Annotated in this window: 45 protein-coding genes, 1 tRNA gene, 5 pseudogenes and 2 riboswitches; of the genes and pseudogenes, 35 read left to right on the forward strand and 16 right to left on the reverse strand. The window is 63.6% G+C overall.

Annotated features, from left to right (window positions below; genetic code table 11):
• Positions 1-2,193 (forward strand): DUF3320 domain-containing protein (locus tag WG908_RS15195; protein ID WP_340187356.1); only part of this gene is annotated, 2,193 nt, incomplete at its 5' end.
• A 223-nt stretch (positions 2,194-2,416) separates the two neighbouring features.
• On the opposite strand, the gene WG908_RS15200 is transcribed toward WG908_RS15195, so the two are convergent.
• Complete coding sequence (locus WG908_RS15200; RefSeq protein ID WP_340187357.1) at positions 2,417-2,860, reverse strand: hypothetical protein; 444 nt, start codon at positions 2,858-2,860, stop codon at positions 2,417-2,419.
• Between the two features lie 328 nt (positions 2,861-3,188).
• Positions 3,189-3,509 (reverse strand): hypothetical protein, encoded by a 321-nt coding sequence (locus WG908_RS15205; protein WP_340187358.1) that lies wholly within the window; start codon positions 3,507-3,509, stop codon positions 3,189-3,191.
• Between the two features lie 521 nt (positions 3,510-4,030).
• Between WG908_RS15205 and WG908_RS15210 the strand changes: the two genes are divergently transcribed.
• Positions 4,031-4,531 (forward strand): hypothetical protein, encoded by a 501-nt coding sequence (locus WG908_RS15210; protein WP_340187359.1) that lies wholly within the window; start codon positions 4,031-4,033, stop codon positions 4,529-4,531.
• A gap of 118 nt (positions 4,532-4,649) precedes the next feature.
• Here the strand turns inward: WG908_RS15210 and WG908_RS15215 are convergent, their stop codons facing one another.
• Genes WG908_RS15215 through WG908_RS15225 form a run of 3 tightly spaced genes read right to left on the reverse strand, consistent with a single transcriptional unit; the run spans position 4,650 to position 6,071 of the window.
• On the reverse strand, positions 4,650-5,156 hold the full coding sequence (locus tag WG908_RS15215; RefSeq protein ID WP_340187360.1) for a hypothetical protein: 507 nt from the start codon (positions 5,154-5,156) through the stop codon (positions 4,650-4,652).
• A gap of 10 nt (positions 5,157-5,166) precedes the next feature.
• On the reverse strand, positions 5,167-5,664 hold the full coding sequence (locus WG908_RS15220; RefSeq protein WP_340187361.1) for a helix-turn-helix domain-containing protein: 498 nt from the start codon (positions 5,662-5,664) through the stop codon (positions 5,167-5,169).
• Positions 5,661-6,071: a hypothetical protein gene (locus WG908_RS15225; RefSeq protein ID WP_340187362.1), complete on the reverse strand. Its 411-nt coding sequence runs from the start codon at positions 6,069-6,071 to the stop codon at positions 5,661-5,663. Before WG908_RS15225 ends, WG908_RS15220 begins: the two co-directional genes overlap by 4 nt.
• A gap of 168 nt (positions 6,072-6,239) precedes the next feature.
• On the opposite strand from WG908_RS15225, the gene mblB reads away from it, so the two are divergent.
• The 6 genes from mblB to WG908_RS15255 all read left to right on the forward strand — a co-directional run bounded on the left by mblB (position 6,240) and on the right by WG908_RS15255 (position 13,432).
• Entirely contained in the window at positions 6,240-7,388 is a 1,149-nt protein-coding gene (gene mblB, locus WG908_RS15230) for an anti-phage 6A-MBL system MBL-fold protein (protein WP_340187363.1), read from the forward strand.
• Positions 7,385-9,709: an anti-phage 6A-MBL system cap2_3 protein gene (cap2-3, locus tag WG908_RS15235; RefSeq protein ID WP_340187364.1), complete on the forward strand. Its 2,325-nt coding sequence runs from the start codon at positions 7,385-7,387 to the stop codon at positions 9,707-9,709. The genes mblB and cap2-3 overlap by 4 nt, the downstream gene beginning before the upstream one ends.
• On the forward strand, positions 9,699-10,463 hold the full coding sequence (locus WG908_RS15240; protein ID WP_340187365.1) for a hypothetical protein: 765 nt from the start codon (positions 9,699-9,701) through the stop codon (positions 10,461-10,463). Before cap2-3 ends, WG908_RS15240 begins: the two co-directional genes overlap by 11 nt.
• 58 nt (positions 10,464-10,521) lie before the next feature.
• Entirely contained in the window at positions 10,522-11,442 is a 921-nt protein-coding gene (locus WG908_RS15245; RefSeq protein ID WP_340187366.1) for a hypothetical protein, read from the forward strand.
• 91 nt (positions 11,443-11,533) lie between these two features.
• The gene (locus tag WG908_RS15250) at positions 11,534-12,961 is read left to right on the forward strand and encodes a hypothetical protein (protein WP_340187367.1); all 1,428 of its coding nucleotides are present in this window, start codon (positions 11,534-11,536) and stop codon (positions 12,959-12,961) included.
• A gap of 3 nt (positions 12,962-12,964) precedes the next feature.
• Complete coding sequence (locus WG908_RS15255) at positions 12,965-13,432, forward strand: DUF6602 domain-containing protein (protein WP_340187368.1); 468 nt, start codon at positions 12,965-12,967, stop codon at positions 13,430-13,432.
• A 237-nt stretch (positions 13,433-13,669) separates the two neighbouring features.
• Here the strand turns inward: WG908_RS15255 and WG908_RS15260 are convergent, their stop codons facing one another.
• The 4 genes from WG908_RS15260 to WG908_RS15275 all read right to left on the reverse strand — a co-directional run bounded on the left by WG908_RS15260 (position 13,670) and on the right by WG908_RS15275 (position 16,918).
• Positions 13,670-14,572 (reverse strand): HNH endonuclease, encoded by a 903-nt coding sequence (locus WG908_RS15260; RefSeq protein ID WP_340187369.1) that lies wholly within the window; start codon positions 14,570-14,572, stop codon positions 13,670-13,672.
• Between the two features lie 172 nt (positions 14,573-14,744).
• Positions 14,745-14,820 (reverse strand) — tRNA-Val (locus WG908_RS15265).
• A gap of 43 nt (positions 14,821-14,863) precedes the next feature.
• Positions 14,864-15,880 carry a MarR family transcriptional regulator gene (locus WG908_RS15270; protein WP_340187370.1) on the reverse strand — a complete coding sequence of 339 codons (1,017 nt, stop codon included), beginning with the start codon at positions 15,878-15,880 and terminating at the stop codon, positions 14,864-14,866.
• Positions 15,881-16,066: 186 nt separating this feature from the next.
• Positions 16,067-16,918 (reverse strand): D-amino-acid transaminase, encoded by an 852-nt coding sequence (locus WG908_RS15275; RefSeq protein WP_340187371.1) that lies wholly within the window; start codon positions 16,916-16,918, stop codon positions 16,067-16,069.
• On the opposite strand from WG908_RS15275, the gene WG908_RS15280 reads away from it, so the two are divergent.
• The 10 genes from WG908_RS15280 to cobJ all read left to right on the forward strand — a co-directional run bounded on the left by WG908_RS15280 (position 16,917) and on the right by cobJ (position 30,325).
• A complete protein-coding gene (locus WG908_RS15280) occupies positions 16,917-17,108 on the forward strand; it encodes a hypothetical protein (protein ID WP_340187372.1) in 192 nt (63 codons plus the stop codon). The two genes, WG908_RS15275 and WG908_RS15280, sit on opposite strands and share 2 nt — an antisense overlap.
• A riboswitch (cobalamin riboswitch) is annotated at positions 17,070-17,307 on the forward strand. It overlaps the preceding gene by 39 nt.
• A 174-nt stretch (positions 17,308-17,481) precedes the next feature.
• On the forward strand, positions 17,482-19,623 hold the full coding sequence (locus tag WG908_RS15285; protein ID WP_340187373.1) for a TonB-dependent receptor: 2,142 nt from the start codon (positions 17,482-17,484) through the stop codon (positions 19,621-19,623).
• Positions 19,569-21,185 carry a peptidase gene (locus WG908_RS15290; protein WP_340187374.1) on the forward strand — a complete coding sequence of 539 codons (1,617 nt, stop codon included), beginning with the start codon at positions 19,569-19,571 and terminating at the stop codon, positions 21,183-21,185. The genes WG908_RS15285 and WG908_RS15290 overlap by 55 nt, the downstream gene beginning before the upstream one ends.
• Entirely contained in the window at positions 21,182-22,228 is a 1,047-nt protein-coding gene (locus WG908_RS15295; RefSeq protein ID WP_340187375.1) for a HoxN/HupN/NixA family nickel/cobalt transporter, read from the forward strand. Before WG908_RS15290 ends, WG908_RS15295 begins: the two co-directional genes overlap by 4 nt.
• 112 nt (positions 22,229-22,340) lie before the next feature.
• Positions 22,341-22,577: riboswitch (cobalamin riboswitch) on the forward strand.
• A gap of 180 nt (positions 22,578-22,757) precedes the next feature.
• Positions 22,758-23,795 (forward strand): cobalamin biosynthesis protein CobW, encoded by a 1,038-nt coding sequence (gene cobW, locus WG908_RS15300; RefSeq protein ID WP_340187376.1) that lies wholly within the window; start codon positions 22,758-22,760, stop codon positions 23,793-23,795.
• Positions 23,796-23,804: 9 nt separating this feature from the next.
• The gene (gene cobN / locus WG908_RS15305; RefSeq protein ID WP_340187377.1) at positions 23,805-27,086 is read left to right on the forward strand and encodes a cobaltochelatase subunit CobN; all 3,282 of its coding nucleotides are present in this window, start codon (positions 23,805-23,807) and stop codon (positions 27,084-27,086) included.
• Positions 27,083-28,213, forward strand: coding sequence for a precorrin-3B synthase (gene cobG, locus WG908_RS15310; RefSeq protein ID WP_340187378.1), 1,131 nt, complete (start codon positions 27,083-27,085; stop codon positions 28,211-28,213). Before cobN ends, cobG begins: the two co-directional genes overlap by 4 nt.
• Entirely contained in the window at positions 28,213-28,842 is a 630-nt protein-coding gene (locus WG908_RS15315) for a precorrin-8X methylmutase (protein ID WP_340187379.1), read from the forward strand. Before cobG ends, WG908_RS15315 begins: the two co-directional genes overlap by 1 nt.
• Positions 28,839-29,576: a precorrin-2 C(20)-methyltransferase gene (gene cobI / locus WG908_RS15320; RefSeq protein WP_445326732.1), complete on the forward strand. Its 738-nt coding sequence runs from the start codon at positions 28,839-28,841 to the stop codon at positions 29,574-29,576. The genes WG908_RS15315 and cobI overlap by 4 nt, the downstream gene beginning before the upstream one ends.
• Complete coding sequence (gene cobJ, locus WG908_RS15325; RefSeq protein WP_340187380.1) at positions 29,573-30,325, forward strand: precorrin-3B C(17)-methyltransferase; 753 nt, start codon at positions 29,573-29,575, stop codon at positions 30,323-30,325. Before cobI ends, cobJ begins: the two co-directional genes overlap by 4 nt.
• Here cobJ and WG908_RS15330 read toward each other — a convergent pair.
• Positions 30,301-31,050, reverse strand: coding sequence for a cobalt-precorrin-6A reductase (locus tag WG908_RS15330; protein WP_340187381.1), 750 nt, complete (start codon positions 31,048-31,050; stop codon positions 30,301-30,303). The genes cobJ and WG908_RS15330 overlap by 25 nt on opposite strands.
• Between WG908_RS15330 and cbiE the strand changes: the two genes are divergently transcribed.
• Genes cbiE through WG908_RS15385 form a run of 11 tightly spaced genes read left to right on the forward strand, consistent with a single transcriptional unit; the run spans position 31,049 to position 39,473 of the window.
• Positions 31,049-32,254 (forward strand): precorrin-6y C5,15-methyltransferase (decarboxylating) subunit CbiE, encoded by a 1,206-nt coding sequence (gene cbiE / locus WG908_RS15335; RefSeq protein ID WP_340187382.1) that lies wholly within the window; start codon positions 31,049-31,051, stop codon positions 32,252-32,254. The two genes, WG908_RS15330 and cbiE, sit on opposite strands and share 2 nt — an antisense overlap.
• Complete coding sequence (locus WG908_RS15340) at positions 32,251-32,616, forward strand: cobalamin biosynthesis protein (protein ID WP_340187383.1); 366 nt, start codon at positions 32,251-32,253, stop codon at positions 32,614-32,616. The genes cbiE and WG908_RS15340 overlap by 4 nt, the downstream gene beginning before the upstream one ends.
• Positions 32,613-33,398 carry a precorrin-4 C(11)-methyltransferase gene (gene cobM, locus WG908_RS15345; protein ID WP_340187384.1) on the forward strand — a complete coding sequence of 262 codons (786 nt, stop codon included), beginning with the start codon at positions 32,613-32,615 and terminating at the stop codon, positions 33,396-33,398. Before WG908_RS15340 ends, cobM begins: the two co-directional genes overlap by 4 nt.
• On the forward strand, positions 33,395-34,705 hold the full coding sequence (locus WG908_RS15350; protein ID WP_340187385.1) for a cobyrinic acid a,c-diamide synthase CobB: 1,311 nt from the start codon (positions 33,395-33,397) through the stop codon (positions 34,703-34,705). The genes cobM and WG908_RS15350 overlap by 4 nt, the downstream gene beginning before the upstream one ends.
• The gene (gene cobF / locus WG908_RS15355) at positions 34,702-35,466 is read left to right on the forward strand and encodes a precorrin-6A synthase (deacetylating) (RefSeq protein ID WP_340187386.1); all 765 of its coding nucleotides are present in this window, start codon (positions 34,702-34,704) and stop codon (positions 35,464-35,466) included. Before WG908_RS15350 ends, cobF begins: the two co-directional genes overlap by 4 nt.
• Positions 35,456-36,082 carry a cob(I)yrinic acid a,c-diamide adenosyltransferase gene (gene cobO, locus WG908_RS15360; protein ID WP_340187387.1) on the forward strand — a complete coding sequence of 209 codons (627 nt, stop codon included), beginning with the start codon at positions 35,456-35,458 and terminating at the stop codon, positions 36,080-36,082. The genes cobF and cobO overlap by 11 nt, the downstream gene beginning before the upstream one ends.
• Positions 36,079-36,726 carry a 5,6-dimethylbenzimidazole synthase gene (gene bluB / locus WG908_RS15365; RefSeq protein WP_340187400.1) on the forward strand — a complete coding sequence of 216 codons (648 nt, stop codon included), beginning with the start codon at positions 36,079-36,081 and terminating at the stop codon, positions 36,724-36,726. The genes cobO and bluB overlap by 4 nt, the downstream gene beginning before the upstream one ends.
• Before the next feature lie 26 nt (positions 36,727-36,752).
• Positions 36,753-37,160 (forward strand): DUF1636 domain-containing protein, encoded by a 408-nt coding sequence (locus WG908_RS15370; protein WP_340187388.1) that lies wholly within the window; start codon positions 36,753-36,755, stop codon positions 37,158-37,160.
• Complete coding sequence (gene cobT, locus WG908_RS15375; protein WP_340187389.1) at positions 37,157-38,173, forward strand: nicotinate-nucleotide--dimethylbenzimidazole phosphoribosyltransferase; 1,017 nt, start codon at positions 37,157-37,159, stop codon at positions 38,171-38,173. Before WG908_RS15370 ends, cobT begins: the two co-directional genes overlap by 4 nt.
• A complete protein-coding gene (locus WG908_RS15380; RefSeq protein ID WP_340187390.1) occupies positions 38,170-38,751 on the forward strand; it encodes a histidine phosphatase family protein in 582 nt (193 codons plus the stop codon). The genes cobT and WG908_RS15380 overlap by 4 nt, the downstream gene beginning before the upstream one ends.
• Positions 38,748-39,473: an adenosylcobinamide-GDP ribazoletransferase gene (locus WG908_RS15385; RefSeq protein WP_340187391.1), complete on the forward strand. Its 726-nt coding sequence runs from the start codon at positions 38,748-38,750 to the stop codon at positions 39,471-39,473. Before WG908_RS15380 ends, WG908_RS15385 begins: the two co-directional genes overlap by 4 nt.
• Before the next feature lie 69 nt (positions 39,474-39,542).
• Here WG908_RS15385 and mmsB read toward each other — a convergent pair whose 3' ends face one another.
• Genes mmsB through WG908_RS15405 form a run of 4 tightly spaced genes read right to left on the reverse strand, consistent with a single transcriptional unit; the run spans position 39,543 to position 44,208 of the window.
• The gene (gene mmsB / locus WG908_RS15390; RefSeq protein ID WP_340187392.1) at positions 39,543-40,421 is read right to left on the reverse strand and encodes a 3-hydroxyisobutyrate dehydrogenase; all 879 of its coding nucleotides are present in this window, start codon (positions 40,419-40,421) and stop codon (positions 39,543-39,545) included.
• Positions 40,418-41,518, reverse strand: a complete 1,101-nt coding sequence (locus WG908_RS15395) for an enoyl-CoA hydratase/isomerase family protein (RefSeq protein WP_340187393.1) — start codon at positions 41,516-41,518, stop codon at positions 40,418-40,420. The genes mmsB and WG908_RS15395 overlap by 4 nt, the downstream gene beginning before the upstream one ends.
• On the reverse strand, positions 41,515-42,660 hold the full coding sequence (locus WG908_RS15400) for an acyl-CoA dehydrogenase family protein (RefSeq protein ID WP_340187394.1): 1,146 nt from the start codon (positions 42,658-42,660) through the stop codon (positions 41,515-41,517). The genes WG908_RS15395 and WG908_RS15400 overlap by 4 nt, the downstream gene beginning before the upstream one ends.
• A 48-nt stretch (positions 42,661-42,708) precedes the next feature.
• The gene (locus tag WG908_RS15405; RefSeq protein ID WP_340187395.1) at positions 42,709-44,208 is read right to left on the reverse strand and encodes a CoA-acylating methylmalonate-semialdehyde dehydrogenase; all 1,500 of its coding nucleotides are present in this window, start codon (positions 44,206-44,208) and stop codon (positions 42,709-42,711) included.
• Positions 44,209-44,323: 115 nt separating this feature from the next.
• On the opposite strand from WG908_RS15405, the pseudogene WG908_RS15410 reads away from it, so the two are divergent.
• The 3 pseudogenes from WG908_RS15410 to WG908_RS16580 all read left to right on the forward strand — a co-directional run.
• Positions 44,324-44,885, forward strand: a pseudogene (locus tag WG908_RS15410) (LysR family transcriptional regulator); the annotation flags it as partial.
• Positions 44,885-45,019, forward strand: a pseudogene (locus tag WG908_RS15415) (ATP-binding protein); the annotation flags it as partial. The pseudogenes WG908_RS15410 and WG908_RS15415, both read left to right, overlap by 1 nt.
• 113 nt (positions 45,020-45,132) lie before the next feature.
• Positions 45,133-45,237: pseudogene (locus WG908_RS16580) on the forward strand (transposase); the annotation flags it as partial.
• 312 nt (positions 45,238-45,549) lie between these two features.
• Here the strand turns inward: WG908_RS16580 and WG908_RS15425 are convergent.
• Positions 45,550-46,890, reverse strand: coding sequence for an MFS transporter (locus tag WG908_RS15425; RefSeq protein ID WP_340187396.1), 1,341 nt, complete (start codon positions 46,888-46,890; stop codon positions 45,550-45,552).
• Between the two features lie 567 nt (positions 46,891-47,457).
• Here WG908_RS15425 and WG908_RS15430 point away from each other — a divergent pair.
• Positions 47,458-48,339 carry an LLM class F420-dependent oxidoreductase gene (locus WG908_RS15430; RefSeq protein WP_340187397.1) on the forward strand — a complete coding sequence of 294 codons (882 nt, stop codon included), beginning with the start codon at positions 47,458-47,460 and terminating at the stop codon, positions 48,337-48,339.
• Positions 48,340-48,654: 315 nt separating this feature from the next.
• On the forward strand, positions 48,655-49,290 hold the full coding sequence (locus WG908_RS15435; RefSeq protein WP_340187398.1) for a TetR/AcrR family transcriptional regulator: 636 nt from the start codon (positions 48,655-48,657) through the stop codon (positions 49,288-49,290).
• A 122-nt stretch (positions 49,291-49,412) separates the two neighbouring features.
• Here the strand turns inward: WG908_RS15435 and WG908_RS15440 are convergent.
• Positions 49,413-50,377, reverse strand: a pseudogene (locus WG908_RS15440) (IS5 family transposase); the annotation flags it as partial.
• A 288-nt stretch (positions 50,378-50,665) separates the two neighbouring features.
• On the opposite strand from WG908_RS15440, the pseudogene WG908_RS16585 reads away from it, so the two are divergent.
• Positions 50,666-50,933 (forward strand): annotated as a pseudogene (locus WG908_RS16585) (hypothetical protein); the annotation flags it as partial.

The raw sequence follows: 50,933 nt of genomic DNA on the forward strand, positions 1-50,933 counted from the left end.
CATTACCGCAGCAAGCACCAGTCGCTGATCGCGGTCAGCAACCGACAGTTCTACGAGAACAAGCTGTTCATCGTTCCCAGCCCTTATACGGCCGAGGCCGGCATGGGCTTGCGCTTTCACCACATCGCCGACGGCATCTTCGACACGGGAACGACACGCACCAACATCATCGAGGCGAAGATCGTGGCACAGGCGATTATTGCCCATGCGCGCGACCACCCTGATCTGTCGTTAGGTGTAGCCGCATTCTCCTCTGCGCAGCGCCGCGCGATCGTCGATCAGCTTGAGTTGCTGCGGCGCGCGCTGCCACCCCAGGTTGAGGCATTCTTCCAGGCGCATCATGCCGAGCCGTTCTTCGTAAAGAACCTTGAGAACGTGCAGGGCGACGAGCGCGACGTCATCTTCATTTCGGTCGGCTACGGCCCGACGGTGCCTGGCGGACGCGTGCCGATGCGGTTCGGGCCTCTCGGCACCGATGGCGGCGAACGGCGACTGAACGTGCTCATCAGCCGAGCGAAGCAACGGTGCGAGGTTTTCGCGTCGATGACCGATGAGGATATCGATCCGGACTTCGCCAGCACGCGCAAGGGGGTGTTCGCCTTCCGCCTGTTCCTACATTTTGCGCGAACCGGCCGCATGACCCTCGCCGAAAGCACCGGTCGCGATCACGATAGCGTATTCGAGGAACAGGTCGCCAAGGCGTTGCAGGCGCGTGGGCTTCAGGTCCACCGCCAGGTCGGGCTCGCGGGCTTCTATATCGATCTGGCGGTGGCCGATCCCGATCGGCCGGGACGCTATCTGCTCGGCATCGAGTGCGACGGAGCATCCTATCATGGCGCGCGGTCCGCGCGCGATCGAGACCGGTTGCGTCAATCGGTCCTCGAAAGCCATGGCTGGTCAATCCACCGCGTGTGGAGCACCGACTGGTTCCAGCGACCGGCCGAACAACTCGATCTGATCATCGCGCGGGTGGAAGCGGCCAAGGCCGAGCATGACGCACAGGCAACGGGGATCGCGGCGAAGCGCGCGGTGCCGTTCGAGATCGTCACGATCGAGCGCGAGGACGGGACTGAGATCGGCATTGCGGCAATCGATGATATCGCGGACGCCGTGCCTGCCTATGTAGAGGCAACGATTTCGCGCCCTTCGCATATTGTCAGCGAACTCCATGATGCACCTCGCGGTATCTTGTCCGGGCTGGCCGAGCAGGTCGTAGAGGTCGAAGGTCCAGTCCATCTCGACGAGATCGTCGCCAGAATCCGCGCCGCTTGGGGGCTCAAGCGAGCTGGTGGACGCATCCAGACGGTAATCGAGCAAGCCGTGGACGTCTCGGCGCGGACTGGGCGCTTGGCGCGCGATGGCGATTTCCTCTCGATTCCGGGCCGGCAAGCTAAGGTTCGGGACCGTAGCGCGGTGATATCGACCACCTTGCGCCGCTGCGAGGCGCTGCCGCCGGCCGAACTCGAACGCGCCGTTCTGGATATCGTCCGCACGCATTTTGGCGCGACCGACGACCAGATTGCCCTCGCTGTTTCGCGCGCGATCGGCTTCAAATCCACTAGCAGTCAGCTGCGCACGCTGATCGGCGATGTCGTCGCCGCGGCGATTGCCAAGGGCTGGCTCGACCGCAAAAACGGCGTGCTGGTGACAGGCGCAGAGGCACCGGTCGCGGCGGTGCCTGTCAATACACCGTCGCCGCTCGTCGCGCTGATCGCTGAAGGGGAGCATGAACGGCTGGAATTCAAGGAAACGCTGCGCTGGGATGTAGCCGCCGCCACCCAGAACAAGAAGCTGGAGCAGGTTGTGATCAAGACGCTTGCCGGTTTTGCTAACCGTGTTGGCGGCACACTGTTGATCGGTGTCGCAGACGACGGCACGATCCGTGGGTTGGAGCGAGACTATGACTGCCTCGGCGGCAACCGGGATCGGATGCAGTTGCACCTAACAAATCTGGTGACCAACCATTTCGGACAGGCTTATCGCGCTGCGCGGATACGAATTGGTTTTCCCGAGCATGAAGGCACCGAGGTGTGCCGGATTGACATAGATCGTTCGCCATCACCCGTTTTCGTAACAACCCAGGATGCACGGGACACGCCCGCTGAACGGTTCTTTGTGCGCTCCGGCAACTCGACGCAAGAACTAAGCCCCAGCCAGACCGCAGCCTATATTCGCGAACATTTCGGCGGATGATTTTGCTTGATCAGTCGATCTAAACAATTCCTGGCGATTTGAATGACCGTCGCCTTCATGTCGGCTACCTATCTGCGTAAACCATGCGCATTGGCATTTATCTGGATACACGACGGGATACACGGATATATCGTTCACAGATAAATGGCTAAACTGCGCACTTTTCGGGCTTCGACCCTCTACTTACGGAGCAGTGAGACGCCGTGAGTTAGCAGACATGCGGCTATCCGCCGATGACAGGTGTCATATCGCCAGCATCTATGACGCGATAGTCGTTGCAGTCCACGGTGCCCATGCCGTGCATGTTGCGATCCTTGGCGGGAACGAGGAGATTGGCAACATCGATTATCTTCACGTTGGTGCTGGGCGCTATAGCGCCTTTCTCTTTCAGCACCCCGCACACATATTCAGCGTATCCGACGCGGCTGCTACCGTCATTGACCATACCGATTTGCCACTGAGCGGATTTTTCAGGGTCATGGAACACCCCTTTCACCTGCCGCTCCTGTTCCAAGGCTTTTTTCGCTACTTCGATCGCGGCGGCCGACGGCATGGCAACCGGTTCCGTCTGTACTGGCGATGGATTTGGCTGATTTGTCTGGATGAAGCCACTGATCACGCCGCCCAACACGACCACGGCCAGCGCCAAGAAAAGATTATTTCGCATCGTTATTCCCCTGGGAGTCGATGGCGGTGCGCCCCCGCGTATCGACTTCACACCATGATCCCTGGTGATCGGGGAGTTAGTAAACCGGACTAAGTACGGTCCCTGCGACCTTTAGGCTGGAGAGCCCTGGACATGCGTCACAGGCTCCCCGACCATAAGGGTCAAGGATGTGCGGACTGCATCGGGCAGTCCAACCGACTTAATCAGGGGTTACTACGCCCCAGAGCCGTGCGTGGCGGCTCCGTCACCGTTTCAGCACGCCGCGGTCGTGAGCGCAAGATTCTAGGAACGGCTGGGGAGCGCAGCGCGCCGCATGAGATAGACTCGATTAAGCGTGGGCCGCCAATCGGAACAGGCTGGCCGCCAGTTCCAAGTCTTCGCTGATACCGCCTTCATCAATACCCGCTAGGCAGAGCATGTGCGCCGCGCTGGTGAGCCGTGCCCGGCGCGATGCACCGACATCGACAGTTGCCGGAAGCGCGCCCTCTATCTCCAACTGGCGCACCGCCGTTAGACTGGCTTCATATGCGGATACCGCTGTATCGCCTACGGCTTGGCTGTCACCGCCCATTTCCCATTCGCGGCAGGCGTCGGATGCCATCACCAATGCGCTGGCGGCTTCGCTGAGCAATAGATCAATCTCAAACATCTCGGCTTCCCGTATAAAATCACGGGAAAACACAGCGTTGAATTTGCGTCAATTTTAGGAAGCCTGCCACTTTTTTGAGTGTATCCTCGGTGCCGGAGCTGGCGATAGAGATGACAGTGTAGCCGTGAACGGCTCACATTGGCCAATTCCTATGCATCGACCGTTGCGGTCTGCTCCCTCGATAACAGTCGGCATCTGGCGATCTTTGGGACTTTCCGGGCAGTCCGCTTTGGAGCGGCCAATTGGATTAAGCTGTCGTTCCGGCAGTAGCCGGGGAGCATTGCACAGAAGCTAGCGCTGGGACTTCGCGACTGTTGGCTTTTGAGGTTAGAGCTCCGATATAGACGTGCGCGGGAGCAACTAAGTTGTCCGCTCAGATTGACAAATCGGACATCCGCGGATTTGAAATCGTTCACGGATAGATGCCGATTATTTATGTAGATCAGATGTGTCAGATCGAGCCCAGCCTGATGTTCACGAAGGACGTCGCCTAAAGCCGCCTTGTAATCATGAGATCGCCCATGGACCCCAATGCCTGGCTCAATGACAATGCCGCTGGTTTTTCGCATCTCGACCCGGCGGAGCGGCGTGCGATCTATCACTTCGCACTGCTGTGGAGCCTCGTAGAGGCCAAGCTGCTAGCGACTCACGGCTCGGCAGGCGCTATTCGCGATGCTGTAGAGCGCATCGGTAGCGCCAATTGCCTCAATCTTGCGTCGCTCGCAGAACCGCTCGCCTATTTTCGTGACCGATATTGGAAGGACGGGAAGCTCACGGAGCGGTTTGGCGGCCTGAACATGGCGGAGAAGCACGTGCCGACAGTTCAACCAGTGCTAGCCGGTCACGATGACCCTGTCGCCGTCCTGACTTCGCTGCTGTTGATCGTCCATCGTTTGCGCAATAATCTCTTCCACGGGCCCAAATGGGCATATGGCATTACTGACCAGCGCGCTAATTTCGACAACGCCAACCTCGTCCTGATGGCGACGATGGAAATGTACCGGCCGCTCATGCTGGAATAAGTCTTGCTGCCTCCGATAAGCACCCGTTCGAGGATAGGTTAAAATCCCTAATAGCTGCTTCGTTCTCGCCTAGCTGTGGTTTGGGCTGGGGAGCAAAGATTTATCCCGACGACTCTACTCAACTCTTGGGCAAGGCAGGTTTTCGCGATCCGATGTCGTCCATGATGCCTGCGCCTTCGATGCTGCGCGGAGCGACGCCCATAATTGGCAGAGGCTGCATGAGTAGCCCCGCCTGCGAGGTGAGAGTTGCGACCAGGGTTCGAAAATAAGGATAAGTGGCGATCTTTCCGACCCGCTCCAGAAAAAGTTCACAGGCATCGCTATCGCAATTACCTTCCACCCGGTAGTTAGTCAGGTAGGTCGCGCTGATGCCAAGCACGCGCTTGCGCCCCTGACGGCAAACGACATCGAAAGCAAATATGCCGTATAGCGAGCCCGACTCCGCCTCGAGGAAGCTGTGCGCCAAGGCGGCGCTAATTCCGTTGCGCCAGCCATCGGGATCAAGCCCCAGCGCCTCCGGCTTTAGCTCGAACTTGCTAGTGGTCAGCCTAATCGTCCGGAGATGCGCGCGCGACACCAGATTATTGTAGACGGTGGCGTCGGCTGCGTGAGGATCTTGGGCCAAGTCGTGCTCCTTAAGCGGCTGCAGCAGCGGTGCGTCGGGGTAACGTTGCTTCTGCGCGCAGCCAGCGTTCAAAAGAAAGGTGAGAAGCTGATACATCGGCAACGATCGGCGCATCGCCCAATGCAACGTCACCCGCCATTTGGAATTTATCTGACTCCAGGCCGATCACGGTCCAGCGGTGTGCATCGTCGGCCTGCGTCCCGCGTGCGTCTGCAAGCTGCCGCTCAAAGTCTTCGAGTGTGGTCAGATAGGCGGTTTCACCAAGTTGATGGAACACGCGCGCGACCGTTTTGATCGTCAGGTTTGTCGCCGTATCGCCGAACATCTGGCTCACGCGCGCTTCTGTTACACCCATCCGCCGAGCAAGGTCGCGATAGCGCAGGCCTTTGCGATTCATGATCTTCTGCATCTCGGTCTGGGCAAGCAGGATAAACGCAGCCTCGGCCGCCTTCGCGGCATAGGTTTCGGCATCGCACTGGCTGATGCTGTTGGCCTCTTCGCGTTTCATTGTTCTACTCCTCTCGAATGGCTGTGATGGAAAGGCAAATCGCCCTGAACTGCGCGCGGTGCCGCCGTTGCCGCAGGTTCGGCAGCAGCGCAACGCACTTCCGTCACAAAGAATGTTCGGATTGGGTCTTCGGTGGCGCGGCGACCGATCACATGGACGCCGAATGCGACAAACTCCTCCAGCCGCGCGGATTGCGCGCCGGGGACGGGGTGAAAAAGCTGCTCAGGTAGATTGTCGCCGCCGTGAGCGCAAAAGTGGTCAAGCGCACTCCGCAAACGAAAATGGGCATCTGCTGGAACTTCGGCGTTAAGCTTGTCCCAGTCGGAATTTCGCATGGCGATGCGCCACCGCCGGCCGGACAATCGGACCTCATACAATTCACCAGCAATGCGCTCGTCCGCATCCAATCGCCACCTCGATGGAGTTAACCTATAACTTAAGGCCGTGACCGTCCAGCGCAAACCGGTGCGCTAGATTTTCTAGTTAACATTAGGTATATGTAATGTTCAGATGACGCTCTCATGCAGGGAGATAGGGCGCCACCGAAGCACAAACGGTTGAAAGGGATATTGAAAATGGCGGCAAGTACCACGCACTTCCGAGTCGGAAACGGTGACATGACGCTCGTTGAGCTCGAAAGCGGGCGTACGATTTTGATCGACATTCGTATCCGCGCAGATGCGGACGACCCTGATGGTGAGGCTCCCGACGTCGCGGCCCAGCTGCGCAGCCGGTTGAAGCGGGACGAGAATGACTGCCTCTATGTTGATGCCTTTTTGCTGACGCACCCCGATGCCGATCACATTTGCGGTCTGCGCAATCATTTTCATCTCGGGACGCCGGAAGGCTGGTCGAAGTCGAGCGACAAGATCCTGATCCGCGAAATGTGGTCCTCACCGATTATCTTCCGCCGCGCCAACCGCAAGTCACACATCCTGTGTGACGATGCCGCCGCATGGGCCACCGAGGCGCGCCGCCGTGTGGCCTATTTCAAGCAGTGGGGTTTCGCGAACGCGGGAAACCGTATCAAGGTCCTGGGTGAGGATATCGATCGCAAAACCGATGCCCTGGGCGCGATCCTGATCAAGGCTGACGAAACTTTTTCGACGATCGACGGCGCTTTTGACAGCAGCTTCTCAGCACGGTTGCTGGGGCCGCTTCCACCTGCGGACGAAGCTGAAGAAGAGGTGCTGTCGAAGAATGATTCGAGCGTCATCATCCAGCTGACGCTCGCTTCCGGCAACCAGCCGCAGGCCGCGCGCTATCTAATCGGAGGCGACGCGGAAGTAGCGATCTGGGAGCGAATCTGGGCGAAGCACAAGCTGGTGCCCGATGTTCTGGCTTATGACATCCTGATCGCGCCGCACCATTGTTCCTGGCACAGCTTGTCGTGGGATAGCTGGTCCAAGAAACGGGAGGAGGCGAAGGTGTCGGCGGATGCGCGGTCTGCATTGGCACAGGCTCGCCCGGGTGCAGTGGTGATCGCCAGCTCTAAACCTGTCAAAGATGACGAAAGTGATCCGCCCTGCATCCGCGCGAAACGCGAATATGTGGGAATCGTGAAGCCCGTCGGCGGTGAATTCCGTTGCGTGTCGGACGGCGGGGGCGATGAGCCGTTGGTGGTCGAGACCAACTGGGCGGGCCCCAAGCTCAAGCGCGCCGGCTTGATCGGCGCGGGCCTCTACGCCACCGGGGTCGGTTCGGAGGCTTTGGCACACGGGTGACCGACGCAAGCGCAGCGCCTGCGGCGCCAATCCCCATCCCGGTTGCCCGCGCGCTGCGTCAGGCCAGCGCGCATCCTTCGGTTGACGGCGTGAAGTTGGTCGATCGCGTAGACGACGAATTCGTCTATTCGATCGACATCCGCACGGAAATGCCGGCTACGTGGCGCGCGGTTGGCCAAAGCCCCATTGGCGTCAGGGTGGTTGAGTCGGTGAACTTGACGTTTTCGTCGCTCTATCCCTTGTTAGCACCGCTCATTGAGCTTCGAGCGGATTTCGATCGCTCACATCCGCACCTCAACCCGGGGCCTGCTGGTGCGCCGCCGGTTCCGTGCCTTGTCGCTGGGAGTCCTCGCGAACTGATCCAGACGCGCGGCTTCATCGGGTTGATCGATCAGCTGGTCGAATGGTTGGAAAAGGCCTCGGCGCTGGAACTTAACAACCCGGCGGCGGGCTGGGAGCCGGTGCGGCGCGACCATATCCACGATATTGCGGTCGTGGATTCGGCCGCATTGCACGCTCTGGTCGAGCGCAAGGGCGGCGCGGCTTATATGTGGGCCCCGTACATTCATACCCGCAGCGACGTCGGCCATTATCGATTGCATGTCCCGATCGAACCGGGTCCCTTCGGCCCAAACGACACGCGGCTGTTCGCGCGGCGCAATTTCAGGTTTCGCGAGGACAGTGGTCACTGCCTGGCGATTGCGGCGTGGGCCGGCAAAGGGGGCGACGGTCAGCTGCAAGTAGCTGACGTTTACAGACCGGAGGACGTCGCGACGCTCGCCGATCTGCGGGCGCGTGCGGCGGCTTACGGGTGCCTGGAATTTCTGGATGCCAAGCTGAAGCATGTCGCATCCCGGCTGACAGCGCAGCCGATCGACATCATTGTACCCATCGTAGTGCTGCTGCTGCCGCGGCGCCCGTACCGCGTGGTCGGCACGGACAGTAATATCGAGACCTGCGGTTATCTCGTCGAAGTCGGCAAGGGCGCCGACCTGCTCAATCCGGAGACGGCGGTCCGCCTCCTGGGTCATCGCGACACGCCATCAGTGGCCGTCCTGCGGCGCACCTCCGGCGATGATCTGGCCGCTGCGACCCTACCATGGACCTTGATCGGCTGCGGTAGCGTGGGGTCGAAGCTCGCGCTTCACCTAACACGAGCCGGTCGGGCGCCGGGTGTCCTGGTCGATCGTGATTTGCTGGAGCCGCACAATTTCGCGCGTCATGCAGCGCTGCCTTTCGATGGCGAGCGGCATTCGCTCTATATGATATCGAAGACGTACAGCGTCGCGGAGATGGTGCGCAGTCTCGCCCCCGAACCCAAGCGGCTCGATTTGGACGCGCTTTCGCTGCCGCTCCATGCGGACGGTCGGATCGCGGTCGCGCCATCCGCGACAGCAATGATCGTTAACACGACGGGCTCGGCGGTCCTGCGCGAGGTCTATGGGCATGCCGATTGGGCCGACCGACCACCGTTGGTCGAAGCCTGCCTAGTAGGTGCCGGCAGAGCCGCATTCGTGGGGATCGAAGGATCGGGTGCCAATCCCAACGCCAGCGATCTGATGGCAGAGGCATACAACGTGATCCGGCAGGACGCCGCGCTTGCGGATATTGTCTTCAGCGCCGAGGCGGAAGCGATCCAGATCGGCCAGGGCTGCTCGACTTTTTCTTTTGCGCTTTCCGATGCGCAGCTTTCTGCGTTCACCGCGTCGATGGCGATGGTGGTCGCCGGGGCGCAACGCGAAGGACTGCCGCAAGGCGGAGAGGTCCGGCTGGGACGGCTTGGCGATGATGGCGTAAGCCAGCAATGGTCGCGCTTTGCGACGGCGCCATGGATCGTGGTCGAACGCACGGCCGCCGACCAGCCGGCAATTCGTATCCATCCCCGGGTCCACGCGGCGATCGAGGCGGACATCGCTCAGTGGCCAGGTGTCGAAACCGGCGGTGTCCTGATCGGGCGTTTCTCGCAGATCGGCAACTGCTTCCAGGTCGTCGATACGCTGCCGGCCCCGGAGGACAGCACCCGTTCTGTCGCCGAATTTGTCTTGGGTACGCGGGGCCTCAAGACATTGATCGATGCGCTCGTTCAATCGAGTCGTGGAACGCTGCAAGTGATCGGGACTTGGCACAGCCACCTGCAGCCGAGCGGTCCGTCAGGGACGGATATTGCGACAGGGGCGTTGCTGGCCACGCAACAACTGGGGCCGCTGCTCATGCTGATCCATACGTCAGGAGGTTACAGCGCACTGACGACCGAAGCAGTGGGCGGCGGTAAAACGCTGTTGATGGCGACGGCAAGGGGGAGCGAGAGCGATGGCGCTTGATGCGGTCATGAAAGAGCTCAATTTCGATCGCTATGATCGCAACGCGAGATTGCGCCCGGCGCTCTTCACGATTCTGCCGATCTTGGTGTCGGTTGCAATCTGGTATCCGAAAATCTGGAGCCTGTTCGGCGCCCTGGCTTCGCTCCTTGTCACCTGCGGCGTGACTTTTCTGTTGGCACAGCTAGCCCGGCAACTGGGGCGGCGCCTTGAACACCGCTGGACGCCGGCAATCGGCCGCGCCCACACTGCCAAGCTGCTTAGCCATTCCGATCCGACGCTGCCTGCTGCGACAAAGTCCCGGTATCATGCTTACCTTTTGAGCCACGGGATCGTGCTTCCGACCATCCAGCAGGAACGGCGTGATCCGGCAAAAGCACAGGATCAATATCTCTCAGCCATAACCTGGCTGCTTGAGCATACGCGGCAAAATGCCAACAAGTCGCTGCTGCTCGACGAGAATGTTGCATATGGATTCCGGCGCAATTTGAGGGGGCTCAAGTCGTTCGCGCTGGTCATCCTCGCGCTCGCGCTGGCTGCGAACGTCGCGCTCGTCTGGCGAGGTGGGTGGGCATCACCGATGCTCGAGACGGGTTTCATGCTGGGTGGCGGGCTGGCGCTGGTGACGTTGATCTGGATTTTCTGTATCACGAGGCCATTCGTTGAAGACGCCTCGTTGGCCTACGCGCAGCGGTTGCTGGCGCAAAGCGATGTGACCGCATCCGCAGCAGCGACGAGTAGAGCGCAAAATCGCTAGCAGGATCGGTCGGTGAACAAGGGAAAAAGCCCCAGCTACCATAAGGAAGGCCGCTTAAATGAATGGTCTCTATCTTTCGCGACATGAATTGTCGGCTATCAAGGCGATCGATACTCATGAGGTTGAAAGGCGCGTGAGTCAGGCCTTGGACGAGGGCCCCAGCGTGTTATTCGGCCTTAATCTGTCGAATGCCGGTTCGCATATAACCGACCATATGCATCGGTACGAGCAAGACTTGGCAAAATATGCTAAGGCGAAGGCATCGACCAAGCGATCAGAGACGAGAGGCCGAGCGTGGAGTTCCGGCCACGATCTGATCTACTCGATTCGTGATATGAAGCAGCGGGTCGAAGAACAAGAAAAGGAAATGCAACTTCTTCGAATCGATGATCTTATTCGCCCACCTTCGCGCTTCCAGGATCGGGTCGAGGTCCGCATCCACTATCAATGGCGGACGGCGGTCGAAGTCGATTGGGAATTCAGGGCTATCACTTTCTATCATGATGTCGACATGCGCCCCGACTACACGCAGCCGCAACCCACGCGAAAACCAAGTGCCGCAAAACTAGAGGAACAGCGGCAAGACACCCTGTACAGGCATTGGGATCATCTTCGGGTACTGGCACTGCATTCCGTTCGCGAGTTTTTCAAGGCGGGTGGAGATGGCTCAACGATACCGGAGAAATTTGAAGCCAAACCCGGTCGAACCGATCGCTACCTCAACAATTTCAGCTGTAATTTTTGGGGGGAGTCCGGTCCAATCCGAAAGTCGGAGCCGGTTCGCCTTGCAATCCTGAAAGTGGGTGGTCTTTCCGACGATTGCTCGTCAGACGGCCGATTCACACTCCAAAGCCGCGTTAAGCACGCAAAGTTTGGCGAAGGAATCGTCATCCACATCGAGGCGGACAAAATTACGGCCGACTTCGGTGAGCGAGGCCCCAAGAGGGTAATGTCCAGCTTCTTGGAGCCCCTGGGTTAATCGAAGCCATGTCGGTCAGCATTCGGCACATAACGATGGCTCTTGCTCTGGGCCTTTCTCGCGTCGGACCCAAGACTACTAAGGGCGGATCATGACGATCTTCGCGCGCCGTCGTATCCAGTCAATGCTTGATGCGCTCGCACCCGTCCTCGGACCGGAAAAAGGCCGGGACCTCCTGCGCCGACTCAACGATCCCAAACAGGTCGAGCAGGCGCTGCCCGCTGAAATGGAACTTGCCCTTCTCTGGACGATCCAGTCGCTCGGCGACCTCGAGATCGAGCCGGAATGGTGGGGTGACAGCCGGCGACCAGACGCGATCACCGACGCCTTCGTCGAAGGGCGCACCACAGCTATCGAGATCGCGGCCACAACCGACAACGCGATTTCGGGCGAAGAGGACATGGACGCGATCGCGGTTCAGGTTTCTGAGGTCGCCAGCCGCGCCAGTAAGGGTGCCGGCGACTATCTCTATTTCCGGTATCGCGAGGAGAGTGGATATATCGACGGTCGCTACATCCGCCGTCGGCTGGCGCCACGTGGCTATCGCCTTACCGACGATGAGCGCGCGGCGATCACGCGTTGGGTCGGTTCAGGTCGGTCCCGCTCGGCACGGCTGCACCTCCAAGCCAAGGGGCTCGACGTCGAGATCGAGCACACCGAGCGCAAGCAGATCCGCTACCACAACCTCTATTCGTCGATGCCGCCGGAAACGCATTCGCTCGAGGACAACCCTCTGTTCGATCTACTGGTGCGCAAAGCCAAGCAATTACGGGCGGCTGCGGCCGGTACCCTGCGTGTCCTCTTCGTCGCCGACGTCGGATCGACCTTGCTGCGGCGGGTCGGGCGCTTTGGAGAGATCGACCACACTCGCCGGTTCGTATCGGCACGCGAGATCATCTTGCACTTTCTCGCAAATCGCAGCCGCAACGTCGACGCCGTCGTTACCTTCTCGCCGTTAAAGGAACTGCAGCAGTTCAACGGTCTCGATCCGGACGGGCGCAAGCCACGACGCTGGACTGTAGCCTTCTTCGGCACCGCGCAATTGCCAGTTCCGTCGCCTGCGCTTGAAACGATAGCGGCTTTGCTGCCCGAACCCCACTATGAGGGCTATCAAGCGCGCTCGCTCTTTCGCCAAGGCGCTTTCTCCCCTTTCAGGACAGGACAATATCTTGGAATGACGGTACGATCCAATCGCGGCTCCGGCCGGTTCAGCGTCGAATTTCCGGCACGGATGCTCCTCGATTTGCTCGCCGGCAGGATGGCCGAAGAGCGCTTCCGCAAGCAGCTCGATCCGCGCGACGAAGGTCGGAACATCTTCAAGACTTGGCTGGATCTGGGTTTCACGATCAGCGCCGCGGAGTTGGCGCCTCGCAGCGTCGATGAGGATGACGATCATCTGATCCTGCATTTCACCGACGATCCTGCCGCACGGCCGTTCAGGCTGCCAGAACAGCCGGCCGAAGATACATCCGAAGGCGCCCCGGCTTCGGATCGGGATGCCAGAGATTATGAGGGGTAATCCATGATTCGGACGCTTGGCGAGATGCTGGAGACCCTTCGTCGCGCAGAGGCCAGGCGGCTCGATGAGGTGGACATCAAGCACGCACCCACAATCGGCGAGATGTACGAGAGCCTCACGCAGGACGTGCTTGATCGCGCCATTCCGCCGGGGCTCGATCTGAAGGTCGTCAGTGGCTTCGCGAGCGATGGCAACGGCGGCACGACCGGCCAGCTCGATTGCGTGCTCGTGCGCGACGAAGGCATCCCTGTTCCCTACGCGGCGGGCAAGTTCCAATGGCATGTGAAGGACGTTCTCGCGGCATTCGACGTGAAGAAGACAGTCTTCGGCGATAATCTTGGAGAAGCGTATCAGCAGCTCAAAAGCGTGTCGGAAATCACTAGCGCGTGGCTGACAAGGCAAAGGAAGAGTATGAATTCAGTCTCGGCGCATCGATGCGGGCCTACGGCATTTGCAAAAAGACCATTATAAGACGCTTTGCTGACCGCCAGCGTCCGGACGTGCGAATGACCGGTTTCGGCGTCAGGCGACGCTCTAGCGGCCGCATCGGAACGGCGTGACGTGGTCGAAAGGTGGCGGAAAGCTGCCTGTCCGCACCTCGGGAACGAAAAATCGCCGCTGAACGGCAAAGAAGGGTTGGGGTCGGGAATTTGGTCCCCTTCCTAGAATGTTGTCTTCCTGTTCATCGTGCGCGAAGGCAGATGTCGTTCACCACTTGAAGCAGTGGTCGCGATGCCAGGCTAGAAAACGCGGATGAGGCCGGTCTGCCAGTCGTCCCGGAAGCGAGGCGCGTTTGCTTCGGTTGATCACGGCATGAATGCTGTCAGGGTCGTTTGCTTGTCGTGATACCAGTATTTCCAGGTCGTCGCTCAGACTGATCAAACCGCGATCGAACATCCAATGGGCTGTGCCGGATAGGGCCAGCCCGTTGTTGATTGTATCCGGTCCATTGGCCTCCACCGGTCGGATATGCGCGGCCTGAACTTCGGCCCTACCGCCACCATTTATGAGTTTCAGGCCAGTGATCGCACATCGCTCGTCATAAGCTTTTAGCACCAATCTTCGAAACACGCGGTCTCGAACGATACGGGATGAAAAATGATCGATCCGGGTTCGCTCTTCTTCCTGAAATACGAAGGGTTCACGCACATCGCGCAGCATGGCTGGCTCGTCTTCGATCGTCTCGCGCGGCAAAATTGGTGTGGCTTCCGCCAAACCGATCGAGATGATCTGATTGAAATCGGCAGCCGAAATTTCTCTCACGGCTGACTGCGCTCGTCCGGAAATTCGCCCCGCATCGTTCAGGACACCACGTTCGACCGGTCCTTCTGCACCACTGAATGGAACCGGGTTGATAAACTCCAGATATGTGCCGGGCTCAATCAGGGCGATATACATGCCTGCGGTCGAAGGGTCTTCTATTACCTGTCGAACTCTCGCGACCGCGAAATAGCCGCGCGTTTCAGCGACTTTCTTGGGCTCGTAATAGATAACCCAGTCACCCACGCAGTTGCGCACGCGACTCAGATATTGGCTGGGGAACTGGTAACGCTCGGCCGGACTGTCATCATAAATCGAATCTGAGCGGTGAACGAAGACGCCAAATGCCATGTCGGGAGCTTATCGCGCTACCAACAAGACATGAACTCCAAACTGCATTCTACACCTCAAGGAGGTGGTGCTTCGCCCATTCCCTCGGGATACACGGCGGATACACAGAGCTGAGCTTCTCGCCCGTCTAACCTGCGATATGGCTAAAAACCGCGCTTTTTCGCGGGTTTTATGGTGGGCGATGACGGGCTCGAACCGCCGACATTCTCGGTGTAAACGAGACGCTCTACCAACTGAGCTAATCGCCCGCTCGTCGATGAGACCCGGCTTCTAGGCGAATCTGGCGCGCGGTCAAGCGCCCACCGCGCCGACGATCAACCGTCGGGTCGACGCGAACCAACGGCCCAGCGATTCGGCCGCGTGGTCGGCCAGCTGGATGAACACCCGCCGCCCATCGAGCGGATCGGCATGCCGCACCACCAGCGCCTGATCGGTCAGCGTGCGGATCCAGCGCAGCGCAGTGGTGGGCGGCACGGCCGCTGCGATGCACAGGCTCGACACCGACACCCGCTCGCCGTCCAGTCGCGCCGCCAGCAGGTCGAGCAGCATGTCCCAGGCCGGGTCGGCGAACAGCTCGCCGGGCAGGAAGTCGGCGCGCATTCGTCGCGCGCGCAACAGGTCGCGCACCTGCCCGCCGCTGATATCGCGCAGCGGCGATGGCGGCGCGTCATGCCCCATCGGCGACACTGGTGCCGGCATTCCGATATAATCGCTTGGCCGGTCGGACAATTTTCCGTCCAACGGAAAGGATGGTTTGGCAGGGCTGCGTGCGCCCGTCATCGCCTCCAGCGTTCTGGCGAGGCGCGCCACCTCCTCGCTCAACTGGCGCAGCCGCTCGGCTTCGGGCGACTGTTCATACACCACCGACGCACGCGCCTGATCATCCCGCGCCGCCACCAGCGCCGCCGCCAGGTCTGCAATGTCTGGCTCACACAGCAATTGTACCCGGCCGCTGCGGACAGTGGCATAGGCGAGATCGAGCGCCTCGACCGTCGCCACCACGATCAGCGCCACTTCGCCCATCCCCGCCAAGGACTCCAGCCGTCCCAGCAGCCGTTCGAGCGCCGCGTCGGGCGTGTCGCACATGAGCAGCACCAGGTCGCATCGCATCTGCAGGTCAAGCCGCCCCGATCCCTGCGCGACGGGAACGGCCCCCTGCAAACGATAGCCTGCCGCATCGGCGAGCGCCGTGATCGCCTGATGATTGCCCTCGTCGGCGATCAGCAACATGCCGGGCCGCGCACCCGGCAGGGATGCAGCATAATCATGGGCTGCATCCTGCGTGGTTCCGAATCCTGTTTCACTCATATGCGCCCCCGTGCTGCTTTTGTTCCCTTTATCGCAACATTGCTGCTTTGCGCGACGATCTTTTCTCCAAAATGGTGCTGCCGCGCCGCATGCTGCTGAAAAGCGCGGCCTCGCTGCGCGTCGTTGGGGCCATAGGGCGTCAGGCCGGACCCGTGGGCATTCTCCAAAACGGATATAGTTGCGCCTTCAGACCCCGGTCGCAGCGGCAAAATCGATGTAGAGCGCGCGCAGTCGCATGGCTATCGGCCCCGGCCGACCGTCACCGATCGCCTGTCCGTCGATTCGCACGACCGACTGGCAGAAGGTGGACGCGCTGGTGATGAAAGCTTCCGCCGCATTGAGCGCCTCGGCCACGGTGAAGGCGCGGCGCACGACCGCGATCCCGCTTTCCCGCGCCAATTGCGTCAGCGCCAGCGCGGTGCAGCCCGCCAGCACCGCTTCGCTGTAGGGCCGCGTGACGATAGCGCCATCAGTCAGGATGAAGGCGGTCGATGACGCTCCTTCGGTAACGAAACCATCCTCGACCAGCCATGCCTCCTGCGCGCCCGCCGCATGGGCCGCGCGCTTGGCCATTGCCTGCGCCAGCAGGCCGACGCTCTTGATGTCGCGCCGCTTCCAACGCAGGTCCGGCATGGTGGCGACCGCGATGCCATCGCGTACCGCCGGCGTGTCGAGAAACACTTTGGGCTGGACGAACATCACCAGTGTCGGCGCCAGATCCGGTGGCGACAGGAAATCGCGAGTGACATCGGCCCCCCGCGTGATCTGAAGATAGACCAATCCTTCGGTCATGCCGTTGCGTGTCACAAGTTCGCGTTGCGCCGCTTCGACGGCGGAAAGGGGCAGCGGCAGGGATATGCCGATCGCATCGACCGACCGCGCAAGGCGCGCCAGATGCGAGGCGCTGTCGACCAGCCGCCCGTTGAGGACCGCCGCCACCTCGTAAATGCCATCGGCGAACAGGAACCCCCGGTCCAGAACGGATATGCGGGCGTCGGCAAGCGGCAGGTAGCTGCCATTCAGAAAGGCGATGGACATGGGCGAAGATGTTGCCGGGATGCGCCGCGCGGTCAAGCGTGCGCTCCGATCGCCGGCGGAAACGGCTGCCGGCCTTTCCCAAGCGCAACAAGGGATATTGGCTTTTCCGTTCACTTGGATTAGTCGAGGTCGCGAAAGCGGGATCATTCCCGCTTTCATTGATCGCGCCGGTGCCCCGCAAGGGGCTTAATCGGGAATGCGGTGCGGAAGGCGCAGGCTTTTCCAAATCCGCGGCTGTCCCTGCAACTGTAAGCGGATAGCGCGATGCACATCGTCCCTTGGAAAAAGGGCTGCCACTGGGCCGGACGCTAAATCATGCGAGGCCTGGGAAGGCGTGCATCAAGCTGTGACCCGCGAGCCAGGAGACCTGCCGGCGTCTGGTCGCTCTTGCCCTGGCCCAGGGGATGGCCGCGGCACGGTGAACTCCGTCTGAGCGACGAACGAGCGGCTGGGGCCGCATCGGATACGTGCGTCGGTCGCCCATGGCGTCCGGCCGCCGCGCGTGCCGCCCGTTCGCGCGGGTTTGCCCCGGCCATGTCGCAAGACGCCGGGGGACCATTTCCATGATCAAGACCATTTTCTACAGCGGCGCGCTCGCCTCGCTGCTTTCGCCAACCTGCGCTTTTGCAGACGATACTGCCGGAACGATCGCCGAGACCGATATCCTGGTGCTGGGGACCCGCGCCGCCGATGCCGACGCGCCCTCGCAGGCGGCCAGCCGCCTTGGCCTGACCATTTTGGAGACGCCGGCTAGCGTCGAAACCCTGTCGGGCGATATCATCCGCGCCCGGGGCGACCTGTCGATCGTCGACGCAGTGACCCGGGCGACGGGGTTCAGTTCCGTCGCCAATCCAGGCAATGGTGGCACCGGCCTTGCCGTGCGCGGCTTCAGCGGGCCGGGCTCCATCATGCAGCTTTATGACGGCGTTCGCCTCTATCCGGGTGCGGGCACAGTGACATTTCCGACCGATCCCTGGACGGTGGATCGGATCGAAGTGCTGCGTGGACCGGCTTCGGTCCTTTACGGACAGGGGGCGATCGGGGGCGCCGTCAACGTCGTTTCAAAGAAGCCGAACACCGACCGCACGGAGTTTCAGGCGGAAGCTGGCTACGGTTCCCAGAACAGCTGGCGCATCGGCGCGGGCGTCGGCGGACCGGTTAACGAACTGATTGCCTATCGCTTCGACATCAGCCGTACCGGGTCGGACGGCTGGGTCGATCGAGGGGATTCAAAGGGGCTGGCTATTTCGGGGTCGGTGGAAATTCGCCCCAGTGACACGCTTACAGTCACGCTGTCGGACGATTACAGCGACCAGGAGCCGATGCGCTATTTCGGCACGCCGCTGATCGATGGGCGGCTGGATGACCGCAACAAACGCCGCAACTACAATGTCACCGACGCGCTGATGCGCTTCAAGGACAACCGCACGACGATCCGAACGGAATGGAGGCCGAGCGATTCGATTCACATCCGCAGCACGGCCTATCGCCTGACCACCCATCGCAAATGGCGCAATCTGGAAAGCTATTTCTGGAACGGAGTCTCGAAAGAGATCGACCGGTCCGACTTTTTTGGCATCGACCATGATCAGACTCAGGTCGGCAACCAGTCGGACCTGACCATCCGCAGCGCATGGGGCGGCGTGACGAACGAACTGCTGGTCGGGTTCGACGTCAACCACATCAAGTTCCGCCATTCGAACGATTTCGATTCCGATGCGCCGCCTGCGGGCTTTGCCGATCCGGTCGATCCCTTCGCTTTCGATCCGGGTCGCTATTACAACAGTTTCGGCGTGCGCCCCCAATATCGCACGCGGACCCTGCAATATTCCTTTTTCGCCGAAGACCGACTGGCGCTCAGCGAGCAGCTGTCGGTATCGGCGGGGATCAACTTCGATCGCGCCCGCGTGAAGCGTTATGTCACCAGCTATGGCGCGAGCAGCGTGCCAACCGAGGCATTGAGGCTCGACAAGCGGCTGAAAAACGTCACGTGGCGGGTGGGCGCGGTCTACCAGCCAACCCCCGCACTTTCGATCTACAGCCAATATGCGACCGCCGTCGATCCGCTGGGATCGCTGATCACTTTCTCGGTCGCGCAGGCCGCCTTCAAGAACACGACGGGCGATCAGATCGAGGCGGGGGTAAAGGCAAGCTTTCTCGACGGGCGCGGGCTGGCGACCTTCGCTGCCTATCGGATCGTCAAGAAGAACCTTCTCGCCACCGTGCCGGGCAGCGCTCCGCCGAGGCAAGATCAGGTGGGACAGCGCTCGGCCAAGGGACTGGAGGCGTCGCTGACGCTGGATCTGCCCTCAGGCTTCGGAATCGATGCCAACGGCACGATACTCGACGCCCAGTTCGACGAGTTCGAAACCGGCGGCACATCGTTGAAAGGCAAGACGCCACCCAATGTGCCCGAGACGACCGCCAATCTGTGGTTGCGCTATGCCATCGCTCCCCAGCTTCAGACCCGCCTGGGCCTGCGCTATGTCGGCCGGACATTCTCCAACAACGCCAACCGGTTCCGCGTGCCGGGCTATGCCGTGATCGATGGCGGCATTTCGTGGGCGGTGACGAACAATATCGCGGCTAACCTGCGAGTCTATAATCTGTTCGACAAGGATTATGCGACGACCACTTACAATGATGAACAATGGCTGCTCGGACGGCCGCGTTCGATCGATATGTCGATCAGCGCGCGCTTCTGACCATGCATGGCGTCACGAAACCCGTCGCCGCACCAAGGCTGCACAGGCCGGGCAGGCTGATGAAGGCCTTGCTCGTCCTGCACAGATGGACGGGCGTCATCGTCGGCGCGGTGATGACGCTGTGGTGCGTCACGGGTTTCGTGATGCTCTATGTCGACTATCCCCGGTTGCAGCCGGGTCAGCAACTGCGCGGCCTTTCGCCCCTGCATCTTCCGGCCGGGGCCAGACTGACCGACATCCCCCTGCCGTATGACCTTGCGCTGGCATCCGCTCGCGTCGAAATGGTTGCCGGCAAGGCCGTGCTGCGGGTGATGCCCGATGAGGGCGGCGCGCGCGTGATCGGGCAGATGCGTGCGTCGCCGCAAAGCTATGATTTGACGTCCGCCACGCCGCTGATGCCGCTGGCCCGCGACGATCTGCGCAAGGTCGGAACGGCGTTCGGGCGCAATGTCGGAATCGATGGAGGCGTCAGCGCGATCACGCCGATTTCGGCCGATCAGTGGACCGTGCAGGCCCACCGCGCCAACCGCCCGCTCTACCGCGTCGACTATGCCGACGCTCTGGGATCGACGGCCTATATCGCCGGTGGGACCGGTGAGGTCGTCCAGAAAACCACCCGGTTCGAGCGTTTCTGGGGCTGGATGGGTTCGGTGCCTCACTGGCTGTACCCTACTGTCCTTCGCCAGAATCCCGCCGCATGGAGCCAGGTGGTGATCTGGACATCGCTGGTCGGCTGCTTCCTGACCGCGACCGGAATCTGGATCGGTATCAGCCGGCTGCGAAGGGGCAGGGACGGCAGGATCGGTTCGCCCTATCGCGGCCTGTGGTGGTGGCACCATATGACCGGGCTTGTCTTTGGATTACTCGCGCTCAGCTGGGTCGCGAGCGGCCTGCTATCGATGAATCCCTGGGGCGTGTTCGACAGCAATGCCGGGCCGGTCGAGCGCCGCCGCCTTGCAGGGCCGATGCGCTGGTCGGACATGCGGTCCGCACTGGGCCATATGACATCGCTTCCCGCCGACACGGTCCGGGTCGAAAGCGCGCCGATCGGCGGCAAGATGGCCCTGATCGCCATCGCCGCCGATGGCAACATGGTCCGCCTGGACGGCGCGGGCAATCGCGCGCCGCTGACGAAGGCGGACGTCGCGGCCGCATTGCAGCATGGCCCCCGCGTTGCATCGCTCGACCTGCTGTCCGAAGGCGATCACTATTATTACGCCCACAAGCAGCCGGTCAGATTGCCGGTGTGGCGCGCTATCCTGGCCGATGGCGAGGCGTCCCGACTCTATATCGACGCGCGAACCGGCACCCTGCTCCGCGCGATCGATGGCGCCGGGCGAACCGAACGCTGGTTGTGGAATGCGCCGCACAGTTTCGACCTGCCCGTCTTGCGTACGCGGCCCTGGCGCGATCTCGCGCTCCTTCCCTTGCTCCTGGCCGTTACGGCGATCTGCGCCACCGGCACCTGGATGGGTGCGCGCAGGCTCGGCCGCGATGTGCGGCGGCTCAGGCGCCGACTGTCCCGTCAACGCATCCCCTCTCACCTGCGGAGCCTGTCATGAACGCGACCCCCGTCACTGCCCGTACAGATTTGCGCACCCGCATCGGCTGGCTGTTCGGCCTGCTCATCGCGGCCAATGTCGGTGCCTGGGCATGGGCATTTTCGCTGTTCCATGGTCAGCCGCTGATGCTGGGAACGGCGTTGCTCGCCTGGGGGCTGGGACTGCGCCATGCGGTGGATGCCGATCATATCGCGGCCATCGACAATGTGACCCGAAAGCTGATGCAGGACGGTCAGCGACCCATCACCGTGGGTTTCTGGTTCGCGATCGGCCATTCGGCGATCGTGGCGGTCGCCGCCGTCGCGATCGCCCTTATGACCAGCGCACTGTCGCAATTTGAATCCTTCGGCGAGGTCGGCGGCGCCGTGGCGACGGGAGTGTCGGCGCTCTTCCTGTTCACCATCGCGGCCATGAACCTCTTCATCCTCCATTCCGTCTGGAACACCTTCGCGCATGTCCGGGCCGGTGGCGCGTATGTCGAGGAAGATCTGGACATGCTGCTGAGCAATCGCGGGCTGCTCGCGCGACTGTTCCGTCCGGTCTTCAAGCTGATCCGGCGGAGCTGGCACATGGCGCCGCTGGGCTTCCTGTTCGGCCTCGGCTTCGACACCGCCACCGAAGTCGCCATCCTGGGCCTTTCGGCCAACCAGGCCGCAAATGGCCTGTCGATCGGGACGATCCTTGTGTTTCCGGCGCTGTTCGCGGTCGGCATGGCGCTGATCGATACGGTCGACGGCGTGGTGATGCTGGGCGCTTATGAATGGGCCTTCGTCAAGCCGATCCGCAAGCTCTACTACAATATCACCATCACCCTGATCTCGGCCATCGTCGCGATCGTCATTGGGGGCATCGAAGCTCTGGCCCTGATCGGCGACAAGCTCGGTCTGACGGGGTGGCCATGGAGCCTGGCCGCGAAGCTGGGAGAGAATTTCAACAGCCTGGGCTTTGCCATCATCGGTCTTTTCATCCTCTGCTGGCTCGTCAGTTTCGCGATCTACCGCTGGAAGCGTTTTGACGAGATCGAAGTCTCGGTCGCCGCCTGATCGGCCTCGGTCGACCGCCGGTGCCATCCCTGCGCCACGACGGAGCGAAAACAATGTTTGGCGCAACTTTCATTTTCGGTTAGGGCGATCATCGAAAGGCTGGCTGATACCGCCTTTCGATGATCGCGCCGGTGCCCCGCAAGGGGCTTAATCGGGAATGCGGTGCGGAAGGCGCAGGCTTTTCCAAATCCGCGGCTGTCCCTGCAACTGTAAGCGGATAGCGCGATGCACATCGTCCCCTTGAATCAGGGGGACTGCCACTGGACGGCGCCTATGCGCCAGGTCTGGGAAGGCGTGCATCAAGCTGTGACCCGCGAGCCAGGAGACCTGCCGGCGCACCGGTCGCTCTTGCCTTGATCCAGGGAATGGTCACGGCACGGTAACTCTCCGTCTGAGCGACGAAGCCGTGCGGCTGGGGCTGCACGGCGCGCGGCCACGGACGCATTGTCGCGCCCGCCCGTCGTCGCGCGCCGGCCGGATCTCTCCGGCAAGCCCCGCCTCGTCTCGCTCTGGCGCGCAGGGAGTATATATGTCCGACCTTTCAAAGGTTCCGGTCACTATCGTCACGGGCTTTCTGGGCGCGGGCAAGACGACGCTTATCAGCCATCTGATCCGCAATTCCGGGGGCAGGCGGCTGGCGGTCGTGGTCAACGAATTCGGTACGCTGGGTATCGATGGCGATATCCTCCAGTCCTGTGCCATTCCCGATTGTCCGGCAGATAATATCGTCGAACTGGCCAATGGCTGCATCTGCTGCACGGTAGCGGACGATTTCATTCCCACGGTCGAAAAGCTGCTCGCGCTCGATCCGCGACCCGATCACATCCTGATCGAGACATCGGGGCTGGCGTTGCCCAAGCCGTTGCTCAAGGCGTTCGACTGGCCCGCGATCCGCAGCCGGATCACGGTGGACGGTGTATTGGCGCTGGCCGATGCGGAGGCGGTGGCGGCCGGCCGCTTTGCGCCCGATATCGCCGCGCTCGACGCGCAGCGAGCCGCCGATCCGGGCATCGACCATGAAACGCCCTTGTCCGAGGTGTTCGAGGACCAGCTCGCCTGCGCCGACATGGTGCTGCTGACCAAGGTCGATCTCGCCGGACCCGAAGGCGTCGCCGCCGCTCGCACCGTCATCTCGGCGGAATCGCCCCGGCCCGTTCCGGTGATCGAACTGACCGAAGGCGTGATCGATCCGCATCTGATCCTGGGCCTCGCCGCCGCCGCCGAGGACGATATCGCCGCGCGCCCGTCGCACCATGATGGCGACGACGATCATGAGCATGACGATTTCGACAGCATCGTCGTCGAGTGGGGCGAGATCGCCGATCCGGCCGCGCTCGCCGCGCGAATCGAAACGCTGGCGCGCGATCACCATATCCTGCGGGTGAAAGGCTATGCCGCCGTCGCGGGCAAGCCGATGAGGCTGCTGGTGCAGGCGGTCGGCGCACGGGTGCGGCACCAATATGACCGTCCCTGGCGGGCCGATGAAGTGCGGCGCACGACGATGGTAGTGATCGCCGAACATGACCATATCGACGCCGACGCCATTCGCGCGATGCTGGTGGGATAGACCGGCGCGATGCACGTCATCTTCCGCGAAACCCACGGGATGGAGGAAACCGCCGTCCCGCAGGATCTGGGGCAGGCGCCTGCGGATCTGGTGGTCCTGTCCTTTTCGGACAGCGACCTTGGCGCGTTCGCGGCGGCATGGCGGAGCGCGCATGCAGCCGATAAGGACGTGCCTTCGCTGCGTCTCGCCAATCTTTCGGCGCTGACACATCCCTTGTCGGTCGACACTTATATCGATCGCACCCTGTCGGGTGCAAAGGCGATACTGATCCGGCTGATCGGCGGCAGGGCCTATTGGAGCTACGGCCTGCAACAGGTGGAGGCGCTCGCCCGCCAGCACCGGATCGCGCTGGCCGTCCTGCCCGCAGACGGGCGGTCCGACGCGCGACTTGACGCGGCATCGACCTTGCCGGCCCCGGTCCTGAGAGAACTGGCGCAGCTATGCGATATCGGCGGTGAGCGAGCGGCTCGCGCAGCTCTTGTCGCTCTGGCGCGGGCGGCGCTGCTGCTCGACACGCCGGTGCCAGCCAGCGAACCCTTGCCGGAAGCTGGCTACTGGCACCCCGATCATGGCGTGATTTCCCCGGACGCCTTCGCGCGCGACGCCGACCGACCGCTCGTGCTGCTGATATTCTATCGTTCGTACCTGGCCGCCGCAGACCTCGATCCCTTCATTGCCCTGCACGGCGCGTTCGAACGGTGGGGATATGAGATGCTCTCGATTTTCGTGTCGTCGCTCAAAGCGCCGGCGGTGCGGAGCCTGGTCGACCACTGGGTCCGCCGTCTGGCCCCGATTGCCATCGTCAACGCCACAGCCTTTTCAGCGCGCGGCGAGGGGAATGATACGCCGCTCGATGGCGCGGGCGTTCCCGTTTTTCAACTGGCGCTTGCAACATCGGGCCGCGCGGCCTGGGCCGGCGCAACGCGGGGGCTGTCGCCCGCCGACCTTGCGATGCATGTCGTATTGCCCGAACTGGACGGCCGGGTCTTCGCCGGGGTCGCCAGTTTCAAGGAGGCTGGGGAACGCGATCAAGCGCTGGAATTTTCCCGCAGCGTCCATCGCGCCGACCCTCACCGGATCGAGGCGATCGCAGCGCGCGTGGACGGATGGATCAGCCTCGCGCGAAAGCCTGTTGCGGAACGGCGCATCGCCTTCATCCTCTCCACCTATCCCGGCAAGGCCTATCAGATGGCGCATGCCGTGGGCCTAGACACCTTTGCCTCCACCGGGGCGATGCTGACGGATCTTGCCCAGGCGGGATATGCGATGGCCGCGCGCGCGGATTTGCCTGCGGCGCTCGGTCGAGACTTTATGCGCTGGCCGCTCGCCGACTATCGCAGGGCGCTGGGGACCTTGCCCGAAGGCTTGCGTGCCGATCTGGCCGCGGCCTGGGGCGAGCCGGACGGCGATCCGGCGGTAGAGGGCGATGCATTCCGCTTCCCCGCGCTTACGGCTGGGAATGCGCTGATCGCGTTGCAGCCCGAACGCGGTGACGGGACCAGCCGCGCCGACGATTATCACGATCTCTTGCGCTGTCCGCGCCATGCCTATGTCGCTTTCTATCTATGGCTGCGCGACCAGGGCATCGACGCATTGGTCCATGTCGGCGCGCACGGCACGCTGGAATGGCTGCCCGGCAAGGCAGTTGCCTTGTCCGACGCGTGCTGGCCCGAAGCGCTGGTGGGTGCCCTGCCGGTCATCTATCCCTTCATCGTCAACGATCCGGGCGAGGCGGCCCAGGCCAAGCGGCGCATCGGCGCGGTCACCATCGGCCATGTCCCTCCACCGTTGACGCAGACCGGCGCGGGCGCAGGTCTCGCTCGCATCGAGGCGCTGCTGGACGAATTTTCGAGTGCCGATGGGCTGGATCCGGCCCGCCGCGACCGGCTGCAACAGTCCATTCGCCAGGAAGCGGGCGCGCTGAGCCTGGAAGCCGAACTGGGCCTGGATGGCGCGACCACATTGGTCGAGGCGATCACGCGCATCGACCGCTTCGTATGCGACGTGAAGGCCAGCCAGTTCGGCGATGGACTGCATGTCTTTGGCCGGGGGGAGCATGGCGCGGGGGAGCGGGCCGGACTGCTCGCGGCGCTCGATGGGAAGCGTGTCGCACCTGGTCCTTCCGGGTCGCCTTATCGTGGGCGCAGCGACGTGCTGCCGACGGGACGCAACCTCTACGCCATCGATCCGCGCGCGGTGCCGAGCCGCGCCGCCCATGCGCAGGGCGTTTGCCTGGCGGAAGAATTGGTCCGGCGACATTTGCAGGATCATGGCGACTATCCCCGCGGCCTGATGGTCGACCTGTGGGGGTCGGCAACGATGCGTACGGCGGGCGAGGAGTTCGCCATGGCGATGCACCTGCTGGGTGCCAAGCCGCTATGGGACATGGAGACAGAGCGCGTCACGGGTATAGAGATCATTCCGCTCGCCCTGCTCGATCGACCGCGTATCGACGTGACCCTGCGCGTATCGGGACTGTTCCGCGATGCCTTTCCGGCATTGCCGGCGCTGTTCGGCCAGACGGTGCGGGCGCTTTGCGCGCGGGATGAAGCGGCGGACTGGAACCCCTTTGCCGGCAAGCCCGCTGCCCCTCGCGTCTATGGGCCGCGTCCAGGACGCTATGGCCTGCGCCTTGGCGACGCAACCGAAGTCTATACCGACGACGCCCGGAAGGCCGCGGGCGAAGCGTGGCTGGCGGCGTCCGACCACGCGCTCGACGGAAGCGGAGACGCGGGCGGAGGCATGGCCGACCCGCAAGGATTACGGCGGCGTGTGGAGCGGGCCGACGCCTTTGTCCATCTTCAGGACCTGCCCGAAACCGACCTGCTCCTCGCCGCCGACTATGCCACGCATGAGGCGGGCTTTGCCGCCGCCAAGGCGCTGGCCGGCGGTTCGATGGCGCTCTATCATCTCGACAATCGCGATCCGGTCCGGCCGGTCGCGCGCACCCTTGCCGAAGAGATCGCCCGCACCGTGCGCGCCCGCGCGGCGCATCCCGGCTGGATTGCCGGCATGATGCGCCACGGGTTTCGCGGAGCTGCCGAAATCGCGGCGACGCTCGACCATATGGGCCTGTTCGCGCATCTGTCGGGCAGCGTCCCTGCGCATCTGTTCGATCTGTATCACGATGCCACGCTGGGCGATGCAGATGTCCGCGCGTTCCTGAAACGCGAAAACCCCGGCGCGCTGGCAGCGATGGAAAGCCGCTTCGCCGCGCTGCACGCCGCCGGACTGTGGCAGACACGACGCAATTCCATCCTGGCCCGCCTGCCGATCGGGACAGGCGCATGAACGGCTTTGTCGTGAAGGGCTGGTGCCCTGATGCCTGGCGACCGATGCAGGCGGGCGATGGCCTCCTGGTCCGGGTGAAGCCACCGCTTGGGCGGCTGTCACGCGCGCAAGTGGCGGGTCTGTGCCAGGCGGCGGAGACACACGGCAATGGTTTGATCGACATGACCCGCCGCGCCAATATTCAACTTCGCGGCGTGCGTGAAAGCGACTGGCGGGCATTGCTGGACCGGCTGCTGGCGCTGGATTTGTTGGCCTCAGATCCCGCAAGCGAGAAACGGCGCAATATTCTGGTCGCGCCGGACTGGCGGGCCGGCGACGACAACCACCGCATCGCCTGTGAATTGCTGGACCGACTGGATGAACTGCCCGATCTGCCGGGCAAGGTGGGTTTTATCATCGATGCCGGGCAAACATGCGCGCTGCGCGGCGAGGGCGGCGACTTCCGCATCGAGCGCGGTCAGAATGGCGGCCTGATCCTGCGAGCCGATGGCCGCCCCGGCGGCGTCGCCGTCACCGCAGGCGGGGAAGTAGACGCGTTGATCGCGCTTGCGTGCTGGTTCCACGCGAGCGGGGGAGCCGGTGCAGGGCGCATGGCCCGGCACGTCATCGCCCTGCCCGCCTGGGCCGATGGCGATCGTGCGCCCGCGCCGCCTGGCTCGCGGATCGCGCCGGGTGCGCAGGATCTGGGTATGGCCTATGGCCTGCCGTTCGGCCAGGTCGCGGCGCGAACGCTGGCCGAGGCCATCGAAAGCCTGCCGATCACCGCGATGCGGATCACGCCATGGCGCGTGCTGCTTTTCGAAGGTGCGCCGGCCGCGCATCGGCACGGCCTGATCGACACGCCAGCCGATCCGCTGCTGCGGGCGGACGCCTGCCCTGGCGCGCCCTATTGTCCGCAGGCCTCGGTCGAAACCCGCAAACTCGCCCGCCGCCTTGCCCCGCACGTCGAGGGACGACTGCACGTCTCCGGTTGCGCCAAGGGCTGTGCCAGTCCGCGCCCCGCTGATGTGACGCTGACCGGCCGGGATGGCCTGTACGACCTTTGCCTGCACGCGCCCGCTGGCGGACCGCCCGTCCGGTCCGCCCTCGATGCGGCACAGATTCTTGCCCATTTCGGAGCCGCCTGATGCCCCATCTCTATGAAACCGACGGTTCGGCAATCTACCGCCAGTCCTTCGCCACGATCCGCGCCGAGGCGGACCTCGCGCGCTTTTGCGCCGACGAAGAGCCTGTGGCGGTGCGCATGATCCATGCCGCGGGGATGGTGGAACTGGCGGCGCATATCCGTTTTTCGGCCGGGTTTGCGGTGGCGGCGCGCGCGGCGCTGGCGGCAGGCGCGCCGATCCTGTGCGATGCCCGGATGGTGTCGGAAGGCATCACCCGCGCGCGATTGCCTGCCGGCAATGCCATCATCTGCACTTTGGGCGACGTTCGCGTGCCGGACATGGCACGAACGATGGGCAACACCCGTTCCGCCGCCGCGCTGGAATTGTGGCGACCGCACCTGGCCGGAGCCGTTGTCGCCATCGGCAATGCGCCGACCGCGCTGTTCCATCTGCTCAACATGCTGGAGGATACCGACTGCCCCCGCCCCGCCGCGATCATCGGCTGTCCGGTGGGGTTCGTGGGCGCGGTCGAATCCAAGGCCGCATTGTGGGCCGCGCCGCCGGTGCCCTGCTGCATCGTCGAAGGGCGCCTGGGCGGCAGCGCGATCGCGGTCGCGGCGGTCAACGCGCTGGCGAGCCGCACCGAATGAGCATGGCCTCCCCGTACGGAACCATCCATGGCGTCGGGCTCGGCCCCGGTGCGCCGGACCTTTTGAGCGTGCGCGCCGACCGACTGGTGCGCGAGGCGCGGCACGTCGCCTATTTCCGTAAGGCTGGGCGACCGGGGCAGGCACGCCGCATCGCCGATGGCATGTTGCGCGCCGACGTGGTCGAAATCGCGATGGAATATCCGGTAACGACCGAAATTCCACTGACTGACCCGCGCTACAATATGTGCCTGTCGGCCTTTTACGCGCAATGTACGGAGCGTTTGGCCGCGCTGGCGCGTGCTGGCGAGGACGTCGTCGTCCTGTGCGAGGGCGACCCGTTCTTCTATGGCTCGTTCATGCATCTCCATAGCCGGTTGACGGGCACGGTGCCGGTCGCGGTGGTGCCCGGCATCACCGGCATGGCCGGGGCATGGAACGCGACCGGCGTACCGATCACCTGGGGCGACGATGTGCTGACGGTGGCGATGGCGACGCTGCCCGAAGAGGAGCTGGTCCGGCGCATCCGCGACACCGATGCGCTGGTGGTGATGAAGATCGGGCGCAACCTGCCCAAGCTGCGCCGCGCTGTCGCGGCGGCGGGACGCGAAGAAGCGGCATGGCTGGTCGAACATGCGGCCATGCCGGATCAGCGCGTCACGCGTCTCATCGACGCGACGAGCGTGACGCCATATTTCTCGATTCTGCTGATCCACGGTGAGGGACGCCGACCATGAGCGAGGGATGGATCGCCATCGCCGGTCTGGGTCCGGGCGACGAGGCGCTGGTGACGCCGCAAGTCGTCGCCGCGCTGGCGCAGGCGAGCGACGTCGTGGGATATATACCCTATGTCGCTCGCATCGCCCCGCGCGAAGGATTGACCTTCCATCCATCGGACAACCGGGTGGAACTGGACCGCGCGGCACAGGCGCTGACAATGGCGGCGCAGGGACGGCGCGTGGTCGTGGTATCGTCGGGCGATCCCGGCGTGTTCGCGATGGCCGCCGCGCTGTTCGAGGCGCTGGAGGCCGGCCCGGCGCACTGGCGCGATCTCGACATTCAGGTGCTGCCCGGCATCACCGCGATGCTGGCCGCCAGCGCGCGGGCGGGCGCGCCGCTGGGCCATGATTTCTGCGCCATCAACCTGTCGGACAATCTCAAGCCCTGGCCCCTGATCGAAAAGCGGCTGCAGCTGGCGATGGAGGCGGATTTCGCCATGGCCTTCTACAATCCCCGGTCGAAGGCGAGACCGGAAGGCTTTGCCAGGGTGCTCGACCTGCTGCGCGCGGGCTGTGGCGACGATCGCCCGATCCTGTTCGCCCGCGCGGTGTCGACGCCGAACGAAGACTTGCGGATGGTGCCCTTGCGCGAGGCGCGCGCCGACATGGCCGACATGCGCACGATGGTGATCGTCGGATCCAGCCTGACGCGGATCATCGACCGGCCGGCCGGGCCGATACTCTACACGCCGCGATCGGCATCATGAGCGAGCCAGACGAGCACCTCTTCGGGGCGATAGACCTCTATCCGGTCGGCGGCAGGGGGGCGGTCTATCATCAACACCGGCAAGCCCAACTGACGCGCAGCGACCAACTTTGCGTCAGCGCCCGTGCCTCCCGCATTCTTGGCGATGACCAGATCGATGCCGTGCGCCTGCATCAGCTGTGCGTCGCCCCCGGCGGTAAAGGGTCCGCGATCGACGATCAGGCTGTGGCGGGGCAAAGCGGGGCGGCTATCGGGCGGATCTACGAAACGCAGCAGATAATGATGCTGCGGCTGCGCGGCGAAGGCGTCGACATGCATCCGGCCGAGCGCCAGCATCACCCGGCGCGCGGGGCCGGCCAGCGCCCCCACTGCCGCCGCGATGTTGGGGACATTGTTCCAGCGATCGCCGGTGGCGGGCCGCCATGGCGGGCGGGTCAGCGCGATATGCGGCACGGCAGCCAGTCGCGCCGCCGCGATCGCATGGGCGCTCATCTGCGCGGCGAAGGGATGGGTCGCATCCACCAGATGGGTGATGCGATGATCGCGCAGATAATCCGCCAGTCCGGCGACCCCGCCGAAGCCGCCGACACGCACCGGCACCGGTTGGGCGCGGGGATTGCCCGTGCGGCCCGCATAGCTGAGCGTCGCCGAAATGCCCCGTGCCGCGAGCAGGCGGGCGAGCGCGCTCGCTTCGGTGGTGCCGCCCAGCAGAAGGATGTTCGGCATGGCTGAGGCGGTGTCCAAACCATGGTTGACGATCATCGGCATCGGCGAGGACGGACCCGATGGCCTGTCCGCCGCGAGCCGGGCGGCGCTGGATCAGGCAGAGCTGGTCATCGGATCGGCCCGGCACCTGTCGCTGTTGCCCTCGTTTAGCTGTCGCACGATCGTCTGGCCAGTGCCCTTTGCCGACGGGATGGCGCGGTTGCGGGCGCATCGCGGCCAGCGCGTCGTGATGCTGGCGTCGGGCGATCCTTTCTGGTTCGGCGCGGGGACCAGCGTGACACGCCTGCTAGATCGCGCCGAATGGGTGGCGCATCCCGCGCCTTCGACCTTCGCGCTCGCCGCCGCGCGGCTGGGCTGGCCGCTGGACGACACTGCCTGCCTTGGCCTGCACGCCGCGCCGGTCGAACGGCTGCGCCCGCATCTCGCGCCGGGTCGCCGGGTGCTGGCGCTGGTGCGCGACGGCGCGGCGGTGGCTGCGATCGCCTGTTATCTGACAGGGATCGGGTTCGGGCGCTCGACGCTGCATGTGATGGAGGCGCTGGGCGGGCCGCGCGAGCGGGTTCGCCACGCGAGCGCCGACGCGATGGCCATGACCGACGTGGCGCATCCGGTCGCGGTCGGGATCGATTGCGCCGGAACGGGGCCATCCCTGCCTGTGGCCAGCGGGCTTGCCGACGACTGGTTCGCGTCGGACGGCCAGATCACCAAGCGGCCCATACGCGCGATCACCCTGTCGGCGCTGGCCCCCCGCGCGGGCGAGTTGTTGTGGGATATCGGCGCGGGATCGGGGTCGATCGCGATCGAATGGCTGCTGGCGCACCCCGCCAACCGCGCCATGGCGATCGAGGCGGACCCGGGGCGGGCCGATCGTGCGCGCGCCAATGCCGTTGCGCTGGGAGTGGGCCGGCTGGACATATTGACCGGTGTCGCGCCCGAAATCCTGCCCCCGGCCGCACCCGATGCCGTGTTCATCGGCGGCGGACTGTCCGATGCCCTGCTGGACGCGCTGTGGACGCGGCTGCCACAAGGAACGCGGCTGGTCGCCAATGCGGTGACGCTGGAATCCGAAGCGTTGCTCGCCTTGTGGCACGGCCGGAGGGGGGGCAGCCTGCTGCGCATCGAACTGGCCGATGCCGCGCCGCTCGGCCATCGCCACGGCTGGCGCGCGCGCTATCCGGTGGTGCAATGGAGCGTGACGCTATGATCGTTGCGGGGTTCGGCTTTCGCGCCGGCGCTGGGCCGGCTTCGCTGCGCGCGGCGTTCGCGCTGGCGCAGCAGGGACGACCGGCGGTCACGCATCTCGCGACGGCGCAGGACAAGAGGGCGGCGCTGGTCCCGCTGGCGCGGGCGCTGGGCCTGCCCCTGACGGGTATCGCGCCCGATGCGCTTGCCGCAATGCCTACTTCAACCCGCTCCGCCGCCAGCCTGCACGCGCGGGCCACCGGCAGCGTCGCGGAGGCTGCGGCGCTCGCGGCCGCCGGCGAAGGCGCGCAACTGCTCACGTCGCGCCATATCTCCCCCGATCGCATGGCGACCTGCGCCATCGCCCAAGGAAGCCTGACATGACCGTCCATTTCATTGGCGCCGGCCCCGGCGCGCCCGACCTTTTGACCCTGCGCGGGCGCGACCTGATCGCCGCCAGTCAGGTGTGCCTCTATGCCGGATCGCTGATCCCGACGGCCATTCTCGCCCACTGCCCGCCGGGCGCACGGATCGTCAACACAGCACCGATGGAACTGGATGACATCATTGCGGAAATCGCCGCCGCCCATGCCACGGGCCAGGACGTGGCGCGGCTGCACTCCGGCGACCTGTCGGTCTGGTCGGCGATGGGCGAACAGCTCCGCCAGCTGCGGGCGATGGCCATTCCCTTCACCGTCACGCCGGGCGTTCCCGCGTTCGCCGCCGCCGCAGCAGCGCTGGAAGCGGAACTGACCCTGCCCGAACTGGCCCAGTCCCTCGTACTGACTCGTACGCCGGGTCGGGCGAGCAGCATGCCGCCCGCCGAAAGCCTGACCAACTTCGCGGTCACCGGCGCGACACTCGCCATTCACCTATCGATCCATAATCTGGCGCAGGTGGTGGCGGACCTGGCCCCCGCTTATGGCGCGGACTGTCCCGTCGCGGTGGTGTGGCGCGCGAGCTGGCCCGAACAGCGGATCGTCCGCGCCACGCTCGGCACCATCGCGGACGCGGTGGCGGGCAGCATGGAGCGCACCGCCCTGATCCTCGTCGGCCGGGTGCTGGGCGCGCGGGATTTCGCGCAAAGCAGCCTCTACGCTCCCGGTTATGATCGTCGTTTCCGCCCGCAGGATGCCGCGTCTCCCTTTGCCGGAGCGTCGCAATGAGCATCCCCGGCCTGATGATTGCCGCTCCCGCGTCGGGGACGGGCAAGACCACGGTGATGCTGGGCCTGCTCCGCGCGTTGCGCGAAGACGGGCTAACTGTGCAACCGTTCAAGAGCGGCCCCGATTATATCGACCCCGCCTTTCATCGCGCCGCCTGCGGCCGGGCGTCATTCAATCTCGACAGCTGGGCAATGGAGCGTGATCTGGTCGACGCTATCGCCGCCGAAGCGACGGGCGCGGACATGGTGCTCGTCGAAGGATCGATGGGGCTTTTCGATGGCGTCGCCAGCCGGGGCGCAAGCGGCCATGGCGCCAGCGCCGAAATAGCGCGGCGGATGGGATGGCCGGTCATCTTGGTGGTCGACGTGTCAGGTCAGGCGCAATCCGCAGCCGCGACCGCGCTGGGGTTCAAAAGCCTTGACCCCGCGCTGCCCTTCGCCGGGGTGATTCTCAACCGCGTGGCCAGTCCGCGCCATGAACGGCTGGTGCGGCGGGGTATGGAGCAGGCGGGTATCACCGTGCTGGGCGCATTGCCAAGGCGCGGCGACCTGACGCTGCCCGAACGGCATCTCGGGCTGGTGCAGGCCGTGGAGCATCCCGACCTTGACCGCGCCATCGCCGATTATGCCGCCTTCCTGCGCGCCCATGCCGATCTGGCCGCGATCCGGGATGCGGCGCGGGCCGCTCATGCGCCTTCGGGCGGGATGCGCTTGCCTGTTCCCCCGGCGCAGCGGATCGCCATCGCCCGCGACGCCGCCTTTTCCTTTGTCTACCCCCATCTGCTGGAAGGCTGGCGGCGGGCGGGGGCGGACATCCTGCCCTTCTCGCCGCTGGCCGACGAAGCGCCCGCGCCTCAGGCCGATCTGGTGTGGCTGCCGGGCGGTTATCCCGAACTTCATGCCGGGACGATCGCTGCCGCCGGGACCTTCATGGCGGGCCTGCGCGATCACGCGCGGACACGGCCGGTGCATGGCGAATGCGGCGGCTATATGGTGCTGGGCGAGGCGTTGATCGACAAGGGCGGAGAGCGGCATGCGATGGCGGGCCTGCTCGGCATCGTTACCAGCCATGCGCAGCGCCGGATGCATCTTGGCTATCGTCATGCGGAACTGCTCGCACCCGTGGCCGGATTCGCCACGGGCACGCGATTGCGCGGCCATGAATTTCATTATTCGACCATTGTCGCGCAGCCGGATGCGCCGCTCGCGCAGGTGACCGATGCCGATGGTGCGGCGGTTCCCGAAACCGGGTCGCATCGCGGGCCGGTGACCGGCACCTATTTCCACATGATCGCGCCCGTCGCATGATCGACCTTCACCTGATCGGCATCGGCACGGGCAATGTCGATCATCTGACGGCGCAGGCGGTGGCGGCGATGAACGCCGCCGACCTCATCCTGCTGCCGCGCAAGGGCAGCGCCAAATCGGACCTGATCGACCTGCGCCGGGAGATATGCGCGCGGGTGCTGACCGCGCCGGTACGGGTGGTCGAATTCGACCTGCCGGTGCGCGGGGATGATGGCGGATATCTGGACGCGGTGCATAGCTGGCATGATGCCATCGCCGAAGCGTGGCGCGCGCAGATTGCGGCGCACCTGCCCAATGGCGGGCGGCTCGCCCTGCTCGTCTGGGGTGATCCCTCGCTCTACGACAGCAGCCTGCGGATCGCGCGGCGGTTGCGCGGGGCGGGGCCGGAACTCGCCGTCACGCTGGTGCCGGGCATCACCAGTATCCAGGCGCTGACCGCCGCCCACGCGATACCGCTCAACCCGCTGGCCGGGCCGGTGACGATCACCACCGGGCGGATGCTGCGCGCGCATGGCTGGCCGCAGGGCGCGGACAGCATTGTCGTCATGCTCGATGGCGGCTGCGCGTTCGAGGTGCTGGAGCCGGACGGCGTGACCATCTGGTGGGGCGCCTATCTCGCCATGGCGCACGAGGCGCTGGAACAGGGGCCGCTGGCCGTGGCGGGCCCGCGTATCGCCCTTCGCCGCGCCGAACTGCGCGCCCGTCATGGCTGGATCATGGACATCTACCTCATGCGCAAGGAGAGACGCAATGGACGCTGACAGCAATGTGCAGGCGGAACCGGGCGATGCCCGTCACGCCGAAAAGATGCGCAAGAAGCAGGCGGCGCAGGCCAGGATCATGGCCAACAAGACCCGCGAGCAGGGGCTGCTGATCGTCCACACCGGCAAGGGCAAGGGCAAGACCAGCGCCGCGCTCGGCATGGTCGTGCGCGCCATCGGCCATGGCATGAAGGTGGGCGTCGTTCAATTCGTCAAGGGCGCGATGCACACCGGCGAAAAGGCGGTGTTCGACGCTTTCCCCGACAATGTCGAATTCAAGCCGATGGGCGAGGGTTTCACCTGGGACACGCAAGATCGTTCGCGCGACATCGCGGCGGCGCGGGCGGCGTGGGACGAGGTCAAGCGGATGATCGCTGATCCCGGCTATCATATGGTGCTGGCCGACGAGTTGAACATCGTCCTGCGCTATGACTATCTGCCGGTTGACGAGGTGGTGGCAGTGCTGACCGCGCGCGACGCGATGAAGCATGTCATCGTCACCGGCCGCAACGCGCCCGACGCGCTGATCGAGGCGGCCGACCTCGTCACCGACATGACGATGGTGAAGCATCCGTTCCGTTCAGGGGTCAAGGCGCAAAAGGGGATCGAATTCTGAGCGAGGCCCCGCCCCTGTTCGACACGGCCTTTGCGGAGGGCTTCACGCAATTGTTGCGCTGGCGTCGCGATGTCAGGCATTTTGATCGCCGTCCGGTAGCGGAAGATGAACTGCACGCGCTGCTCGCCTGCGCCTGTTCCGCGCCGTCGGTCGGCAACGCACAGCCCTGGCGCTTCGTGCGCCTGCGAACCCCCGCCATACGCGACACGCTCGCCTGCCATGTCGATGCGCAAAATGCGCGCGCGGCGGAACATTATGCCGGACAGGCCCGGTACGATCACTATGTCTCGCTCAAGCTGCACGGATTGCGCGAAGCGCCCGAACTGCTGGCGGTGTTCTGTAACGAACAGCCCCTGGCCGGCCATGGCCTCGGCATCGCCACCATGCCTGAAACGCTGCGCTATTCCTGCGTCCTGGCGGTCCACACGCTTTGGCTGGCGGCGCGGGTGCGCGGCATCGGTATCGGTTGGGTGTCGATTCTGGAGCCCAAGGTCGTTCAGGCCATGTTGAACGTGCCCGCCCATTGGTCGCTGATCGCGCTGCTGTGCATCGGCTACCCCGCCCAGGACAGCGACACGCCCGAGCTGGAACAACATGGTTGGCAGTCCCGCGAATCGCTGAACGACCGGCTGTTCGAACGATGAACCCCTATCGAATGACAGGAAGATCAATGCTGAAAAAAGTTGAAGATGGCGCCGCTATCGTAGCCTGCAACACCTGCCGCCATAGCGTGGATGAGCGGGAAGATGCCGGCGGGGCGCGCGGTGGCGCACGGATGGTAGCGGCGTTGCGCGCTGTTCAGCAGGGCGATGCGCGCTATGCCGGAATCGCTGTGCAGGAAATGCCGTGCCTGTTCGCATGCTCCGACTTTTGCACCGTTCACCTCCGCGCGCCGGGCAAGGTCGGCTATGTGCTGGGTCGATTCACGCCGGACGAAGAGGCGGCCGCCGCCATCCTCGATTATGCGGTCCACTATGCGGCGAGCGAACATGGCCGGGTGCCGTTCAAGCAATGGCCGCAAGGGGTAAAAGGCCATTTCATCACCCGCACCCCGCCGCCCGGCTATGTCGCCGAATGAGCGGGTTCAGCTCCCCTGCCGCTTTTGAAGCGGCGCTTGGAAGCCTATCCATGGCCGATGCGGATGCCATCGCCGCCGCGCGTACGCGGCAGGCCAGCCTGACCAAGCCTGCGGGATCGTTGGGGCGGCTTGAAGACATAGCGGTGTTTCTGGCCGGATGGCAGGGCACGCCCCAGCCCAAGATCGACCATGGCCGCGCGGCGATATTCGCGGGCAATCATGGCTTCGTCGTTCATGGCGTCAGCGCCTTTCCCGCCAGCGTCACTGCCGCCATGGTCCGCAATTTCAAAGCCGGAGGCGCGGCAATCAACGCGCTGGCAGCGGCAGCAGGGCTCGACCTTGAGGTGATCGCACTCGATCTCGATCGCCCCACGGCGGATTTCACCATCGCGCCGGCCATGGACGAGGCGGCATGCCTGTCCGCGCTGGCCGCGGGCGCTGCGGTGGTCAGGCCGGGACTTGACCTGCTGGTCGTGGGTGAAATGGGCATCGGCAATTCGACCGCCGCCGCTGCCCTCTGCGCCCACAGCTATGGTGGCGCGCCCGCCCTATGGGTGGGACCTGGCACAGGCGTGGATGCAGACGGCATTGCCCGCAAGTTGGCGGTGATCGAACGGGCGCTGGCCTTTCACGATGACGCGCCTCGCGGCCCGTTCGAAACCCTTCGCCGCCTGGGCGGGCGGGAAATCGCGGCGATCGCCGGAGCAGTCTTGGAAGCGCGTCGACATCGCGTGCCGGTGGTGCTCGACGGCTTCATCAGTTGCGCCGCCGTCGCCCCGCTGGCCATTGCGGCCCCCGGCATCGTCGATCACTGCCTCGCGGGTCATTGTTCCGCCGAGCCGGGGCATGTCCGCCTGCTGGCGCATCTGGGGCTAGACCCCCTTCTTTCCCTGGGCATGAGATTGGGCGAAGGCAGCGGCGCGGCCGTGGCCGTCTGCGTCATCCGGGCGGCGCTGGCCACGCACAGCGGCATGGCGACATTTGCCCAAGCCGGGGTGGCGGACGGCCTGTGAACGGCTTTGCGCTCCATCTTCTGCGGCATGGGGAGCCGGAAGGCGCCGGCCGGCTGATCGGCCGCACCGATGCCCGGCCCACGGCGGCGGGGATCGCCGCTTGCGTCGACCGGACGCGCAATATTGCGTCCGAGGCGCTCATTTCTTCCGATTTGTCACGCGCGCGATTGGCGGGCGATGCGATCAGCCTTGCGACCGGCATGCCGTTGTCCATCGACCCGCGCTGGCGCGAGCTGGATTTTGGCGCATGGGAGGGAATGGCACCCGGAGATGTCACAGGCGCGGCTTTGTCGCGCTTCTGGGACGACCCCGACGATCATCCGCCGCCGGAAGGAGAATGCTGGTCGGCGCTGGTAGACCGCGTGACGCTTGCCCTGAACGATCTGACGGCGCGGCCGACGCTGATCGTCACTCATGCCGGCGCGATGCGCGCGGCGCTCGCGGTGCTGTGCGGCTTCGATACGCGCCAGACCTGGGCGATCGACCTGCCCTACAGCTGCCTGCTGTCGCTGCGCGTCTGGCCGAGCGAGGAAGCTGGCCGGCGAACCGCAGCGCAGATTACAGGACTGTATCCGTGAAGGGCTTCATCATCGCCCTGCAATTCCTGACGCGCCTGCCAGCGCCCGCGATCGTCGTGAACGATGCCGCCTTCGCGCGGTCGATGCGCTGGTTTCCTGCCGTAGGCCTGGTGATAGGGGCGTTGGTCGCGAGCGCCGCATGGGCGGGGGCCATGATCGGCTCCTCGATAGGCGCGATGGCCGCGCTGGTTGCTTGGGTGGGCGTGACCGGCGCCCTGCATCTGGATGGGCTGTCCGACCTTGCCGATGCCAGCGGAGCGGCGCACAAGACCAAGGGAGATGAGCGGGAACGGCTGCTGGCCGTTCTGGCCGACCCCCATGTCGGCAGCTTCGGCGTCGTCGCGATTGTCCTTCAGCTTCTGGGCAAGCTGGTGCTGCTGCACATGCTGGTCGATGCAGGCGCTTTCATCCCGCTCATTCTTGTGCCTTTCGCCGCCCGGATCGGACCACTTGCCTGGGCTTGGCGGATCAAACCATTGCACCGGGGATTGGCCGCCAAGTTCGGGTCGGGGATTGGCCCGATCACGCTGATGATATGGGCCGCCATGCTGGCTGTGGGCGCGTGGCTCTATCCCCCGTTCCTGGTCACGCCATTGCTGATTTTGTGGTGGGGCTGGTATGTCCGCCGGACGATGGGCGGGATATCCGGCGACAGCCATGGCGCAGGCATCGAACTGATCGAAACCGCGCTGCTGCTGACATTGGTGATCCACGCGGCATGAAAGGCGCGCTCTTCCATGCCGTTGGTGGCGGATGCCGACGCCAGCGTGAGGACGTCTTAGCGGTATATATTAACCCAGCATCTTGATGATCGCGGAGAAATCGCGACCACCCTGACCCGAGTTGGCAAAGGCCTGGTACAGTGCTTCGGCGGCATTGCCCATGGGTATGCTCGCATCGACCGATTGCGCGGCCTGGACGGCAAGTTTCAAGTCCTTGAGCATCAGCGCGGCGGCAAAGCCACCCTGATAATCATTGTCAGCGGGCGTGGTCGGGCCGATGCCGGGCAACGGGCAATAGCTGGTCATCGACCAGCTATTGCCCGAAGAGACGCTGGCAATGTCATAAAAAGTTTGTGGGTCAAGGCCCAGCTTTTGCGCCATGGCAAAGGCTTCGCAGGTCGCGATCATCGTCGCGCCCAGCAGCATGTTGTTGCAGATTTTCGCGCTCTGGCCCGCGCCCGCGCCGCCGGCATGGATCACCGCCTTGCCCATCGCCGACAGGATCGGCGTTGCCCGTTCGAACGCCGTGTCGCTTCCGCCCACCATGAAGGTGAGCGTGCCGCCCCCCGCCGCCGCGATGCCGCCCGACACCGGCGCGTCGACCATGTCGAAGCCCCTGGCGGCTGCGGCCTCATGGACCCGACGCGCCGTGGCGACGTCTATGGTCGAACAATCGAGCAACAGCGCGCCTTTCGCCGCGGCGGCAAAGACGTCGCCTGTATAAACGGCCTCGACATGCCCGCCCGCCGGCAGCATCGTGACCACGGCGTCAGCCCCGCTGACCGCATCCGCGGTACTGGCGGCACGCAGACAGCCAGCGGCCTCAGCCTTGGCCAGCGCGTCTTCCGACAGGTCGAAGGCGCGCACCGCATACCCGTTCCTGACGAGATTGCCGGCCATGCCGCCGCCCATATTGCCCAGCCCGATGATGGCGATCATAGCGGTCATCCTCTCTCTCCCAATTCGGGTAACGGCGTCCATTCCTGCTCCGGCGGCAGGGGCGCGAAAAGCGACTGGATCAGCTCGTCCGTCACATTTCCGGCGCTCGCCGGGTTCCATCGCGGCGCATTGTCCTTGTCGAAAATCAGGGCGCGCACGCCCTCGACGAAATCGGGTCGGCGGATGACATGGCGGGCGATGCGATATTCGTTGCGCATATTGTCGGCGAAATCGGCGATGCGTGCGCCCTCGGCGAGCTGGCGCAGGGCGACCTTCACCGTCTGCGGCGATTTGGGGGCGAGCAGGGCAAGCTGCTTTTGCGCCCACTCCGCGCCATCGGTACGCAGCGCGGCCAGAATATCCTCATACCGCTCGGATGCGAACAGCCGGTCGATGTCACCGCGCAGTGCATTCAGCTTGGCTGGCGGCGGACGAGTCCGGCCTGCATCGAGGATCTCGGAAAGACGGCCGGGGTCAGCGATGATTTGCGCCTTCACGCCGTCCAGCCGGTCGCTAGCCATATAATGCGTCGCCATCCCGATCGACAGCGCATCCGCGCCGTCGATCCGCGCACCCGTCACGGCGAGCCATGCACCCACACGGCCCGGCAGGCGCGGCAGGAACCAGCCACCCCCCACATCAGGAAACAGGCCGATCCCGGTTTCGGGCATGGCGAGCAGCGTCCGTTCCGTCGCGATGCGGTAGCGCGAGGGCGCGGCGATACCCACGCCGCCACCCATCGTGATTCCGTCCATGAAGGTGACGACCGGCTTATTGTAAACGAACAGCAGGTGATTCATCCGATATTCGTCGAAGAAGAAGCGGTCCGCCTCGACGCAATCGACCTTCGCGCTTTGCGCGATCATCGCGATGTCGCCGCCCGCGCAAAATCCGCGCGACAGTTTCGGGTCGCCATCCGGCGCCGGCGCATGGTCGATCATCACCGCGACGACCGCATCGTCGCCGCGCCATGCCAGCAGCGCCTGCGTGATGATATCCACCATGCCGGGATTGAGCGCATGGATCGCCTTGGGCCGGTTCAGCCTGATACGGCCGACGCGGCCTTCGACAGACGTCAGTACCTGCGCGGCCTGGATGCCGTTCATGGCCGCACCAGCTCGCGGCCGATGATCATCCGCATCACCTGATTGGTGCCCTCGAGGATCGAATGGACGCGCAGGTCCCGCCAGAAGCGTTCGATCGGATAGTCCATCAGATAGCCGTAGCCGCCATGCAATTGCAGCGCCCGGTCGACCACCGCCGATCCGGTGTCGGTCGCAAACCGCTTGGCCATGGCAGCGAAGCGGGTCTTGTCCGGCGCATTTTCGGTCACCTTGACGGCAGCGGCATAGAGCAGCGTCCGCGCCGCCTGAAGCTCGGTTTCCATATCGGCCAGCGTGAACTGCGTATTCTGAAAATCGGCAATGGCCTGGCCGAATTGCTTGCGGTCTTTGGTATAGCCGATCGCCTCGTCGAGGCAACGCTGCGCCCCGCCCAGCGAGCAGGCACCGATATTGAGCCGTCCGCCGTCCAGCCCCATCATCGCGATCCGAAAACCCTCGCCCTCGCCGCCGACCAGATTGTCGAGCGGCACGCGCACGCCGTCGAAATTGACCTGTGCGGTCGGTTGCGCGTGCCAGCCCAGCTTCCGCTCGTTGGCGCCGAAGCTGACGCCTTCCATCCCCTTTTCGATCACGAGGCAGGAAATGCCCTTCGCGCCCTCCTCGCCCGTGCGGACCATCACGACATAGATTTCATTCTCGCCGCCGCCGGAAATGAATTGTTTCGATCCGGTCACGACATAATGATCGCCGTCACGCACCGCGCGGGTTTTGAGCGCCGCCGCGTCGGACCCCGATCCCGCTTCGGTCAGACAATAGCTGCCCAGCCGGTCCATCGCGATCATCGAGGGCAGATATGTGTCCTTCACCACCTGCCCGCCGAAGCGATCGATCATCCACGCGGCCATATTGTGGATCGAGATGAACGCGCTGGTGGCGGGGCAGCCATAGGCCATGGCTTCCATGATCAGCGCCGATTCCAGCCGTCCGAGGCCGATACCCCCGGATGCTTCGGATACGTAGATCGACCCGAAGCCAAGCTCCGCCGCCGCCCGGATCGTGTCGCGAGGGAAGATGTGCTTTTCGTCCCATTCCGCCGCATGCGGGGTTATCGCATCTGCCGTAAAACGCCGCGCCAGTTCCTGAATCTCGCGCTGGTCGTCATTGAGGTCGAACTGGCCGCTCATCTATGCTTTGTCCGTTCCGGGTTGAGGTGAGGTGATAATAGTGACCTATCACCCCATGGTCGGAATGACGAAGGCGTTACTGCCATCGGCGCTGCCGTCGGGCCAGCGCTGGGTGACCGTCTTGACCTTGGTCCAGAATTTGACGCCTTCCATGCCGTGCTGGTTGGTGTCGCCAAAGGCGGACCGCTTCCAGCCGCCGAACGTATGATAGGCGACCGGCACCGGGATCGGCACGTTGATGCCGACCATGCCGACATCGACGCGCGAGGCGAATTCGCGCGCGGCATAGCCGTTGCGGGTGAAGATCGCGACGCCATTGCCATATTGATGCTGGCTGGGCAGCGCGAGCGCCTCTTCGAAGCTGTCGGCGCGGACGATTTGCAGGACGGGCCCGAAAATCTCTTGCTTGTAGGCTTCCATGCTCGACTTGACGTGATCGAACAGGGTCGGGCCGACGAAAAAGCCGTCCTCATGCCCCTGGAGCGTGAAGCCGCGCCCATCGATCACCAGTTCCGCGCCTTCCTCGACGCCCTTGCTGATCCACGCCTCGACCTTCGCCTTGTGCGCGGCGGTCACCACCGGGCCGTAATGCGCCTCGCTGTCGGTCGAAATGCCGACGCGCAGCGCGTTGATCGCCGGGATCAACTTTTCGCGCAGCGCGATCGCGGTCTTTTCGCCCACCGGCGTCACGACCGGCAACGCCATGCAGCGTTCGCCGGCGGAGCCGAAGGCCGCGCCGGACAGGTCGTTCACCACCTGATCGAGATCGGCATCGGGCAGGACGATGCCGTGATTCTTGGCCCCGCCCATCGCCTGCACGCGCTTGCCGGCATCGACGCCGCGCCTGTAGACATAATGGGCGATGTCGGAAGAGCCGACGAAGCTGACCGCCTTGATATCGGGATGGTCGAGGATCGCGTCGACCATTTCCTTGTCGCCCTGCACGACTTGCAAAATGCCGTCGGGAAGGCCGGCTTCACTGAACAGTTCCGCCAGGCGCACCGGCACCGAAGGATCGCGCTCGGATGGCTTGAGGATGAAGGCGTTGCCGGTCGCGATCGCGACGCCCGACATCCACAGCGGGATCATGCCGGGGAAGTTGAACGGCGTGATGCCGGCACCGATGCCGAGCGGCTGGCGAAAGGAATAGACGTCGATGCCCGGCCCGGCGCCCTGCGTATATTCGCCCTTGAGCACATGGGGGATGCCGCAGCAAAATTCGATGACTTCCAGACCGCGCTGAATGTCGCCCCTGGCGTCGGCGATGACCTTGCCATGTTCGGACGACAGCAGATGCGCCAGTTCGTCCATATTCCTTTCGACCAGCGCCTTGAAGGTAAACATGACGCGCGCCCGCCGCTGCGGATTGGTGGCGGCCCATGCCGGCTGTGCCTGCCTGGCCGCCGCGACTACGAGATCGAGCAGGGCCGCATCGCCGAGCGCGACCCGCGCCTGAACGCCGCCATTGTTGGGATCGAACACATCGCCGTACCGGCTGGCGGCGGATGCCTTCACGCTCGCTGCGAGCCTATGGCCAATGTCGCGCATGGACTTGCATCCTCTTCCTAAAATAGTCTTGCCGCCCTAGTGATATATTGTGATTGCGCAGGCAATCGGACAAATATGCAGACCAATGCTGCATTTTTGCAGACCGGGTACGGCCATGTTCGACTGGGACGACTTTCGCACCTTTCTGGCCGTGGCGCGAGCGGGCAGGATCGCCCCCGCCGCGCGCGCTCGGGATCCACGCGACCACGATCGGGCGGCGACTGGCGCGCCTCAGCCAGTCACTGGATGCGACCCTGTTCGAAATTGCGCGCGGCGAGCGCAGGCTGACCGAGCGTGGGCAAAGCCTGCTCCAGCATGCCGAGGCCACCGAAAGCGCGGCGCTCGCGGCGATGGACAATGGCGGCGGCAGCCCCGGCGGTCCCACCGGGCAGGTGAGGCTGTCGGTCGCGGAGGGCTTTGGCACCTGGGTGCTGGCCCCGGCGGTTGCGGACTTCAACATGCAATATCCCGGCATCCAGCTCGATCTGGTCACCGCCTCGGGCTTTCTCAACCCCTCGAAGCGGGAGGCAGACATGGCGGTCATGCTGGCCCGGCCCCAGCGCGGGCGGCTGGTCGTCAAGCGGCTCGGCAATTATCGGTTGCGCCTGTATGCGGCCAAGACCTATCTGGACCGGGCGGGCCATCCGCACGATCCCGGTGCTTTGCGTGACCATGTGTGGTGACACGCCTCAAAGAGGAGACCCGGATCGGCAAGGGCGGGGCCCTGGCGGGACAGCTCTCGCGGCTCGACCTGGTAGTGCACGATGAGCTTGGATATCTGCCGTTCGCGCGCTCAGGCGGGCAGCTGCTGTTAGGCTCGATGCTCTAAGCCATGTTTTCCGCACGGGACCACCAAAACCCGCATGACGGTACTTTTTGGAGGTGGCGCGGGAATGCTGACGGATGCTGCGATCAAGGCCCTGAAGCCACAGAGCAAGATGTACAAGGCCCGCGAAACAGCGTTGGGTTGTTGAACGCACATTCGCATGGCTAGGTGATTACCGTCGCCTCGATAAAGATCACGAGCGTTGATCCCGAACAGCGTTGCCATGATCCGGTGGGCTATGCTCAAGCTGATGTTCAATAGCCTGGATGATGGCGTAGCTCTGCCATAGGCCCGTGAAATGGGCTGTTTATGCGCCCATTCGGCGTTGCTGCGCAGATTTTTACCAGCACATGCACTTCAATGGCCTATGTCCTGCGTTATCACTGGACTTTTGAAACCGTCACTAAGCGTCGCCGTAGTGCGGGATAACGTCGCCATCAAAGTTGCTGCGCCGGCCGGCGTGTACATCATAACGCCGGCCGGCGAGCGGTATCAAAATGATTGCAACGGAAGTGCTAGATACGGGCGCCAACGACAGGGAAGCCGGCAATAGCTTCCCGTTCGAAAGCGTCGCGTATCCACCAGAGCAGTAACAGGCCAATGCCGCTGAGCGAGGCGCAAACGATCGCTAGTCCCCGGCTCAAGCCGATCGACTGGCTGATTTCACCAATCATCGGGACCAGGACCGGAACCGCGCCTGCGCCCAGCAGCGTAATTCCCAGGAACAATAGCGCAACGAATGTCGCTCGCATGCGGGCGGGAGCGACTTCCTGCATGGAAACCACGATGTTGGTGGTCCCACCCAGCGCTGCGGCCGTCCCCAGTCCAATCAGCGCCAGCCGTAGCGTGGCCGACGGCAGGATCGGGCCGACGGCCAAGGACAAAAATGCGGTGGCCATGCAACCCATGCAGACCAGAACGACGGCATCCCTGCGTCCCCGGGCCTTCAATCGAGCGGTCATCCAAGGCGCGCCCATGACGCCGACCACGCTCGCCACCAGGTTGATCGGCCCAAGAGTCGATCCGGCCTTTACCGCGGTCCAGCCAAAATCCCGCATAAGTGTCTCGACGACCCAGTAATTGAGCGCGTAGGAGCATCCTCCCGCAAAGGTGCAGGCAAGAAAAAGACCAGAATACAGCCTCTTGCGGGATATGATCTGGCGTATGACCTCACCTTTGACGAGCGACTTCGGTGTGCCAGGTTCAACAGTCCGCTGCGGTTCGCGCGTCGTCAGCAGGAAAAGGACGGCCACGGCCAGCGACGGCACGCCGACCGCAAAAAGCGCCAGCTGCCAGGTTTGCATATCGGTTTGAAAGCCCCCGACCTTTGCGGCTTCTATGCTTGAAATGACAAGTGCGCCGCCGGAAAACGCCAAGGGCGGGCCGATCAGACCAGCTGACATGTACAGGCTGGCAGCCAGACTGCGCTTTTCGGGTGGGAAGAGATCTCCAATCATCGAATGTGCGGCTGGCGTCAGTACAGCCTCACCTGCGGCAAGCCCCAAGCGTAACAGGACCAATATGGCATAGCTGCCGGCGAAGCCCGACGCGATCGTGCAAAGGCACCAGATGATTGCACCCGCAGCGATCAGCAGCTTGCGGTTGCCCCGATCGGCAAGGCGGCCCGCCGGCAGGCCAAGAAAGGCGTAGACAACAGCAAAAGCGGTGCCAACCAGAAGTCCGATCTGAACGTCGTTGATCTGAAATTGTGCTTTTATCGGTCCGATCAGGAGAACCAGAATATTTCTATCGATCAGAGAGAATGTATAAAGCGCCGATAGCATCGCGAGTACCAGCCAGGGCCGGATGCCGACACCCAAAGACTTGGGCTTATCAGCGCTTATTAACGCGTGCATTATCTCTCTCCCTTGCGATATTCGCAGTCTTGTTATGGCCATGGACGGCAACGCGAATATGGTTGCCCGAGAGGCATCTTGGAGAATGTCGCGGCGAACGAGGAATCGGATAAGATCTTATGTCAGTTTGCGGAGCGAGCAGAGCGACGCCAGTCGCCAAGATTTTGCGCCTGGCATGATCCATCGCCGCCTCATCCTCTCAACTTTTCCGGTCATTCCGCCCGATGGCTTTCTGCAACAACCATGTGGCCCTGCGCTCATACGGTCCACCAGAATAATTGAACGGCCGTTTTAACCGGACATGTCCCTCCCCCCACATGGACGATCGGTCAGATGGCCGTGTGATCCGGGGCCTTTGCCGCTGCGCTGCTGCTCCACCCCCTTCATCAGCCCGAAGGCCGACCCGAAACGGAGAAGGCCCCGTCTTGACTCATCCACGACAGCCGAAACATAACCACCGGCCGGTGTTGATGGGGCCTGATATAATAGGGGATCGGCGAAACTGCATTTCGCGCGTGACTTCTTGTGCCGCCATTCCCCGCGCATCGTTTGCAAGGAGGTTCCATCATGGACGTTGATTTTCATGTTCCGCGCTTCGATTGGGCAGGCGGGCCACAGGCCATGGGCGCGGCAATAGTCGATCTCGCGACGCGAGCAGAGGCGGTGGGCATTCGCGCCCTGTCGTTCATGGATCATTATTTCCAGATGGACGATATGGCGCCCGCCGAAGATCCGATGCTGGAGGGGTATACGACCCTTGGGTTCGTCGCCGGCGTAACCGACCGCCTGCGCCTGCGCCTGCTGGTCACTGGCGTGACCTACCGCCATCCCGGCCTGTTGGCGAAGATCGTGACGACGCTCGACGTGCTGTCGCGTGGCCGTGCGGAACTGGGCATGGGCGCTGCATGGTATGAGCGCGAGCATAGCGGCTTGGGTGTCCCGTTTCCGCCGGTCGCCGAACGCTTCGAGCGGCTTGAAGAGACGCTGCAAATCTGCCTTCAGATGTGGAGCGACATTGATAGCCCGTTTGCGGGCAAGTATTACCAGCTGGCCGAAACGCTATGCTACCCCGTGCCTGTTTCCCGGCCGCGCCCCCGGATCATGATCGGCGGCGTTGGTGAGCGCAAGACCCTGCGCCTGGTCGCGCAATATGCCGACGCCTGCAACTTTTTCGGCAGCCCGGCGGACGTGGCGCACAAGCTTGGCGTGTTGCGGCGGCATTGCGACGCGCTGGGACGCGACATGGGCACCATCGACGTGACCACGCTGGTCAAGGCCGAGGATGACTGGACGGCGTCCGACATGCTGCGCGCGGCAGAAGATTATGGCGCTGTCGGCGTCAATGCGATCACGGTGATGCCGATAGGCGACGATCCGGCCGCCAATCTCGAAGCGATGTTCGGTCCGATAATGGATGCCATTCGCGCGATCGAGCCTGGTTCGGCGTGAGTGTGCAAGGCATTTGCCGCCGGGCAGCACCGGACCGCGGGTGACGCCCTGGCCAGGAAATTCCAGTTCCCGAGAGCGGCTGCTGGAGCGCATCTGATGACATGCTTGCTAACGCTCCAGATCAAATGCGCGCGATGGGCGGACGTCTCCCCATGGACAATATGGGTGTGGCCGCGCTATGATGGTTTGGCATAAAGAAGCTGGATGATTGTCGGCATATGGCGGTGGGACTTCGCGATGGATTTGCTGCGAAGGTAGCCAAGAAGAGCGCGTCAGCCCCCAAGTTATAATGCCTCGGCTAGCAGAGGAATGGAGATGAGAGGACGCCCGCATGGTTGCCCCGATCGGAATTTATCCGATTCGCTGCTGATGGCGGCCGAAAGCCAATTGCGCGATAAAAGTCATCTCGATCTGACGTCTCGCGAGATCGCCGAAGCGGCGGGAACGCATGCGGGAATGGTGAACTATTATTTCCAGGGGAAGGACGGATTGCTGCTGGCGCTGCTTAAGAAGTCAGCGAAAGACCTGGATCAGCACCTGGCCGCGATGGAAGCCGACATAGACACCAACGATGATGATCCGACCGAGCGCATAGTGCGCGGGCTCATCGACGCTTATTATCAAAATTCGGCGGTTATCCCATTCTTCTACATTGAAATGTTCCGTACCGGCACGCCCGTCAGCAACTTCTATTCCCAGCAGCGCGCATTCAATTCCGTTCGGCTCGAAGGTATGATCCGCAAGCTCATGGCAAAGGGCATCTATCGATCGGACATCGATGCCGTGGCGGCAACCTGGATGCTGTTGGTTCTGGTGATCGGTCCGTCGATGCCGATCTGCCCGATGCACCAACAGGGCGATACGATCGGATCCCTTCGAACCGAAGTGTGGATCGAGAATGTCGTGCGCATGTTGCGCAAGGATCTCCTCGCGAATGTTGCGGACGACTAGATCTCTGGTTGGCGACTGCGGATCGGTACTGGCCGTTTTCTGGCTATAAATCTAACTCGTCGACCGTGAAGAATACTGATCAGGCGGAGGCGAGATAGTTTCCCGGCGTACGAGGTTCGAAGATAGGGATTGCCGGGCAGCGCGGCGATGTGGGCGACGAACTGACCTCCCTTGCAGCGATGAACCGGGGTGGCGACGCTGACCTTGGCCCCGAACTCATAGGGCTTGTGTGCCTTGCCCTTGCCGATGCATTCGACCTCGGGGGCGCGCAGGCTGTAGACCTTGGGACCGCGCTGGCGGCGATCCTGCCTGTGGACGCGGCCAGCCAGATGCAACGGCCTGGCAAACCGCGCCGCCAGATCTTCCTTGCCTTTGATCTTACGCTCGATGTCTCGGATCACGCGGTCGAGCTAGGTTTTGAGCGTCCTGAGCGCCTTGCCGGTGCGCTTGAACTGACGGGCATGGGCGTAACGCTGGTGCTTGATCAGCGCATATTTGCCGACGCGGACATAGGGCTGGCGCAGCGCCACGCCTTCGGCCTTGGCGAGGCGCACCAGCCGCTCGCGCGCCCGGTGCAGCAGCCGGGCGTCGGTCGGGAACATCACATTCTTGGGCTGCACCGTCGTATCGACGGTGAGTTTGGAAAAATCGCTCGGCTTGGCCGCGCCCGTCCGGGTGGCGACGGCCAGGCTCTCCTGGACGAGCGCGATCAGCCGCTCCTCGCCCATGCGTTGGCGCCAGCGGGTGAGCGACGAGCGGTCGAACGGCGGCTTGTGCTGGAAGAACGGAAGAACTCCTCGCCGCAGAAATGTTGGAAACAGGGGTTCTCGACCCAGCGGTCGCACAGCCCCTCGTCCGAGAGGTCGTGCATGTGCTTGAGTATCACCAGCCCCGCCATCAGCCGCGTCGCAAGCGGCGGTCGGCCCGGCTTGTCCTCATAGACCTCGCCGAAGCGGCTCTCGAGGAACGTCCAGTCGATCTTCCCCGCCAGCCCCACCAGCGGGTGCCCCGTGTCGATGATCTGATCGAGCCGCGAACGGAACATGTCCCGCTGGCCCGTCTCGCGTCGTTCGGTCGGCTTCATCACAGCCCTCCCAACCCTCGGTCAGGACCACTGAATCACGCCTCAACGACAAAATCAATTTGCAAGAAAACTGGCCGTTCCACCGCCAAATCTGGCAAAATCGATTACCGCGAGCAGACCATTAGCTCATTCCTATCAAAGGCTTAAGATTTCTTCACGGTCGACGAATTCAACTTCTCGCCGGAGCTGGACTATCTTGACGAGGTGGAAGCCGGGCTCAAGGCTCAGCTCCCAAGCACCAGCATCAATGTTCAGCATCGAATGCTGGCGGAGGGCGCGGGGATAGGCGTGTTGCCCGACTTCATCGGTGCGAACGATTCACGGCTGGTGCCGCTGATGCCCGATACGGTGGAGATCACGCGCAGCTTTTGGCTTGTGACGCACGCGGACCTGCGGGCACTCGCCCGGATCAAGGCGTGGCGGGCTGGCTCGCGACGAAGGTTTCCGCGCTGGGGTACGCTAACGGGCGCTAGCTGTTGGCACCGCGGGCGTATGATGCCCGGAGGTCATGGCTATCGGGTTTGGTATGTTGAAGATTTATTGTGTGATATTTTGTGTA

It is taken from the genome of Sphingobium anseongense, assembly GCF_037725245.1.
GTDB lineage: Bacteria > Pseudomonadota > Alphaproteobacteria > Sphingomonadales > Sphingomonadaceae > Sphingobium.

Coding starts and splice junctions, on each gene's coding strand:
- cobN (WP_340187377.1), top strand. CDS start 23,805: ATGCACGTCATCTTCCGCGAAACCCACGGGATGGAGGAAACCGCCGTC.
- cobF (WP_340187386.1), top strand. CDS start 34,702: ATGATCGACCTTCACCTGATCGGCATCGGCACGGGCAATGTCGATCAT.
- cobM (WP_340187384.1), top strand. CDS start 32,613: ATGACCGTCCATTTCATTGGCGCCGGCCCCGGCGCGCCCGACCTTTTG.
- WG908_RS15350 (WP_340187385.1), top strand. CDS start 33,395: ATGAGCATCCCCGGCCTGATGATTGCCGCTCCCGCGTCGGGGACGGGC.
- mmsB (WP_340187392.1), bottom strand. CDS start 40,421: ATGACCGCTATGATCGCCATCATCGGGCTGGGCAATATGGGCGGCGGC.
- WG908_RS15245 (WP_340187366.1), top strand. CDS start 10,522: ATGAATGGTCTCTATCTTTCGCGACATGAATTGTCGGCTATCAAGGCG.
- WG908_RS15395 (WP_340187393.1), bottom strand. CDS start 41,518: ATGAACGGCATCCAGGCCGCGCAGGTACTGACGTCTGTCGAAGGCCGC.
- WG908_RS15425 (WP_340187396.1), bottom strand. CDS start 46,890: ATGCACGCGTTAATAAGCGCTGATAAGCCCAAGTCTTTGGGTGTCGGC.
- WG908_RS15240 (WP_340187365.1), top strand. CDS start 9,699: ATGGCGCTTGATGCGGTCATGAAAGAGCTCAATTTCGATCGCTATGAT.
- WG908_RS15280 (WP_340187372.1), top strand. CDS start 16,917: ATGGGCGAAGATGTTGCCGGGATGCGCCGCGCGGTCAAGCGTGCGCTC.
- WG908_RS15275 (WP_340187371.1), bottom strand. CDS start 16,918: ATGTCCATCGCCTTTCTGAATGGCAGCTACCTGCCGCTTGCCGACGCC.
- cbiE (WP_340187382.1), top strand. CDS start 31,049: ATGGCTGAGGCGGTGTCCAAACCATGGTTGACGATCATCGGCATCGGC.
- cobW (WP_340187376.1), top strand. CDS start 22,758: ATGTCCGACCTTTCAAAGGTTCCGGTCACTATCGTCACGGGCTTTCTG.
- WG908_RS15270 (WP_340187370.1), bottom strand. CDS start 15,880: ATGAGTGAAACAGGATTCGGAACCACGCAGGATGCAGCCCATGATTAT.
- WG908_RS15430 (WP_340187397.1), top strand. CDS start 47,458: ATGGACGTTGATTTTCATGTTCCGCGCTTCGATTGGGCAGGCGGGCCA.
- WG908_RS15260 (WP_340187369.1), bottom strand. CDS start 14,572: ATGGCATTTGGCGTCTTCGTTCACCGCTCAGATTCGATTTATGATGAC.
- WG908_RS15210 (WP_340187359.1), top strand. CDS start 4,031: ATGGACCCCAATGCCTGGCTCAATGACAATGCCGCTGGTTTTTCGCAT.
- WG908_RS15250 (WP_340187367.1), top strand. CDS start 11,534: ATGACGATCTTCGCGCGCCGTCGTATCCAGTCAATGCTTGATGCGCTC.
- WG908_RS15205 (WP_340187358.1), bottom strand. CDS start 3,509: ATGTTTGAGATTGATCTATTGCTCAGCGAAGCCGCCAGCGCATTGGTG.
- WG908_RS15330 (WP_340187381.1), bottom strand. CDS start 31,050: ATGCCGAACATCCTTCTGCTGGGCGGCACCACCGAAGCGAGCGCGCTC.
- WG908_RS15340 (WP_340187383.1), top strand. CDS start 32,251: ATGATCGTTGCGGGGTTCGGCTTTCGCGCCGGCGCTGGGCCGGCTTCG.
- WG908_RS15285 (WP_340187373.1), top strand. CDS start 17,482: ATGATCAAGACCATTTTCTACAGCGGCGCGCTCGCCTCGCTGCTTTCG.
- WG908_RS15200 (WP_340187357.1), bottom strand. CDS start 2,860: ATGCGAAATAATCTTTTCTTGGCGCTGGCCGTGGTCGTGTTGGGCGGC.
- WG908_RS15255 (WP_340187368.1), top strand. CDS start 12,965: ATGATTCGGACGCTTGGCGAGATGCTGGAGACCCTTCGTCGCGCAGAG.
- cobI (WP_445326732.1), top strand. CDS start 28,839: ATGAGCATGGCCTCCCCGTACGGAACCATCCATGGCGTCGGGCTCGGC.
- WG908_RS15290 (WP_340187374.1), top strand. CDS start 19,569: ATGGCTGCTCGGACGGCCGCGTTCGATCGATATGTCGATCAGCGCGCG.
- WG908_RS15315 (WP_340187379.1), top strand. CDS start 28,213: ATGCCCCATCTCTATGAAACCGACGGTTCGGCAATCTACCGCCAGTCC.
- mblB (WP_340187363.1), top strand. CDS start 6,240: ATGGCGGCAAGTACCACGCACTTCCGAGTCGGAAACGGTGACATGACG.
- WG908_RS15435 (WP_340187398.1), top strand. CDS start 48,655: ATGAGAGGACGCCCGCATGGTTGCCCCGATCGGAATTTATCCGATTCG.
- WG908_RS15295 (WP_340187375.1), top strand. CDS start 21,182: ATGAACGCGACCCCCGTCACTGCCCGTACAGATTTGCGCACCCGCATC.
- WG908_RS15220 (WP_340187361.1), bottom strand. CDS start 5,664: ATGAAACGCGAAGAGGCCAACAGCATCAGCCAGTGCGATGCCGAAACC.
- cobO (WP_340187387.1), top strand. CDS start 35,456: ATGGACGCTGACAGCAATGTGCAGGCGGAACCGGGCGATGCCCGTCAC.
- cobT (WP_340187389.1), top strand. CDS start 37,157: ATGAGCGGGTTCAGCTCCCCTGCCGCTTTTGAAGCGGCGCTTGGAAGC.
- cobG (WP_340187378.1), top strand. CDS start 27,083: ATGAACGGCTTTGTCGTGAAGGGCTGGTGCCCTGATGCCTGGCGACCG.
- WG908_RS15400 (WP_340187394.1), bottom strand. CDS start 42,660: ATGAGCGGCCAGTTCGACCTCAATGACGACCAGCGCGAGATTCAGGAA.
- WG908_RS15370 (WP_340187388.1), top strand. CDS start 36,753: ATGCTGAAAAAAGTTGAAGATGGCGCCGCTATCGTAGCCTGCAACACC.
- WG908_RS15405 (WP_340187395.1), bottom strand. CDS start 44,208: ATGCGCGACATTGGCCATAGGCTCGCAGCGAGCGTGAAGGCATCCGCC.
- cobJ (WP_340187380.1), top strand. CDS start 29,573: ATGAGCGAGGGATGGATCGCCATCGCCGGTCTGGGTCCGGGCGACGAG.